Here is a 56,496-nt window from a genome sequence, read left to right as displayed (position 1 = left end):
CCGCCGACGTGCAACAGAAGCTGGCCGACGCCTGCGAGGCGGAAGGCGCTTTCGCGGGCTGCCTGCACGCGCGCGCCGATCGCCAGGCAATCGCGCAGCTCGTGGCAGAGGCCGACCATACCCAGTTCGCCGACCCGCGCTTTCGCCGCGAACTTGCCGTCTGGATTCATCCGCGCCGGGTCGACGACGGGATGCCCGCGTACGGAACAGCCGTGAGCGGGCTGCTCGATTTCGCGGTGCCGCTCGTCTCCGCCGTGGTCCGCGTGTTCGACGCCGGCGCGGGGACGCCTGCGACGCACCGGCATCTGGTCGACGGCTCGCCGCTGATCGTCGGCATCGCCACCTCGCGCAACGACCGCGAGGCATGGGTTGCCGCCGGACAGGCGCTGGAACGCATGCTGCTGGTCGCCACCGCCGAAGGATTGACGGCCTCCTACCTCAACCAGCCAATCGAAGTGAGCACGCTACGCTTGCAGATCAGCGGCCTGCTGCATCTCGACGCGACGCCGCAACTGCTGTTGCGCGTCGGACGCGGCCCGCAGGCTGCGCACTCGCCGCGCCGCCCGCTCGCCGACGTCGTCATCTGACTTCGCGGCAGCAGCGCTTTGCCGCAGGCGCATGTCGGCGGCCCTTGACGTGCCTCAACTTCCAGCGACGCACACGCGGTAGATTGAAAGCGTCCGCCACGCCGAAAAGGAGCCGTCGATGCGAATCACCCTTCACCTCGATACGTTCGAATGCACCGAGCCGTCTGTCTATGCCATTCTCTGGCTCGACCGCGACGCCCGTAAATGGTCGCGCGAAGGACATGCCGTCATCGATCTGCCGGAATGGGGCGCGCTGGCACTGTCGAACGACAGCACGCGCATTCTCGACCCGGCAGGCGATCGCGTCTGCTGCGAGTTGGCGGGCCTCGATCTGCTCGATCTCGACGGACCGTTCGAAGGCGAATCCGGGCAGGCGCGCTGGTACCGCGATGCAGGTCGTGCGCCCATCGCCGGGCAATGGCACGTGCAGTGGATCGACGGGACTGAATCCGAGCCCGAGCACGGCGTTTTTGCCGACGAAGTGTGACCCGGCGCGGTACACGGCACGCACTCAACGGCGTGTCGTGGATGCAGCGGCCGCTGCCTGGAGCGCGCACTCCGCGGCGTCGAACGCGCGGCGCACGGCCTCTTCCGCGCTCTCCGCCGCATGGCGGCCGATCGGCTGTCGCTCGTGTGTCGCGGTGACGAGGTCGAGGCGCACATCGTAAAGCGGCTTGCCCGAACGCAGCCGCAGCGCTTCGATGGCCAGATGGCAGTCCGACAGCGATGCGCCGAACGGTTGCAGTCGCATCAGTTGCATCGCCGCCTCCGCTTCGAGCGCCGCCGTCGCATGACAGCCCAGATAGACAATCTGCATGCCGATGCCCACCATCGCCTCCCATTGACGCACTTTCATCGGATCCGCAGAGCGAGTCTCGCGCAGATCCATGCCGTCAGCGTATCGGCGACGCGTGAAAGCGCGATTGACCCATATCAACGCGGCAAAGCGTCTGCCGCCGGACGCGCCCGGCCAACTGGCACAAGCGTTCGCGAACTGATATAAATCAACCGTCTTTCACCAACCGCCGGGAATCACGATGACCGCGCCGGGCAACGATCCGTCCCGCAACGATGACGCGGCGTCCGCATCGGATGTGCGGCTCGACGACCGGTTTTTCCTGTTGATCGAAGCGGTTCAGGACTACGCCATCTTCATGCTCGATCCTGCTGGCAATGTCGCCAGCTGGAATCGCGGCGCACAGCGCATCAAAGGCTATTCACACGACGAGATCATCGGCCGTCATTTTTCGACGTTCTACACGGAAGAGGACATCGCCGCCGGCAAGCCGGCCCGCGAACTGGCAACGGCCGCCGCCGAAGGGCGCGTCGAGGACGAAGGCTGGCGCGTGCGGCGCGACGGCTCGCGGTTCTGGGCCAACGTCACCATTTCAGCCGTGCGCGACGCCAACGGCACGCTGCTCGGCTTCGCCAAGGTCACGCGCGACATGACCGACCGCATGCGCCTTGCGGAACTCGAACGGGCGAGCGAGGTGTCGGCGCAGGTGCAGATCACGCGCGAGAACGAGCAGAAGCGCATCGCGCGCGAACTGCACGATGACCTCGGGCAGCAGTTGACCGCGCTGAAAATGAGTGTCGCGCTGATGGAAGCGACGCTGGCCGCGAAGACCGAGACCGCGCCGCTGGTGCCAAAAACGCGCGCGCTGCAACAGGAGATCGACGCGATGGCGACGTCGCTGCGCCGCATCGCCTCCGATCTCCGCCCGCCGCTGCTCGACGATCTCGGCCTCGCGGCCGCGCTCGAATGGCTCGCTGAAGACTTCACGAAGCGCTACGGCGTCGTCGCGACGGTTCATATCGAAGCTGGCGATCCGCATTTCCCCGCCCGGTTCAATGAGTTCGCTTCGACCAACCTGTTTCGCATCGTGCAGGAAGCGCTGACCAACGTCGCGCGTCACGCGAACGCGAGCCGCGTGCGCATCGAGCTGGCGCGCACCGGCAATCTCGTCTCGCTCGACATCGAGGACAACGGCGTGGGCGCAACGCTCGCGCTGCCGCCCATCAGCGCGTCGTTCGGGCTGCTTGGCATTCGCGAGCGCGTCAGGCAGCTACAGGGCACGGTGTCGTTCGTCAGTGCGCCGGGCGAGGGCTTTCACATTTCGATTCGCGTGCCCGTTGCCGCTGTGGCGGCGGTGCAGTGAGCGCTGCTGTCGCCCGTCACGGCTTGCGTTTTTGCTGCGCGTCGGCGTCGTCTTCCCAGTCGTGCCATTCCACGTTGTGCTGTTCCAGGTACGCATCCACGGCCACGCCCGTCGTCGGAAAGAAATGCTGTTCGCCCATCGTGTCGAACAGACCGTAGCGCCGCAGCATGTCCTTCACCGGTCCCTTCATCTCGGCAAAACACAGTTCGATGTGCCGCTCGTGCAGACTTGCATGGAACGCGCGCAGTATTTCGCTGGCCGTGACGTCGACATCCGTGATCGGCTCGGCGGCGACGACGACCCACCTGGCGGGCGCGGCCGCCGTTTCGATCGCGCGCTGTACATGGTCGCGAAAAATCTCGGCATTCGCGAAGAAAAGCGGCGCATCCCAGCGGTACAGCACCAGCCCCGGAATGGTCCGCGCAGCGGGATGCCGCGAAATGTCGTGGTAGCCCTTGCGTCCGTCGACGCGGCCAAGCACGGCGTCATAGGGCCGCCACGCGCGCCAGACGAATGCCATCAGCGCCAGCCCGACGGCGATGAAAATGCCCTGGATCGGACCGATCAGCGCGACACCCGCAAAGCACGCCATCGACTGCGTGAACTCGCTGCGACGCAGGCGCAACAGGCGGATCACGTCTCGCACTTCGAACAGCCCGAGGCCCGCCGCCACCACCACGGCGCCAAGCGCGGCGGCGGGCAGCGAGCGCAGCAGCGTCGGCGCGAAGATCAGCAAGGCGGCGACGCACAGCGCGGCGACGATCCCCGTGAGCTGCGTTTTCGCGCCCGCTGATTCGGCGACGGGCGTGCGCGACGAACTGCTCGTGACGGGGAAGCCGTGGAACAGCCCCGCGGCGATGTTGGCCGCGCCGAGCGCGACCAGTTCCTGATTGCGGTCGACGCGCTCGCCGCTGCGTTCCGCGAACACGCGCGACAGCACGCTGATATCCGCGAGAGAAATCAGCCCGACGGCAATCGCGCCGGGCACCAGCGCGACGATCTGATCGAATAAAACGGAAGGGAACCACGGCACGGGCAAGCCCTGCGGCACGTCGCCGACCACGGCGACGCCCGCTCGCGCGTCCAGCCCGAGCAGCGCGACGGCCAGCGTCGCGCCGACCATGGCGACGAGTATCCCCGGCACCACGGGCATCCAGCGCTTGCAGGCGAAAATGACCAGCAGGCACGCGGCGCCGATCGCGCACGTCACCTCGTTCAGCTTGCCGTCCACTACGCCGCGCGCGAGGCCCGCCACGACCTGCACCAGGTTGCTGCCCTTCACGTCGAAGCCGAGCAGCTTCGGCGCCTGGCTGATGATGACCGTCAGCGCGACGCCGTTCAGAAAGCCCTGGCGGATCGGCTTCGACAACAGGTCGGTGAGAAACCCCAGACGGCATACGCCGACCGCGATGCAGAACACGCCCGACAGGATCGCCAGCATGCCCGCCAGCGCCGCCACGTGCTCCGGGCGCGCGCCTGCAATCGGCAGCACGATCGACGCGATCAACGCGGCCAGCGCCGAGTCGGGACCGAGCACGAGAATGCGGCTCGGCCCGAACGCCGCATACGCGACGACGGCCGCGATGGTGGCGTAGAGCCCCGTGATGGCGGGCAGGTGCGCCGCTTCGGCGTAGCCCAGCCCGGCGGGCACGAGCACCGTGGTGAGCACCATGCCCGCGATCAGATCGTGCGAGAACCATGCGCGCCGATACGCGCGCAGCGTCGCGATGCCCGGCACGCGGCGCAGCAAGGAATGGAGGCGGCGGGTGCCGGCATGATCCCGATGACTGGTCGCTCGGCTCATCGCCCGCCCTGTCGAGTAAACAAGCGCTTCACGTCGGATGCGCGGCCGCGAGGCGCCTGCCGCCCCGCCGCCGCCGCATGTCACATGAACCAGCTTATGCCCGCAGATGGGGTGACAGCAATCCGCCCGTCATTCGACGCGTCGCAACTCGCGACGAAGTATCTTGCCGACCGTCGACTTCGGCAACGCATCGACGAAGTGAACGACCTTGGGCACCTTGTACGCCGCCATGCTCGCGCGGCAATGCGCGATCAGCGCCTGCTGCGTCACGTCGGCACCCGGCGCGGTGACGACGAACAGCCTGAGCGCCTCGCCCGTCTTTTCATCGGGCACGCCGACACACGCGCATTCGGCGACGCCGGGGAACGCGGTCGCCACCGCTTCGACTTCGTTCGGGTAAACGTTGAAGCCGGAGACGATCACCATGTCCTTCTTGCGATCGACGATTTTCAGAAAGCCCTTGTCGTCGAATACGCCGATGTCGCCGGTGCGGAAATAGCCATCCGCCGTGAAAGCGCGCGCATTGGCCTCGGGCTGCTGCCAGTAGCCGCGCATCACTTGCGGGCCCTTGACGCAGATTTCACCCGCCTCGCCGACGCCCGCTTCGCGGCCGTCGTCGTCGAGCAGCTTGACGTCGGTGGAAGGGACGGGCAGACCCGTGTTGCCCGTGAACCCGTCGATGAACTGCGGGTTGAACGACACCACGGGCGACGTCTCCGACAATCCGTAGCCCTCGCGGATAAAGCTGCCCGTCACGGCCTTCCAGCGCGCCGACACGACATCGATCATGGCCGCCCCGCCGCCCGCGGACAGCCTGAGCCGCGACCAGTCCACTTCCGCGAGGCGCGGATGCGCGGCCAGCCCCGCGTACAGCGTGTTGACGCCGACGAAGACGGTCGGACGCGCGGCCTTCAGCACGTCGATGAACGGCTCGACGTCGCGCGGATTCGCCACGAGCCAGTTCTCCGCGCCGATGGAGAAGTACGTGAGGAAATTCACCGTCAGCGCGAAGATGTGATAAAGCGGAATCGCCGTGACGACGACCTCGACGCCGGGCCGCAGCGAATCGGGCATGAAGGCTTTGAACTGCTCGATGTTCGCGACCAGATTGCGATGCGACAGCGCGGCGCCCTTCGAAAGCCCCGTCGTGCCGCCCGTGTATTGCAGAAAGAGCAGATCGCTGCCCGTGACGTCGACGGGATCGGCGGCGAGCCGCTCGCCCTGCGCGAGCGCTTGCGGCAGCGTGAGCGCGTTGTGCAGCGCGCCGTCCGGCTTCACATCGGCGGCGGGTCCGGCAAGCGTGGCGCCGCTGCCGTCGCCTGCGCCTGCCGTGATCACCGTGCGAATCTTCGTGCCGTCGATGACTTCGGCCAGCGTGCGCGTCGAGCCGTCGAACACGACGATCGTTTCGACGCCCGCGTCGTTTAGCTGATGCTCCAGTTCACGCGCCGTGTAGAGCGGATTGACGTTGACCTGCACCGCGCCGATCCTCGCGATGGCGATGAACGCGATGGGAAACGCCAGCACGTTCGGCAGCATCACGGCCACGCGGTCGCCCTTGCCGACGCCCGCCACCTTCTGCAGATACGCAGCGAATGCCGACGACAGGCGGTCGATGTCCGCATAGGTCAATGTGTGGCCGAACGCGCGGAACGCGGGCCTGGCCGCGAACTCGCGCATCGCGCCTTGCAGCAGCGCGTTGATCGACGGATAGCGGCCGGCGTCGATCTCCGCAGGGATCGAGCCATACGAGGCAATCCAGTGCCGTTGACTGGCGTGGCTTTCCACGGGCGGCTTCATGCAATGACGGGGGCTGATGTGGCTGTCGTCCACGCTGTCTCCTGATCGATCTTTTATGCAGGTGGAACTATCGCGCGCGCCCGCGCGGATGCAAATGATCGGCGAGGCCGAAATGGTGATCGCAACGGACAAGCTGCTTCGCCCTCGATCGCTGCGCCAGCCGCCATTCACGTGTGTTTGCGCGAGGTATTGGCAGGGTAAATAAGGGTGAACCCTATGGCGAGCGAATGCGTTCGGGCGCAGAATTCCGGGCACGCAAGCGGTATCTTTTCGGACACAGGACTCATTCACGTATGCAGCAACGCGCGCCCGCGCACGCGGCGGCAACTCATCGGCACGCGCCGTCCGTGATCGGATGGCGTGAAAAGCGCTTTGCGCCGTCCAAGCTCGTCGCGCTGCTCGACGTGACCTCGGAAGCCGGCATCGACGCGAATGCCGTGCTGGCGGGCACGGAACTCGACGCCGCGGCCGTCGCCAACCCGTTCACGCTGACTTCCTCGCTGCAATTCCTGATTGCGGCGCGCAATGCCGTTCGTCTATGCGAGCGGCCCGATCTCGGCGTGCGTGTCGGCTGCCGTTTGCATGCCTCGAGCTACGGCATGTATGGCTACGCGTTGCTGTGCTCGGAAGCGCTCGCGCAGACCTTCGATACCGCCGTCAAATACCATCAACTCGCCAACGGCATGCTCGACATCCGCTGGTTCGAGCATGACGACGCGGCATCGTGGGTCTTTCCGAATCGCGACGAAGTGCGCATGCCCGACATCGGCGAGCCGTTGTATCGCTTTCTGATCGACCTGCAGTTCGCCGTGCACGTGACGGTCATCAAGGACGTGATGGGCGCATGGTGCGTGCCCGCGCGCGCGATGTTCACGCAGGCGCAACCGCCGCATGCGGCGTTGCTGTCGGACGTGCTGGAGTGTCCGCTCGCCTTCGAGCAGCCGCAGAATCTGCTGAGCTACCCCGCCGCGTGGCTCTCGCGTGCGCCGCAACTCGCCAATCCGATCACGGCCGCACAAGTCTCGACGCAATGCGCGCGTCTGGTCGAACAGTTCCGCTGGCAAGCGGGCGTGACACGGCGTGTCTACCAGGAACTCACGCGTACGCCCGGCAGATTCCCGGACATCGAAGAGATCGCGCAGAGCCTGTGCATGACCTCGCGCACGCTTCGCCGCAAGCTCGAAGCGGAAGGCGCGTCGTATAGCGAGCTATTGACGGGTGTGCGCAAGGCGCTCGCTGTCGACTATCTCGGCACGACGGCGCTGAGCATCGAAGACATTGCCTTGACGCTGGGTTTCAGCGACGCCGTGAGTTTTCGTCATGCGTTCAAGCGCTGGACAGGCAAGACGCCGAACGATGTGCGGCGCGATCGCGGTGCGGCGCTTCCATAAACGAACGTCTATGGCGTGCCAAAGTTTGTTTTATTGTTCGGCGCGAAAGCCGCGACCTTACACTTGCCGAATACTCTGGAGCCGCTAGCGCTGCACAGCGCGTTCTCCTCATTCGAAAACATCCAGACCAAGGAGACGATGCCCGGCCTTCCGCGCATCAGCACCCCATGCCGCCCACTCTCGTCTACACGCACGCCGCCTGCCTGAACCATCAGCCCGGCCCGCATCATCCCGAATCGCCGGAACGGCTGAAGACCGTGTTGCAAACCTTGCGCGCGCCGGAATTCGCGGCGCTCGAATGGCGCGACGCGCCGATGGGCACGCTCGAACAGGTGCAACTCATTCACAACCAGGACTTCATCGACGAAGTGGCGGAGATCGCGCCGCAGCACGGCTATATGCCGCTCGACGGCGGCGATACCGTCATGTCGCCGGGTTCGTGGGAGGCCGTCATGCGCTGCGTCGGCGCGGCATGCGCGGGCGTCGATGCCGTGCTCAACGACGACGCGCGCAACGTATTCTGCGCGACGCGTCCATGCGGGCACCACGCGGAGCCCGGCAAGGCGATGGGCTTTTGCATCTTCAATCAGGCGGCCATCGCGGCGGCGTATGCGCACGACGTGCACAAACTGGAGCGCGTGGCCGTCGTCGATTTCGACGTTCATCACGGCAACGGCACCCAGGCTGCGTTTTACGACCGGCCCGAACTCTTCTATGCATCGAGTCATCAATCGCCGCTGTATCCCGGCACGGGCAAGTCGGCTGACACAGGCGTGAGCCACAATATCCTCAACGTGCCGCTGCCGCCGGGTTGCGATTCGGATCTGTTCCGGTCGCGCATCGAGGCGGACATGCTGCCCGCCGTGCGCGAGTTTCGCCCCGATCTGATCATTATTTCAGCGGGCTTCGACGCGCATCGGCTCGATCCGCTCGCCGCGCTGCGTCTCGACGATGACGACTTCCACTGGATCACGCGCGAACTGGTGCGCATCGCCGACGAGACCTGCGAGGGGCGCGTGGTGTCGATACTCGAAGGCGGATACAGCATGGAAGGGTTGTCGGGCGGCACGCGCGCGCATGTGCGCGCGTTGATGGGGAGCTGATCCGCAACGCTGCGTCTGGCATTGCAAGAACAGCCCGCGCATCGACGTCGACCGATGCGCGGGCTTTTCTTATTGTCCCTGTTGCTGCTGCAAATACTGCCTGACGTCATTCAACGACACCCGCCCCGAATGCGCGGTGTCGATCTGATCGAAGTGCTTCGCGATAAAACCAAGACCGCTGCTTTGCGCCTGCGCTTTCGTGATCGACGCGCCATTGCTCAGCACCGAATTCGCGCCCATGCGCGCGTCGATGCGCTGTTGCGCCTGCTGCTGCAATTGCGTCCCCGTGGATGGCGTAATGGCCGCTGCGCGGGTGCTCGGGAAAAACGGACCGTCGACGCCATGAGCGCCCTTTGGCAGCGTCACTGGCGCAACGGCCTGCGTCGCCGCGTGCGCGCTGCCCATCACGGCGCCGAGCACGACGATGATGGGAACAACGCGCGACAACCTATCGATTGATGACATGATCACTCGCCCTGAATAGATGAGCCGGGAATCCCCGCATCCGTGTCGGGCGGGGACCTGTTCCATTGAGCCTACTGCGCCGTCGCAGCCTGTGCGGTGGAAGTCGGCGTGCCCGCCGGGCTTTCGTCGTGCCACGGCGCGGGCAAGGTCCACAGCGATAGCGCGAGCGGAATCGGCTGCCCGCCGTAGTAGTTCACCAGATCGCTCTTCATCTTCGGACGCGCCACATCGTCCAGATAGATCATGTGCCCGCCCTGGAAGAAATTCACCTGGAGGTTCGGATTCAGGCCACGCACCGTTTGCAGACGCGCCAGCTCCTTCTCGGTCGTGAAGAACGGCGTGGCGAGATCGTGGAAGCCGTTCTCCGCGAGCACCTTCAGCTTCGGATTGAGCGTGATCGCGCCGAGCAGATCGGGCAGCGTATCGGGCAGCGGCTGGCCGTCATGCGAAAAGTCCCATGCCTCGATGACGTCGTCGTTCAGCGGCATGTAGGTCGCGTTCGGCGCCGTGTAGCCGAGATAGTCCGGCATCTGCGTCGCGAGCGCCGTCGTGAACGGCTGCGAGATCAGAATGTCCGACGGGTCGCCATCCGTTTGCAGGCGCGGGTCCGAATTGGGCAGCGACACGCGTCCGTCGTAACGGCCGATCGTATAGCCCGGCACCAGCGCGAAGCCAAACGAGTCGGTGCTGAAGTAGCCCTGCAGCGCCTGCAGCGTGAGACTCGACGGCCACTCCCACGATTGCAGCGTGCGCGTCGGCGGGACCACGGGGTTGCCGAGCGCATCGGGTATGCCGAGCTGGCTCAGCACCCACGTCTGCGCATACTGCTTGAAGTGGTTGTACTGACCCGTCGCGAAGATTTCCGATTGCAGCGCGAACAGGCCCTGATCGATCAACGGCGGCGACACCTGCCGATAATACGCCGCGACCTCAGCATAACCGGGGTAATAGCCGGCGAGCGTGTCGGTGTCGAGTTGCAGCCCCTCCGTGGTCAACAGAATTGCCACGGCTTCGATTGCGTCGGCGAAGTAGTTGAGAATCGACGACTGCAGCACGATGCCCGTCAGCGGCACGCCTGCCGTTTCGAGCGCCAGTGCGAGCATGTCGGTGCGCGGCGTGCCGTACGACTCGCCGTAGAGATAGATCGGCGACCCGGCGCGATGGTTGGCCGCCAGATAGCGGATGATGAAATCGCGCATGATGTTGACGTCGGAATCGACGCCCCAGAACTGCTTGTTCGTATGCGGCAGGACCGCTTCCGAAAGACCCGTGCCGGGCGGATCGATGAATACCATATCGGTCGTGTCGATCAGGCTTTCAGCATTGTCGACGAGGGGATAGTTCGGCCAGTTGGTGAGCAGCGGATCGGGCGTCGCGACGCGCGTGGGCGCGAACGAACCGAGCCGCAGCCAGATCGACGACGACCCCGGGCCGCCGTTATAGAGAAACGTCAGCGGGCGCGGCTTGCCGTTCGTGGCTGGCGCCGTGTAAGCCACGTACGACATCGTGGCTTCCGGATTGCCGTTTGCGTCCGCTGCCGTCAGGTGGCCTGTCGTCGTCGTATAGTTGACCGTCGTCTTGCCAGACTTCCACTGGTAGTGCATCACAGCCGCTTTCTCCGTGACCTGCGATGCAGCAAGGCCGTCGTTCGCATGCGGCGAATAGGGAATCGGATCGGTGTATGGCTTGTTGGCCGCCTGCGGCTGTGCCTGCTGTTGCGCGAGCGCTTGCGGATTCGCCGCCTGGCTCAACGCGCTCGTTGCCGACGAAGCGGGACTGCCGTCGCCTCCCCCGCATGCCGCCAGAACCAGCAACCCGAGAATCATCGCGCCTGAAGCGGCTAGCTGCCCCAGACGCGGGCGGCTCCAGCTAATGCTACGGTCTGGTTTCATTTCTGTCCCTATGACAGGTAAGTTACCGCTACACGAAGGCCGCCTTCGCCGATGAGGCGCATAGGCAACAGACAGCAGTGCAGAATTCGTCGGCACTCACAGCGGCTGACATTAAACTTTCTTGTTTCTAACAGCCTCGATACAGCCCGCACCAATTTTCTAATAATTTGGATCACTAATTACAAACGTTAATCCACACCGGTAAGTTGTACTCGGTCCTTTATTTCTTTCCGCTCGGGAAAGATTTGGTAATGAAGGTTGGCAGAGGAAAAATAGGAGGTCGGGCGGGGCTTTGTCAAGGCACGTTTTTACGCGCGATGCGTGGCGAATAGGAGCGAAACTTGCGTTCGCATCTATTGTTTCGGCTTCGAAAAATCACATCGAAATCATTGTCGTAATGTTTTATCGCGCGACCGACAAACCGAATTGAAGAATTACGCTTTTCTTTTCAACCAGGTATTGATCCGTGCCGAACCGGATTAATAACCGCTTTCGCCGCAACTAATGCGCGGACAACAGATTCGCCACCTGATTCGATTGTGTCTGCGCGGCAATGTCCTTCGCCGTCATGCCGCGATTGTCCTTCAGCGACTCATCAGCGCCGCGTGCGAGCAGCAGCTTGACGGTATCGGCGCGATCGTATCCCGCGGCCCACATCAACGCGGTGAGATCGTTCTTGTAGCGGCGGTTCACGTCGATGCCCGTATCGAGCAACTGCTTCACCACTTGCGTTTGCCCCTGCCCCGCCGCGTATTCCATCGCGGTCTTGCCGACGCGATCCGTCGCCAGCGGATCGGCGCCACGCGCGAGCAGCAACGCGACGATGCCGTCGTAGCCGCCATACGCGGCCGCCATCAGCGGCGTGACGCCGGACGCGTTGGCATGCTTCACGTTCGCGCCATGATCGACCATCACGCGCGCCAGTTCGGCGTCGCCCTTCTTGCACGCAGTGAGCAACGCTGTATCGCCGATGCGGGTTGCCGTATCGACGGCCGCGCCGCGATCGAGCGCGGCGATCGCGCTCGCGCGGTCGCCGTCTTTCGCGGCGGCAAGCAGCGTGCGATTCACCTCGCCCGCTTCTTCGGCGGCTGCGGGAAGCGCGGCGCCCGATGCGGCCCACAGTGCGCCCGCCATCAACAACGCAGTCGCCCCATATCGCACGGCGTGATACATGTTCGTCTCCCGAGGCTACTGCAGGTTCGCGACGTAACTGGCGAGGTTGCGGATATCGTCGTCAGTCAGATTGCGCGCGACGCTGCCCATGTTGCCGGCATCGTTGGTGCGCGTGCGGGAACGGAAGTCCTGCAACTGCTTGACGATGTACTGATAGTGCTGCCCGGCCACACGCGGTATCTCGTTCTGCCCCGCGAAGTTGCCGAGGTGGCACATCGTGCAAAGCTCCGCAGCGGACTTCTTGCGCCCCGCTTCGACCGCCACGCCGTCCGCCTTGAAATCGACGGGAACGGGTTTCTGCGCGGCGAAATAGTCGGCGAGATCCTGCATGTCGTCTTTCGAGAGGTTGGCCGCCATCGGCGACATGCGCGGGTCCTTGCGACGGCCTTCCTTGAAGTCCTTCAACTGAAGGTACACGTAACGTTGGGTCTGTCCGGCGAGCACGGGATACTGCGGATCGGTCGAATTGCCCATCGGGCCGTGACAGGCGACGCAGGTCTGCGCCTTCGTCTGGCCCGCTTGCGCGTCGGCGCGTGCGTCGGCTAGCGGCCACATAGCACCGCCCACACAAAGAAACACCGCGCAGACGCGCGCCACGATACGCGCGGCGCGCTGCGCGGTTGGAGATGACGTCCGGGCTCTCGTCATCACGGCAACGCGAAGACCAGCACCGTGTTGCCGCGTTTGAAGTCCAGTTGCGTGTTGCCGCCCGCCGCGACGGCGACGTACTGCTTGCCGCGCACGCTATACGAGACGGCCGGCGCATTGACGCCCGCGCCGCACTGAAATTCCCAGAGCTTCTTGCCCGTCGATGCGTCGAACGCGCGGAACAGGCCATTGCCTTCGCCGTTGAACACGAGCCCGCCCCCCGTCACGAGCACGCCGCCGATCAACGGCTGTGCCGTCTTGAAGTCCCACGCCACCTTGCCCGTGTCGACGTTGACGGCTGACAGCTTGCCCCATTGCTCTTCGGACGGAATCACCTTGAACGCGCCGCCCAGCCACAGCTTGCTGCCGCCGGGATAGGGCGCGTCCGTGACCTGATAGGTCATCGGTTGATGCAGGTTGGCCGCGTAGGCGAGGCGCGTCTTCGGATCGAACGCCATGGGCGACCATTCGACACCGCCGTTCGCACCCGGCAGCATCCGCGCGCCCTCGGCGGTGGGCAGCGTCCACATGTTCTCCTGCGGAATCATCGCCTGCGAGAAGCGGATCAGGCGGCCTGTTGCGCGATCGTGCACGTAAATATGGCCCGTCTTGCCGCCGTGGATCACGCCGGGAATCATCGTGCCGTTCGTGTCGCGCACGTCGATCAGGATCGGCGGGCTGACGGCGTCGAGGTCCCACACGTCGTGCGGCACGTACTGGTAATGCCATTTGTACTTGCCCGTGTCGAGATCGATGGCGACGAGAGAATCCGTATAGAGGTTATCGCCCGGCCGGATCGCGCCATACAGGTCCGGCGACGGGTTGCCGACCACGAAAAACACCGTATGCGTCTTGCGGTCGACGGCAGGTGTCATCCACACGCCGCCGCCGAGCGTCTTGTAGAAGTCGCCGCCTTTATCCGCGAGCTGCTTTTTCTCGGCGGCGATATCGCGCTTCTCGTCGCGGCCCGTTGCGTCCTTGGTCGCCCATACGCCTTCCTGGCCGGTGTCGGGGATCGTGTAGAAGGTCCACAGCAGTTGCCCGGAATTCGCGTCGAACGCCTTCACGAAGCCGCGTATGCCGTATTCGCCGCCGTTCGTGCCGATCAGCACCTTGCCGTCCACCACCGTCGGCGCCATCGTTTCCGAATAGCCTTCGTCAGGATCGGCGATCTTGGTTTCCCACAGCACGTTGCCCGTCTTCGCGTTGAGAGCGACCAGTTTCGCGTCGAGCGTGCCCATGAACAGCCGGTCGCCGGAGATCGCCACGCCGCGATTGTTGGGCCCGCAACAGAACGTCGTGACCGGCCCCATCTTGTGCTTGTAGTGCCAGAACTCCTTGCCCGTCACGGCATCGACGGCATAGACGTGATTGAACGACGTGGTGATGAACATCACGCCATTCGACACGATCGGCGCCGTTTCCATCGATTCGTTGACAGCCGTCTGGAAGATGAACACCGGCCTGAGCTTCGCCACGTTGGTCCGGTTGATCTGGGTGGCCGGATAGAAGCGCGTCTGCGCATACGATCCGTTCGGATGCAGCCAGTCGGACGTGTTGCCGGCGGCGCTGTCGAGCTGCGACTGACTGACGGGCGCAAACGTCGACGGCATCGGCGACGACGTGGTGGTGGACGTGTTCTGCACTTCGTCGGCGGCTCGCGCGGTGGGCGATGCGAGCGCGGCGAACAGCAAGGGAACGAAAACGGCGAGGTACCGCGGGGATGGAATCATGAGCGTCTCCTCGGCTTTTTATCGTTTGAGCTTGCGAGCGCTGGAGCGCGGCGGCTGTCCGCACGTAGACCACGGGTGGACGGGCACGCTCGCGCAACCCCTCTCAAACAACAAAAGCTTTGAAATTGGAACCGTTTGATTGCTTGGTCGGGACGGGTCGGCTGCGCAGATTCGGCGAGTACGGCATCACTCTCGCCCTCAAGGCCGGCTCAATTAAGCGTAGACGAAGCGATGCCGATTTACCAGGCGCGCGGCAGCGCATTGGCGCCCGGTTGCCGCGCAAATGAAGGTCGGTTCACGTATGAGGATTGACGGCCGCTCGCGCTGCGTTGACGACCAGACCGGCGTAGTGCGGGGTTTATAACGTGCTTGTGGACGCACGCATTGTGCGTTGCATCGAAGCGATGCGAAGCCGCGCAAAGCCGGCGGCCGGCTTCGCACCGGCTTCGCACCGGGATCGCTCAGGCTTGCGCGTCGTCGCTCTCGCCGAGCATGCGCATCGCGGCTTTCTCCGCGTTCGCCACGTGCAGGCGCGCGAGCGCCTGGGCTTCGTCGGCGTCGCGTGCCTTGAGCGCCTTGTAGAGTTTGTCGATTTCGCGCAGGCTGCTCGGCAGCCGGTCGGGATGCATCAGCGACGTGGCGCGCAGCAGATTCACCCGCGAATACAGGCTGTTCAGAACCTCCTTAACCAGCGCATTGCCGCAGTTGTCGAGCAGCACCTCATAGAGCGCGGTCTTGGCCTTGAGCACGCCCGCCTGGTCTTGCGCCATCGCCTGGGTGCGCAGTTCCTTCGCGGCCTCGCCGAATTGCGCAATGGCGGCGTCGCTGGCGAGTCTGGCGAACTCGTGCGCCGCGAAGCCTTCCAGCAACCCGCGCAACGCATACAGTTCGCTCGCTTCCTGCTGCGAGATGACGGCGACGATAGGGCCTTTGTGCGGCACGCTGCGCACGAGCTTCTCCGCTTCGAGCTTGCGCAGCGCTTCGCGTACCGAGGTACGGCTCACGCCGAGCGACTCGCACAGTTCGCGCTCGATCAGACGCGCGCCCGGCGCGAAGCGCCCGCTCATGATGGCCTGCCGCAGCACGTTTTCGACCTGATGACGTAGCGTCTCAGGTCGGACCAACCCGATATCAGTCGACATTATTGTCTTCCCGTCCGACAAAGTTACAGTCGCTATGATACTTCACCGCCAGCCGTTTTCCGTCCTCCGTTACGCATAAAACGCGTTCATTGTTGCCTCGCCGCAGCGCTTCAGTTGTAGCCGAGTATCGCAACGGCCCGCACATGCGCGTGGTCGGTGCCGTTCGCGGCGAGCCGCGCGAGCGGCAGCGCCTGCAATGCGCGGAACGTCGAATGGGAATCGCGCCCGCGTGAATCGGGGTTTCGAGGCGGGCGCGCAGCACGCGTGTCGGTCCCGCTCGATGCGTTCAGGCGAAGCTTTCCGAGGTCAAGCATCGACGGCCACGCGCTGCTTCGCCAGTGCCGCTTCGAGCAGCGGCGCGCCGAGTTCGGCGCCGTGAATGCCCGTCGTGCTGACGATCTCCAGCAGTTCCATCAGTTCGTCGGCCGTCGCGCCGTAGCGCAGCGCGTTGCGTATGTGCAGCTTGAGGCCGGGCACATACAGATGGGTCGACGACGCGTCGAACGCGCAATACATGAACTCCTTGATCTTCGGACTCAGCACGCCCGTGCGCCACGGCACCGAAGAAAACTCGACATACGCTTCGAACAGATCGGGATCGAGTTCGAGCAGCCCTTCCCACGTTGGATGCCAGTAGCCGCGATTCTTCTCGAATGCATCCTTGAGTGCGCGGCGGCGTTCGTCGAGCGGCGCGGGTCCCGCGCGCAAGCCTTCTTCCTCGAGCACTTCGAGCAATACGGGCACGCCGACATTGCTGGTGTGAATGCCGATCGTACTGATCAGCTCCAGCACTTCCATCAGCTCTTCACGCGTCGCGCCGAACCCGAGCGCGCGTTCGATATGATGCGCGACGCCCGGCCCGTACAGCTGCGTCGCGCATGCGTCGGCGGCGAGCGCGATGAACGCGCGCGTCTTGTCATCGAGATGGTTTCTGCGCTGGGGCACGGCGGAGAACTGCACGTACGCATCGACAAAGCCCGCATCGAGGCGCAGCATGCTGTCCCACGCGGCATTCCAGACGCCGTGCACGCGCACGAAGTCATCCCTGATCTGCTGCGGCTCGCGAGGCGCGCGCGCCGGCTGCTCTCCCTGCTTCATTCGCTTGCTCCTTCCGATAACGACAATGCTTTCCCCGCGCCGCGCGCCGTGTCAGCCCGCCGCGACGAGCCCCTGCGGATAATCCGCTTCGGCCACTTCTTCCTGCCACGTCGCCTTGCCGATCGAGGTCGCGATGTGCACCATGTAGCTGCCGTCGCTCGCGCCGTGCCAGTGACGCTCGTTCGGCCCGATGAACACGATGTCGCCCTGGCGGATTTCCTGCGGCGCCTCGCCCTCCTTGCAAATCCAGCCCTTGCCCGCCGTCACCTGCAGCACCTGGCCCTGCTCGTGCGTATGCCAGTAGGTGCGGCCGCGCGGCGCGAAGAACACCGTGTTGATGGTGACGCCATCCGTCGGCGGCATCACGGGGTCGGCCCACACCGTGCCCGAAAACGTCTCGCCGCGCAGTTCCGACAACTTCCCTTCCGCCCTGCCGTGAAATACCTTCATGCCTGCTTCTCCTCTTTGCGAATCTTCCCGTCGTACAGTCGCACGCCGCCCGACACATCGCCGATCGCATCGACCACGCGGTTGCTGATCACGTCGCCATAACCCAGCGCCGTGCCAAGACCGAAGCTCGCGAGCGGCCCCGCTGCGTTCAGCGACACCACGCCCAGCTCGCGCGCGCGATCGACATACAGCACGACATCCTTGGTCATCAGCTTGCCCGTCAGCCCGCCTTCCAGATAATCGCCGTCGACGATCTTCGGAAAGCGGTTCAGCGTCGCGAAGTTCACGCCGCTGCTGCTGTTGAGCACGTCGAGCAGCAGATGCAGATCGAGCCCCGCCTTCTTGCCCGCCACCATCACCTCCGCGCTCGCCGCGAGGCTCACGGCATTCAGGAAGTTGTTCAGCAGCTTGGTGGTGTGGCCCGCGCCGCTCTCGCCCATGTGGGCGACCTTCGAACTGATCGGCGCGAATGCCCATTTGAGCGCTTCGACGGCGCTCGCGTCGCCACCGACCATCAACGTCAACGTGCCTTTCTCCGCTGCTGCCGCGCCGCCTGAAATGCCCGCATCGACATACTGCACGCCACTCTGCGTGAAGCGCCGCGCGAGCCGTATCGTCGAACTGGCGGCGGCCGTGCTCAGATCGACGACGATCTGTCCGGCGCGGCAATGCGCGAGCACGCCGCCCTCGCCTTCGACCACGGCCTCGACGACCTTGCTGTCCGGCAACGACATCATCACGACGTCGGCGAACTTCATCACGTCCGCGATCGATGCCGCGGCCTGTGCGCCCGCTGCCTTGACGCGCTCGGGCGCGGTGTCGTAACCGAGCACCGCAATGCCCGCATCGACGAGACGCCGCGCCATGCGGCCGCCCATGTTGCCGAGACCGATGAATCCGATCCGTTCCTTGTTCATTTCCGCTATTCCCTTGAAGTCAGGTGATTCGTCAGAAGTCGACGTCCTTCGTTTCCGGTCCCATCATCGCGCCCACCGCGCCGATTAGTCCGCCGATGCACAGCAGCACCACGGAGGTCATCCGCAACGGCATGAACGCGCCGAGCCAGTTCATATAGAACGCGTAGAACGACGGGATGATCACCGAGAGGCTGAAGCCGACGCCGAAGCCCGTTGCGCGCACATCGGTGACGAAGCGCTCGTTGATGTACGTGACGATCACGCCCCACGGCGACGTGACGAGCACGGCGAGCACGCAGACCAGCGCGATGATGGTGGGCAGCGACAATCCGTCGTTGTTCGCGAGCACGTACAGCAGCCCTGCGCCGACCGTCGCGATCAGCGGGCCGACGATCACGAAGAAGCGCCGCCGCCCGATCGCCTGCGCGATCAGCCCCGAGCCGATGTAGCTGAAGAACAGCACGAAGTACGTGATCATCAGCGTGGACGTCATCTGGAAGCCCGTCAGATGCAGCGTCTTCACGAGCAGGCCCGTCGGCAGGTAGATCGTGATGATGTTTTGCGTGAGCCAGAAGCCCGTCATCATCACCAGCACCTGCAGAAGGTTGCGGCCGCTCTTGCCGCGCAGCAGGTCCGTGAGCGGCAGTTTCTCCGGCTGGTCGGCCTTGTCGGCGGCTTCGCTTTTCCAGATCTCCGATTCGGCGACCTTGTGCACGTAGTACAGCGCGAGAATGCCCGCCAGCACGGCGCCCAGCACGAACGGAATGCGCCAGCCCCATTGCGCGTACGGCGAGTTCATGCCGTTCAGCGGAAAGAGCGCGAACATCAGCATCGCGACGAGATTGATCGACACATACGCAGCCGGAAAGCCCGCGATGATGAAACCGCCGACAAAGCCGCGCTGCTCTTTCTTCGAATACTCGATGGCCAGCGGCATCGCGCCCGTGTAGCCGCCCCCCAGAAAAATCCCGTCGACGAAGCGCAGCAGCACCAGCGCCCAGTACGACACGATGCCGATGCTCTCGTAGCCCGGCAGCAGCGCGATCAGCAGCGTGACCACGCCGAAGCCCGACACCGACCAGATCGACGCCTTGCGACGCCCGATGCGGTCCGCGATCATGCCGAACAGCAGCGCGCCGATAGGACGCCCGAGCAGCGTCGTGATGAACACCAGCGACGCGAGGATCGTCTCCATGCCGCTCGACAGATGCGGCGGCTGGAAAAACGCCAGCACCGGCGACAGCACGACGACGGGTAGATAGATATCGAACATGTCGATGTACTCGGAAAAGAACGCGCCTTTGATGGCATTGCGTCTTTTCGTTTCGATCGATTGCTCGCCTTCGGACTGTGCGATGTCGGTCGCAGTGAGGGTTTTCATCGTTGTCTCCAAGTCTCTGTCGGCATTGCTTATTGGGTTCGCGCTGCCTGGTGTGGTGTCGTCACAGCATCAGGCCGCCGAAGTCTCCGCTTCATATGCCTTGATCGCTTCCGTCGCGACGCGAAACGCAGCCAGCGCCAGCGGCGCGCCGCAATACACGGCCGCCTGCATCAGTACCGCGCGGATCTCGTCCTTCGTCACGCCGTTGCGCAGCGCGCCCTTCACGTGCACGGCCAGTTCGTGATGCTGGCTCATCGCCGTGAGCATGCCGAGGTTCAGCATGCTGCGCGTCTTGAACGACAGCGTCCTGTCGCCCCAGATGTCGCCCCAGCAACTCTCGGTGACGAACTTCTGCATCGGCCGGTTGAAGTCGTCGGCATTGGCCCATGACTTCTCCACATGGCCCGCGCCAAGCACTTCCTTGCGGTTTTCAAAACCTTTTTCGAAACGTTCGTTGCTGTCCATCTTGAGGTCCTCTCTGTTGCTTCAACCCGTTCAGTTGCTTTGCGCGTTACGACTGCCTGACGCGATGATTGTCCGACAATCTAAACGTGCAAAATTTTTTGGCCGTACTGGCCATACTTACCGGCTAAGCGCCGTAACCGACCAACGCCTTCATTTCCAGATACTCGCGCAGACCCGCTTCGCCCCACTCGCGCCCGTTGCCCGAGCGCTTGTAGCCGCCAAACGGCGCATGAAAATCGGCAGGCGGATAGTTCAGATGCACGCCGCCCGCGCGCAACGCGCGGCCCACCTTGCGGGCGCGTGCAATATCCGCCGATTGCACGTAGGCGGCGAGCCCATAATCCGTGCCGTTGGCGATCGCGATGGCGTCCGCTTCGGTGTCGTACGCAATCATCGACAGCACCGGCCCGAAGATTTCCTCGCGCGCGATCGTCATGTCGGGCGTGACGTCGGCGAACACGGTCGGCTTTGCGTAATAGCCTTTATCGATGCCTTCAGGCAAGCCTGTGCCGCCCGTCACGAGTCGCGCGCCTTCGTCGATGCCCGTCTGGATCAGCGCCTGCACGCGCTCGAACTGGTTGCGGTTGACGAGCGGGCCGAGTTGCGTCGAAGCGTCGTCGGTTGGACCGACGCGATACAGTTCCGCCGCGCGCTTCGCGATCTGCGCTGCATCGTTCATCAGATGACGCGGCACCAGCATGCGCGTCGGAATCGAGCACGACTGGCCCGAGTTCACGAAGCAGGCCGCGACGCCGCGCTTGACGGCCTCTTCGAGATCGACGTCGTCGAGCAGAATGTTCGCGGACTTGCCGCCCAGTTCCTGCGCGACGCGCTTGACGCTCGGCGCGGCCGACTGCGCGACCAGCACGCCCGCGCGCGTCGAGCCCGTGAACGACACCATGTCGATATCGGGATGGCTCGCAATCGCCTCGCCGACACCCGGGCCGTCGCCATTGACGAGATTGAACACGCCGGCGGGCACTTGCGCTTCGTCGAGCACTTCCGTGAAGAGCAGCGCGCTCAGCGGCGAATACTCGCTCGGCTTGAGCACCATCGTGCAACCCGCCGCGAGCGCGGGCGCGATCTTCACGACGATCTGGTTGACGGGCCAGTTCCACGGCGTAATCAGACCGCACACGCCGATCGCTTCGAGCACGACGCGCGTGCTGCCGCGCTGTTCTTCGAATTCGAAGCGTTCCAGCACGTCGATCAGCGCATTCAGATGCGCGGGGCCACGCGCCGCCTGGCCATTACGCGCGAACGTGACGGGCGCGCCCATCTCGCGGCGCATCGCTTCGGCGAACTCGTCGTAGCGGCGTTCGTAGATCTGCAGCACGCGCCGCAACAACGCGACGCGTTCCGCGACGCTCGTCGTGGACCACGCGGGAAACGCCCGGCGCGCGGCCGCGACCGCGCGGTCGACATCTTCCGCGTTGCCGAGCGCGAGCCGCTCGAACGGTGCCTCCGTGGCGGGATCGACGATATCGAACCAGCGGGCTGACGCGGGTTCGACCCAGCGTCCGTCGATATAAAACTGCGCTGCATGTGACATGGCAGGTTCCTGTCCAGAATCAGGGCGCATCGCGATCGAGCAGGCGATACATTTCGGTGTGGTCGGTGGCGGGCGTCGAACGTTGCGCGGCCTCGCTCCAGACTGCCGTGACCGTGTCGCCGAGCGTCATCGGATAACCGACCGACTGCGCGAGCGCATGAGCGATCTTCAGATCCTTGTTCATCAGTTGCAATGCGAAGCCGGACGCGAACGTGCCGCTCAGCATGAACTGCTTGACCTTGTTTTCCGACGTATTGCTGCGGCCCGACGAAGCATTGAGCACGTCCGTCATCGCCTCCGGCTCGATGCCGAAGCGCTGCGCGACGAGCAGCGCCTCGACGGTCGCCGCGAGTCCCGCCGCCGACACGTAGTTGTTCAGCGCCTTCGCCGCATGCCCCGAGCCCGCGCCGCCGATATGCAGAATGTTCTTGCCCATCGCTTCCAGCACGGGTTGGTACTGCGCGAGCACGTCCGCGCGGCCGCCGACGAGAATCGCCAGCGTGCCTTCCTTCGCTTTCTTCACGCCGCCGGAGACGGGCGCGTCCAGGTATGCGAGACCGCGTTCCTCGAGCGCCGCGCCGAGCTTGCGCGAGCGCTCCGGCTCCGAAGAACTCATGTCGATCACGACGGCGCCCTTCGCGAGCCGGCTTGCCCAACCGTCATGGCCGCCGCCAAGCAGCACGCTTTCGACGATGGCCGAGTTCGGCAGCATCGTGATCAACGCGTCGAGTGCGGCGGCGTTGTCGTGCGTCAAACGCTGCGCGCCCGTTTGCGCGGCGAGCGTGTCGGCGCGCGCTGCATCCGCGTCGTCGATGTACAGGTCGAAGCCCGCGTTGACGAGGCATTGCACCATCGGTGCGCCCATCATGCCGAGCCCGATAAAACCGATGCGCTTCTTCTGGGTCATGGCATCCGTCTCCTAGCGCAGCGCGGAGAACGAGGTCGGCGTCAAAAAGTGATTCTCGATGCGCTCGACGATCGGCCGCTCAGCTTCTGTCGCGGCGCGCGCCGCGATCCAGTCGGCGTCGGCCTGAAACGCGTTCCACTTCTGCTCGCGCTCGGCCAGGCTTTCCCATTGGATCATGTAGGTCAGCGCGTGATTGCTCGGGCCGATCAGCGTGGTCCAGAAACCGATCTGCTGGATGCCGTACTTCTCGAAGAAACCGAGCGTGTGCGTCGTGAAGCGGTCGAGCAAGGCAGGCAGGCGCGTCGGCGCGCAATGATAGATACGCATTTCAACGATCATGAAGTTCTCCGTGTTGCGTGTTGCGTGTTGTGGGTTCGATCCGGTGCTGCTTCAATCTTCGAGGCCGTCGACTGACGACCAGCGCTCGACGTATTTGACGAGTTCCGTCATATCGCGCGCGGCGCCGTCCTGCATCGCGGCGTAATTCCACATCTGGCGCGCGACGCTGCCCACCCACATCGGTACGCCGAGCGCCTGGCACTCGTCGACGGCGAGACCGATGTCCTTGCAGACGCTGCCGACGGGAAAGCCGAAATCGAAGGTGCCGGGCAACACGTGGTTCGGAAACTTGTCGAGCGTCGCACCGTTCTTGCCGCTGCCCGCGTTGATCACCGACATCATCACTTCCGGGTCCAGCCCGCCGCGCATGCCCGCGACGAACGCCTCGGACGTGATCGCGAACGCCGTCGACGACAACATGTTGTTCAGCAGCTTCAGCAATTGCCCCTGCCCCGCCTTGTCGCCGACCACGAACACCTTGCCGAGCACGTCGAACAGGCCGCGCACTTCCTCCAGCGCGACGGGATTGCCCGCCGCCATGATCGCGAGCGTGCCCTTCTTCGCGCCTGCCGCTCCGCCGCTCACGGGCGCATCGACCGTTTCGATTCCTTTTACGAGCAGCCCTTCTGCCACTTCCTTTTCGATGCGCGAACCGACCGTCGACAGATCGACCAGTACCTTGATCGCACTGCCGTCGATCAGGCCGCCCTCGCCGAGCGCGACCTGTTTGAAGATCGCGGGCGTGGGCAGGCTCGTGAAGACGATGCGCGCACTGTCGGCCACTTCACGCACCGACGCGGCAACCTGCGCGCCCGCCGCCTCGAGTTCCGCGAGGGCGGCTTCATCGCGGTCGTAGACGATGACCTTGTGACCCGCTTCGATCAGCCGCCGCGCCATGGGCCGACCCATCGTGCCGACGCCGACGAAACCGGGCGACGGACCGCGTTGCTGACTTGATGCCTGACTACTCGACATGACAATCCTCGTGAATGAAAAAATTCCGGCTCAATTCGAGCCGCGAGCACGCGCGAGACGCATCACCGCGGCCGCGTCGTGTTCGGTCTCGAACTTCCATAATCTGTCGATCAACGCTTGCGCATCGACGCCCGAGCGTGAATGCGCGGCCAGTCGATGCAGCTTGTCCGCGAGTTCGACGTTCGCGAGCGGCGCGGCCAGACTGCCGCGCGCCGCATGCACGCGATGCGCGATGCGCTCGCCCGAACGCAGAATGATCGTCACCTGTGCGGATTCGACGGGCCACGACGGGTCATCGATGAAACGCAGACGCTTTCCAGCCTCGTGTAGCGACGCGTCGGCGACGGCCGCATCGCTGAATTCATCGAGGCCAGCCTTGCCGCGCGACAACACCACGGCCACCGCATGCTGCGCGCTGACCTGCGATTCGCGGCCCGTGCGCACGCCTGGCCGGTCGGTGCGCTCGCGCAGCAGCGGATGCCCCATCAGTTCGATCTGTTCGATATCGCCGAGCGACCAGCGTGCGTCGCGCCGCAAATCGAGGCACGCTTCGATCACCGGGTTCAGCACGACGCCGCACGGATACGGCTTATACGTGTTCTTCAGCAGTTCCCACTCGTGCCCGAGTTCACGCGTCAGCGCGCTCCATGACGGTTGCGACGCCGTCACGCGCAGAAAGCCGCGCTCGCCTTCGAGCGGCGCGTCTGGGCCTGAAAAGCCATCTTCTGCCAGCAGTGCCGACAGCAATCCGTTGCGCGCCGCATTGCCGACGCTGATGCTCTTCGACATCGTGCCGAGCGTTTCGACCAGTCCGCCCGTTTGCACCGATGCGTTACCGAGCGCCCATGCAATGTGTTGCTCATCGAGTTCGAGCGCCTTCGCCACGGCGGCAGCCGCGCCGAACACGCCGCATGTCGACGTGATGTGCCAGCCGCGCTGATAGTGCTCCGGCGACACCGCATTGCCGATGCGGCATTCCACTTCGACGCCGAGCACGAACGCGAGCAGCAGCGCTTCGCCGCTCATCGCATGCGATTCGGCAAGCGCGAACAGCGCCGCCGCGACGGGCGCAGTCGGATGAATGATGGTGGGGATATGCGTGTCGTCGAAGTCGTAGACATTCGCGCTCATCGCGTTCAGCGCGGCTGCGTTCAGCATGTCCGTGCGCTCGCTGCGTCCTGCGATGCTCGCGTTTTCATCGGCGCGAAAACGCTGATAGACGTTGACGGCCTTATCGACTGTCGGATCGTGCGAGCCTGCCAGCGCGACCGCGAAGTAATTGACGAGCGAGCGTTTCGCTTCGTTGCGCACGTTAGCGGGCAAGTCGCGCCACTGCGTGTCCGCGACGAAGCGCGCCAGCGTGCGGGTCAACGTGCCGCTGCGCAATGCGTCGGCGTCGATGGAATCAGCCTGCAAGCCAGCCTCCTTCTATCGGCATCATCGCACCCGTGATCTGGCTCGCTGCCGGTCCGCACAGAAACACGACCATCTCGCCGACATGCGCGGCTTCGACCAGTTCGCCCGTCGGCTGCTTGCCCTTGAGGAACTCGCGCACGGCATCGCTGCGATTCAGCCCGCTCTCGTCCATCAACGCGTTGATGCGTCCGTCGATGTTCGGCGTCAGCACCGAGCCCGGACAGATCGCATTGCACGTGATGCCCTGGTTCAGCGTCTCGATGGCCACCGAGCGTGTCAGCCCAAGCAGCGCCGTCTTGGTCGTGACGTAATCGACGCGATTCGCCACAGCGCGCGCGCCATACACCGACGTCATGTTGAAGATGCGTCCCCAGCCGCGTTCGCGCATGCCGGGCAAGGTCAGTTGAATCGCGCGGAACGCGGCCGTCAGATTCACGGCAAGCGCGTTGTTCCACTGCTCGACCGGAAATGATTCGATATCCGCAAAATGCCGTACCACGGCGTTGTTGATCAGCACGTCGAGCGTTTTCACGCGTTCGCGCGCAGCGCCGATCAACGCATCGACGCCTGCTGGCGTCGCGAGATCCGCTTGCACGTAAGCGACGTTCACGTCGAACGCGGATGCCAGCTCGCCGGTGGTGCGCGTCATCTGCTGCGGCGCTTCGAGTCCGTGCAGCACGATGTCGCAGCCAGCGCCCGCGAGCGCTCGCGCCATTGCCAGCCCGAGGCCGTTCGACGAGCCTGTCACTAACGCGCCTTTGCCTTTCAGCATCATGAGTGCCGCCCCGCTCAGCGCGCTGGCGCGTCGAGACGCACGATCCAGCCCTCCGTCTCGCGATCGTGCGACGGATAGCGTGTCAGCACAGCGGGATCGTGGCCCGGAATCACATGTTCGGGAGAACTCGCCAGCCGGTGCGCGGCCTCATAGCCTTCGAGCATGTCGCCGACGTTGTAGACAACCGGGAACGGCCGGTGCTCCTGCATGTTCGCGTAGAAATGCGACGCATCCGAAGCGAGCACGACCCAGCCGCGCGCCGTGTGCACGCGCACGACCTGCAGGCCGTTCGTATGTCCGCCGACCCAATGCACGCTCAACCCGGACGTGATCTCCGACGCGCCGTCATGAAACTGCACGCGTCCGTCGAACAGGCGGCCGACCATCGACTTCACGTCTTCAGGCTCGAACGGATGACTCAAGGCGTGATGGCACATGCAGCGCCCGGTGCAATACGCCATCTCGCGGTCCTGAAGGTGATAACGCGCGCGCGGAAACAGCGTGCTGTTGCCCGCGTGGTCATAGTGCATGTGCGTGATGATCACGTCTTCGACGTCGTCGGCGCGAATGCCGATCTGCTTCAGCCCGCGCTCCACGGTGTTCGTGATCGTGCGGCCGCGCTTGTCGGCCATGGCCTGGTCGAAGCCCGTGTCGACGATGAACGTGCGCGATTCGCCCACCACGGCCCACACGAAGTAATCGAGCGGCATCGGCACGTCGTGCGAATCGCCGCCGATGAAGTTGTCGCGCGAACGGCGCTCGAAATGCGCGTACTTGACGGCATAGATGCGGTAGTTCTCAATGGGCGATGACATGTCTCGAGTGTCCTTTGTTTGTGCAGTGGTCCGTCGCGGCGTACGTTGCGCGGCGCTTATTTCATGGCCGCCGTCGCGCCGCCTTCGATGATTTCCGCGCTCGTGTCGCCGGTGCCGGCGGCAATCGATTCGAGCGAACGCTGCTTCGTTTCCGCGCCCAGCACGCCGACGATCAGCGCCTGAAGCAACAGCGTGCCGACGATCAGCGCCAGCACGCCCGCAATGCCGAAGCGCATGAATGCGCTCGCCACCGCATACGGCACGACGATGCTGACCGCGCGGCCTACCGTGTTCGCGAGGCCCGAGCCGCGCAGACGCAGTTCCGTCGGGAACAGTTCGGGTACATACGTCGCGACGCTGAACGACGACAGCACGTAGATGCAGCAGGTGATCGCAAACCCAAGCGCCGTGATCGCCACCGCCGACTGCGCAAACGGATACGCCACGCCGAAGGCCACGCACACCAGCGAAAACAATACGATGCCCCACTTCCGCCCAAGGTGCTCGGCGAGTGCAAAAGCGATCAGCGAGCCGATCGGGCCGCCCGCGAACATCACGGCTGTCAGACCAAGCGAACTGGAAACGCTATGTCCCTGCTTGACGAGGAAAGTCGGTATCCAACTGACGAATGCATAGTTGACCGTGAAGAGCGCGACAAGAACCGTGATGGCCGTAATCGTGCGCGTGAGCAGCCGGCGCGAGAACAGATCGCCGAGACGGCCGGTTTCGCTCGAATAGAACTCGCGCGTGGACGGTTCAGGCGCGTTGACCGCTGCATTGGCCGGATAACCGACGGCGTTACCGCACGCCGTCTCGATGTGCTCGACGATCTGCCGCGCTTCGTCGCCGCGTCCGCGCGACGCGAGCCAGCGCGGCGACTCCGGCATCGACTTGCGCAGGAACCACACGAACAGCGCGCCGCATCCCGCAATCGCGAACATCCAGCGCCAGCCGTATTGCGGCACGATCAGCCAGCCAAGGAAGGTCGACAGAAACAGCGACGTGTTGATGATCAGATTGAGAATGGTGCCGAAGCGGCCGCGCCAGACTGCGGGAATGAACTCGCTCAGCGTGCCGTAGCCGACGACGATCTCCGCGCCCATGCCGACGCCCATCACGAGACGAAAGAAGATCAGCCAGTAGATCGACGGCGCGAGCGCCGCGGCAATCGATGCGAAGCCGTAGATGCCGAGATTGAACTGATAGCAGAAGCGGCGCCCGAAGCGGTCGCCTAGCAGCCCGGAAAGCCACGCGCCCGTCATCATGCCGATGAAGGTGACGGAGACGAACGTCGCGTTGAGGCTGAGCGTGGATTCGCCGCTATGGATCATCGCAGCGAGCACGGTGCCGGCGATGTAGATGTCGAACGAATCGAAATACATGCCGGCCGCGATCAGGCCCAGCAGACGCCAATGGAAGCCGGACAAAGGCAGCCTGTCCAGGCGCGCTCCGATGCTGGCATCCATCTGCATGATGCTGTCTCCATGACGTTAGCGTTTTTTTGCGGTCCCTTTTGCGTTCCATGCTGCTGGTTGCTGCGGAACGCCCGGCGGCCGATCGATGGGTTGGATTATATTCCTGTCATACAATCCGTCAAGAAGACGATTCAAATTGTTCGTCGATTCGTCCATGACCTTCGCCACCGCGGCGCATCACGTCTGCAATCGCGGTACCCTTACGGGTTTTGACCGACCCAAAAAAGGACCGCGATGTCTGCTTTCCCCTTCGACGCCGTGTTATTCGATTGCGACGGCGTGCTCGTCGATTCGGAAACGATCACCAATACCGTGCTGGCAGCGATGCTCGGCGAACTGGGCTGGCATCTGAGCGTCGACGAAGCGATGTCGATCTTCGTGGGCAAGACCGTGATGGACGAGGCGCCGCTGATCGAAGCGAAAACGGGCGTGCGTATCACGCCCGCCTGGCTCGAAACGTTTCGCGCGCGCCGCAACGCCGCGCTCGAACGTGAAGTGACGGCGATCGAAGGCATTGTCGAAACGGTCGCTGTGTTGCATGCGCGGCTCGATGGACGGATTGCCGTGGCATCCGGCGCGGACCGCGTCAAGCTACGCCTGCAGCTGGCGAAAGCCGGGGTGCTCGACGACTTCGAGGGACGCATCTTCAGCGGCCAGGAGACGCCGCGCAACAAACCCCACCCGGACGTTTATCTCGCCGCAGCCGCAGGACTCGGCGTCGATCCGGCGCGTTGCGCGGTGATCGAAGACACCGTGACGGGCGCCACGGCAGGCCGCGCGGCGGGCGCGACCGTGTTCGGCTACAGTCCCGGTGAAAAAGGCCATAGCTCGAAAGAAGCGTTGAGAGCCGTCGGCGTCGCCGACGTGTTCGAAGAGATGGCGCACTTGCCGGCGCTGCTCGCGGGCTGGCAACGCTGACCGCCGCCTGTACGTCGACGCGTGGCCGCGTGGCCGCGTGGCCGCGTGGCCGCGTGGCCGCGCCGAGCACGGCAAGCTCAAAGCATTTCGGCCTGTTCGAGATTCGCGCCGAAAAAGAAACGGCTCAGCTCACGCGTCAGCTCGTTGAGGATCGCCATTTCCGGTTGCGTGATCTTGTGCACGGCCTGCACGTCGGTCCAGTCGCCGTACGCGAGCGCGACCGTGGTGTCGTTGGACTTCACGGGCAGGAGCACGAAGGCCTGCGCATCGGCGAGATGCGCCTTGAACCAGTCCGGCAGACGCGCTTCCATGCGCGGCTCGTGCGCGTTCTCGATGAAGATGCCAACCGGGTTCGCAATCGCGAGATGGAACACGTCGGGCTGGAAGCCCGCGCCGAAGCTGAGTGTGGGCAGCATGCGTTCCATGTCCGGGCCGAAGCCGATGCGCGCGTGATAGCGCGCGTCGGCCTGGCGCACGAACACGAGCGTGCGCGACATCGACAGGCCCGCCAGAATGGTTTCGGAAGCCAGTGTCAGCACGGGCAAAAGTGCCTTGCTCGACGGCAGCGCGCGCAAGTCTTCGAGACCGGCCGAAAGACGCGCCTGCGCGGACTTCCCGGTGCGCACGATCGCATCGGCATGCGCGCGCAACTCGGAGATCTCCTGCATCAGCCCTTCGTTGCTTTCTTCGTCGACCAACGCGGCGCTCAGCGCGTCGAGCCGGGCCGCATCGATCCTGAGCGCGTCGCTATAGAGGCTCGCGAGTTCGGCGAGGCCGCGCTCCAGCTCGTCGCCCGCCGCCTGGGTGACGAGCACGTTGGCGACTTCCGTCGAATAGCTGTTGACGGCCCGCAGCCAGCGCACATGCTCCGAGAGCGGCTCGTCCGATGCCGAGCCGATGGCCTGCATGCCCGCCGAAATCGTTTCCGGCAGACGCCAGCGGCGCGCCGCCTCGCTGCCGATGTCCTCGAAGCTCACGCCGAGCAGCTGCGCGCAGGCGTCGCTGTCGTCGATCTGGTCGGTCACCGCCGTGCGGCGCAGCCGGTCCCATTCGCTTTCCAGATAGAACGCCACCAGCAGCCGGCCGACCTGACGCATCAGCGCGCACACCACGGCTTCTTCCGCGACGCGCAGATCGACGCCTTCCGTGATGCGCCGCGCAACCGTTCCGCATAGCAGCGCACGGTTCAGTTCGAGCTTCGCGTCGATACGGTGCGGCGCGCTGTGATGAAAGTGATCGACGATCTTCATCCCGACCACGAGATGGCCGACGGTGTCCATGCCGAGGACCATGAGCGCGCGGGTCACCGTCGTGATGTTGCCGCCGAACGCGACATACATGGCGGAATTGGCGAGCCGCAGCACCTTTTGCGTGAGGCCGACATCCGAAAGCACGACCTGCACGAGCGACGTGAAGTCCAGATCGTCGTTATTCATCGCCGACACGGTGGTGCGCAACGCCTGCGAGAGCATCGGGAAATCCCCGCGCTCGCTCATGCGGGCCCACAGTTTTTCCAGCAGTTCGGACTTGACGACGGGGGACATCTGATGGTGATGGAGGACAGATACGTTGAAAGGCAACCACAGTACCCGTGATTAAAACACAACCCGTCGTCCGTCACTGTGCCGGCAAGCCTCGAAGAGCCTGCAAACCGTCGGCCTGTTGCGTGATTGCGCATCGATTGCGCATTATTTCGAAGCCTTACCGTGTCTCCATTGCGCGACATTCCGCGCGCTCCGGGCGCCACAGGCGGCGTTCGGCGCCATGTGGGCCTCAGATATCGACACCCGAGGCGACGATCATCGCGCCCGCGTTCCCCGGCGGTGTGCCGTTCGCGCGCGGACAGTAGACGGTTTCGCCCGCCCTGATGGAGCGGCCCGTCAGCACGCATTGTCCGGCCCGGCGCGCGATGTTCACGCGCCATGTCTGATAGCCGTAATGGCCCGTGCGCGCGTCGCACCATGAAACCGTCAGCGTCTGCGCGGTCGGCTTGTCGAGCACGCGCACGGTCGGCTCGCTGCGCCCGTCCCAGCATGCGGCTGGGCGCGCGCTGCGCCGCGCCGGACGCGGTGGGCGCGGGGTTTTGGCAGGTTCCGGCGTGACCTCGAAATTGCCGATCGCCACGACAGTCCGGCGCCAGACATCGGCAAGCTCTTCGTTCCGTATGCGCTCTGACATGATTAATTCAACACGTGATGAATATCGAGATCGTAGCGTCGCGGGGCGCGCGTGTCAAACGCATGCGCCGCCAGGACCACTGCGGCTCGCGTCCGGACGCTCGGTTAAACTCACGCCTGACGGGACGATCGGCAGACTCATTCGAATGAAAGATGTGATGGCAGCGGCAGAACCCCAAAAGGACAAGAAGCGTGCGCGCGGACGCCCGGCATCGGGTGTGTCGGTCGGGCCGGACGCGATCCTGCGCAATGCGCGCAAGAGTTTCGGCAAACGGGGATTCGAGGCAACGAGCGTGCGCGAGATCGCACGCGATTCAGGCGTCGATGCGGCGCTCGTCGCGCATCATTTCGGCTCGAAAGAGACACTTTGGCTGGCCGTCGTCGAACAGATCGCCGGGCAGATGGCGCCGATGATCGACGCGACGTCGGCGTTGCGGACCGCGTCGCTGGGCGCGAGAGCGCGGGTGGAAACGGCGGTGGCCAGATTCATCGACGAGGTGTTCGACGACCCCGACGTGGGCATTTTCTTTTCGACGGCGGCGACGGAAGAAGGCGAGCGGCTCAATGTGCTGATCGAGCGGCTGGTGCGCCCTTATCACGACGCGATGGTGCCGCTCTTCGCCGACGCGGCGCGGCAAGACGAACTGAAGGTCAAGGACCCGGAGCTGATGTTTTTCATGCTGCTGAACGCGATCAGCAAGACGGTCGCCTACAGCCATCTGATGCTGGCGTTTTCGCCGCTGCCGCAGCATGAGAAGAAGTTCAAGCGAATGGTGCTGGAGACGGCGCTGGGCATGCTTGCCTGATCGATCCGCACGGCTTCGCGACGACCTTGACGCACGGCAAATCGAAGCAGGTGGCGTTCAGACGGCGGCCGCGCGGCGCGCCTGATACAGCATTTCCCGTTCGAGCAGATCGAGCAGCGCGATGACCCGCTGCCGTTGGGTCGCCACCAGATCGTAAGTCTGCGCCAGCTTGCGCAGCCGCTTCGCCCAGTATTCGTAGTCGAGCTTCGACACGTCGTCCGTGTCCGTCCGGCGAACCACGTACTGAACCATCCTCTCCAGATGCTCCAGCTCCACGTCCGCCAGGCTCGCTGAGCGCAGCGTCCCGACACCCGCCGGCGTTTCCACTCCTGTTACCGCCATGTTGGCCCCCGATCGTCACCCGTCGCTGCCCGGCACGCGGCGCCCGGCTGTCCCCGGCGACAGCGGAGCGGCGTCATCGCGTCCACGGTGCCGTCGATCTCCATGACGCACCGCCACGCGACCTGTCCGGCTCTTTTCGGATAACGATAGCGCCGCTTTCCCGCACGGCTTTACCGTGCGTCTCAGTTGCGCGCGGAAGCGGTGGAAATCCGGCGCCGCGTTGCTTTCGGTCCAGGCAGGACAACGCGCATCGCAAACGATTGCGCCAGCTACGAAGTCCGCTCGACTGCGAACTTTCGATACGACGCGAAGCGCGTATCGCCATGCAGCGCGGAAAAGACCTCGATCTGATGCAACGGGCCCAACGGACCTGTGACGATGTCGTGCGCGGCGAGGTCGTCCAGCGTGGCCGGGATACCGCGCTCCGAAGTGCTTTGAAACGGCAGCGCCGTCACTTCGCTGCAATGCAAAAAGCCAGCAGCCCCGCTGTCACCTCGTCGATGATCTGCTTCATCTCGGCATATGGCGGATGGAACGGCGTGGGATTGTCGGGGCTGCCCCATTCGATCGTGTAGGAAAACACCTTCGCCTTCTTCGCGTCGACGATATGACGGCTGAATGCGTAGTCGTCGGACGTGCCCGCCGTCGGATACAGGCTCATCGACTGCTCCGTCTTGTACACGCGGCCGCGCGACGCCTTGATCGCGTCGCGCATTTCGTTGGCGAGATCGACGGCGATCTTCTTGTCCGCCGTCGCGATGTACTCGCGATACGCCTTGTCGTTGGCAATGCCGCGCTTGCCGTCGTAGGCGGCATTCTGGAAGTTCATGTCGGGATGGCCGCTCTGGTTCTCGTCGTCGCCCCAGTTGTACAGAATGTCTTCCGAATAGCTGTGCAGATCGACGAAATAACGGATGTTCGGGTAGGTGTCGAACATCCACACGGCGTTCTTCGTTTCCGGCTCCGATTCGGCGGCAGGACCGATATACACCTCGTAGTCGCAGGGATCGGTGGAATTGGCGATCGGACTTTCCGGATCGAAATACTGCGGGAAATTCCACAGAAAGTTGTAGTTGCGGTTGATATCGACGCCGCAGCATTGCGGCTTGACATGCCCCGGCGGCGCGCGCCGGCGGTTCTTGCGCCACATCGACTCGGTCGACATGCTGTAGTGGCGGCCATCGGGATTCGCTTGCGGAAACACGAACAGGTCTTTGCTTTCGACCACGTGCTTGATGTCCGCCGCCTTGAACGTGCGGCTGCCGATCTTGACCGGTTTGTGCGTGGTGTACGCGTTGGCGAGCAGTTGCACGAAATGGATCAGGATATCCGGGCTGCCCCATTCGCGCGCGTGCACGCCGCCGAGGAAATAGATGCCGGGGCGCCCCGCCGCGTCGCCTTTGCCGATCTTCAGCGCGTGGCAACTGCGCTTTTCCCAGGTTGGGTGAGGCAGCTTGATCAGCTTCGTGAATGCATCGTTGGGCGCGGCGCTTGCGGCGGCGAGCGCCGCCTCGATTTGGCCGACATCGAGATAGCCGGTGCCCGCCGCGACTGACAGCGCTTCCAGCGCATGCGGCGCGGCCAGTTGCGCGCGCGTTTCCGCCTGGCGCACCTTGCCTTGCGCCTCGGCATCCTCCAGCCGCTCGACCTGGTAGCCGTCCGCTTCGAGCGCCTTGATCTGCGCATTGGTCGCGTGCGCGTCGACGCGATAGCCGCCGTGCACTTTCCCGACCGTATGGCGCGCGACCGTGACCTTGTACTTCGTCACGAGATCGGCCAGTGCCGCCTGATCCTTTCCTGTGATGCGCGCGTGGTAGCGGGACATGTTCGCTCTCCGGTCAGACGGCCTGGTCCACACGGCCCAGCCCCAGATGGCCTAGCCGTTCTAACCGAAGAACGGCGGACGCGGCGCACATTTCAATCGCCGCGCCGCAGCGCTTGCGCTTCACTTCAGATCGACAGTCACGAAACTGCGCGCGTGATTACGCTGGATCAGCAGTGCCGCCTTCTTGCCCGCCTTCGCCGCCAGCGCCGCCAGTTCATCCTGCGATGCAACCAGCGTGCCGTTCAGCGACAACACCACATCGCCCGGCTTGATACCGGCAGGACCCGCCGCGCCCGACACATCCTCGACCATCAGGCCTTCGGCCAGCCCGGTGGTGCGCCGTTCGTCGTCCGTCAGCGGATGCATGCTCAGACCGAGATGATCCAGCGGACCGACATCGCTCACACCCGTGCTCGCGTATTGCGCCGACGCCGCCAGGTTGACCATGATCGTCACCTGCTTGCGATTACGAATCAGCTTCACGGGGACTTTCGAGCCCGTCTGCGGCAGCGCATCCGGGTCGGCGAGATCCGCGGCGTGCTCGACGGGCTTGTCGGCGATCTGCACGATCACGTCGCCGGGCTTCAGCTTGCTCGTGGCGGCGGGACTGCCGGGCTCGACGGCGATCACCAGCGCGCCCGCCGCGCGCGGCAGACCGAACGCGCCGGCGAGTCCCGGATCGACGTCCTGCACCTGCATGCCGAACGCGCCGTGGGCACCGTCTGCATCTTGAGACTTCGACTGCGCCTGCAACTGTGCGCGCACCTTGTTCGCCATCGCAATCGGGATGGCAAAAGTCAGACTCTGGAAACGATCGCCGTCGGCATAGACCTGGACGTGTATGCCGACCACTTCCCCCGCGCGATTGAAAACCGGGCCGCCCGAGTTGTCGGGATTCAACGCGCCGTTGGTCTGGAAGAACGGAAACGTCGTGCCATCGGACAGCGTGCGCGACGTCGCGCTGACAATGCCCGCCGTCACCGTGTTCTGATAGCTGTCCGGTGAGCCGATCGTCAGCACCTGTTCGCCGACGCGCACACGCGTCGAATCGCCGAGCTTGACGACGGGCAGCTTCGTCGCTTCGATCTGGATCACAGCGACATCGCTTGGCCCATCGACGGCGACGACTTTTGCCTTGAACTCGCGCCGGTCGGTCAGGCGCACCGTCACGTCATCGGAGCCGTCGACGACATGCGCCGTCGTCAGTATCAGTCCGTTGGGACTGACGATGAAACCCGAGCCCACGCCCGACATCGCACGCGGCGAACTACTCTGCCCGTCCTGCAACTGCGGCATGGCCTGCCGGAAGAACGCGAACAGCGGGTCGTCACCGTCGATCGCTTCGGAGCTCGCGCCCGAAGCGGCCGCAGGCGCCGCGGCCGGCGCTGGCGGCGTTGGCGCTGCCAGCGGCTTTTCCGGCAGGATCGCGCGGATGTTCACGACGGCGGGCCCGTAACGCTCGACGATCGCCGGGAAGTCGAGCGGGGCGTTCGCATTCGCGGGCGCCGTTCGTTTCTCTTTCACTGGCGCGGACGCAGGCGACGGCGCGGAAGCAGCCGCAGCATGCGGTGCGATCGCTTCGGCGTTGGCGTGGGGGTATCCGGCGAGGCAGGCCGTTGTCACGGCGGTGCATAACCAGGTGCGGGATAGAGTCGAGTGAAACACAGCGCACCTCCGTGGCGTTCGTTATGCCTGGCACTGTGAAGACATTATTTCGTGCGTCGCAGCCGGCGACTGTGACATAGCACACCGAAGAGTCCGAAAAGAAACAGAGCCCATCCGGCCGACGCAAACCATGTCGCATGACGATCCACCCGCAAGCGCAGACGGATGCGATCGACCCTTGATGTCTGTCCGGGTGGATCGAGATCGACGTGAGATTCAGTTGCATGTTTGCCCGCAATGGACAATCCAGGACGCGAACGGTTGACCCGTTCGTCCTGATTCATTTATAGAGAGCGGGCAGCAAAATTGCAGCGAGTACAAATCCTGGCGTGCGTCGCTGGCACTGCTGCCGGTACGCTGATAGTCCGAACTGATAGTCCGCGCTGATGGTCCGCGCTGATAGCTCGATACGCGTCAGCGGCTACGCCGCCGTGACGCGATTACTGTCGCGCAAAACGCGTCATTCATTCGTGACGGTTCCGCGTCGATGAAGCGGGCAGCCAGACGCTCGCGGCTACGCATGCTCGCAAACGCTCACGCACGTTGCTTCGCGTTTCGACTTCGAAAGTCCTGGCCGCCCGCCTGCGCGGATCGTCCGCTACGCGCCGGTTATACCGACGACGCCGACAATGCCTGCGCGACACCCTCCGCCGTCGCCGCCGACAGCGTCCATCCGAGATGACCGTGACCTGTGTTGTAGAACACGCCACGGCGCTTGCCGCGTCCAACCTTCGGCAGCATGCCCGGCAACATCGGACGCAGCCCCGCCCACGGCACGACACGCGCTGTCGATACGCCGGGAAAATGCTCACGCGTCCAGCGCACGAGCGGCTCGATGCGGTCCGAACGGATATCGCGATTCAGGCCGTTCAGTTCCGCCGTGCCCGCGACGCGAAAGCGGTCCGCGCCAAGCCGGCTGGTGACGATCTTCGCGCTGTCGTCGAGCAGGCTGACCCACGGCGCGTGCTGCTGGCTCTTCGCATCGTCGAGACACACGGTGATCGAATAGCCCTTTACGGGGTACACGTTCACATGATCGCCGACCATCGCCGCGAACGCGCGGCTGCCGACTCCCGCGCAGATCACGAGGCTGTCGAACGCCGCCGCATCGCGCTGCCCTTGCGTTTGGCTCGCGACGACGAGCCGCCCGGTGCTTTCCTCGTGAATCGACTGCACCGCCGTGTCGTAGCGAAACTCGACGCCGTGCCGCGCACATGCGTCGGCGAGACCGCGCGTGAACTTGTGGATGTCGCCCGTCGAATCCGACGGCGTGAAAAAGCCGCCGTAGAACTCGCCGTGCAGCGCGGGCTCGATTGAACGGATTTCTTCCGGCGTGACGGCGCGCCGCTCCAGGCCGCCTTCGCGCAGCAGCGCATTGACCTTCAGCGCGGACTCGTACTCCTTGCGCGTCGCGTAGAAATGCAGGATGCCGCGCCGTTCGAGATCGAAGTCGATGCCTTCCCGCGCTGCAATACCGAACAGATGCTCGCGCGCGGCAATCGCGAGGCGCACGGTCTCGATCGTGTTCGCGCGGTAGTGCGGAATCTGCCGCATGAACTCGCCGATCCAGCTGTACTTGTGCCAGTCGGGACGCGGATTCATCAGCAGCGGCGCGTCGCGCCTGAACATCCAGCGCAGACCCTTGATGAGGGTCGCGCGGCTGTTCCAGACCTCGGCGTTGCTCGCCGACAGTTGCCCGCCGTTGGCAAACGAGGTTTCCATCGCCGCGTAGCGGTGACGCTCGAAAACAGTGACGCGATAGCCGCGTTGCGCAAGGGCGTAAGCGGTCGTGACGCCGGTAATCCCGGCGCCGATGATGGCGATTCGTGACATGACATGGTCCAGTGTTCGTTGAGCATCGCCGGCCGCGCTTCGTGCTGTCGCTTCTTGCTGCTGCACGCAGCAGCCGGCGCCGATGCCCCATCTGTCCATGTACCTGAGAGTTTCGCCCGCGCGCCGCGAACGGCGGGGGCTCCCCTTCGGTGGGCGCGCACGGCGCCGCTCTCCAGATGTTCCAGCTGCACGGTCCTTTTGCCTGAGAGTTTCCGGGGCGGTTGCTCCGTCGGCGTCGTCCGCTGGGGACGATCTCTCCCGTGCTGCGTTGTGGAACAGTGCGACCTTACCGAAGCCAAAAGAAGCTGGCAAGCCCCTCTTCCGGACGACCTTGCGCCGGACGGCTCAGCTCGATGTCAAGTCGGCTCGCGGCGCACCCGGCGCGAAACCTCTCCGGAAGTATTCGATCGTGAAGTCCACGAAGGTGCGCACTTTCGCCGACACATGCCGGCGGCCGGGATAGACGAGCGACATTTCCTTGAGACCGTTGGTCACCCGATACTGTTCGAGCACGCGCAGCAACGCGCCGTTCGCAATGTCGCCGATGACGTAGTCTTCGGGCAGGATGGCGAGGCCCATGTCGGCGAGCACCAGTTGCCGAAGCATGATCATGCTGTTCACCCTGCACACCGAGTCGAGATTCAAGGTCCGCTCGTGACCGTCGGCGCTCGCGAATGACCACTCGGTTCCGTGCATGTCTCGCGAAGGCGCGAGGAAGCTGTGCGAGGCAAGGTCTTCGAGCGAGGCCGGCGCGCCGTGCCGGTCGATATAGCCGGCGGACGCGACGACGGCGGGCCGCACCGACAGCAACGGACGCTTCACCAGGGTGCTGCCATTCACCTGCCACGACGCGACGATGCCGACGTCGAACCCATCTTCGACGAGATCGACGGAATGATGCAGCAGCGTGAGGTCCAGCTTCACCTTCGGATGACGCATCCGGTAGCGGTGCAGCAAAGGCGCCAGCGTCGCCAGTGAAAACGAGGCCGCCGCCGCGACCTTGAGCGTGCCCGTGGGCTCGCCCGCCTCTTCTGTCACGGCCGACTCCATCGAATCCAGCAACTCCAGCAGTTGCTGGCACCCTCTCGCATAAGCGCGGCCCGCTTCCGTCAACGACACGCTGCGCGTCGTGCGATTGACGAGACGCGCATTGAGATGCGCCTCCAGCAGCGCCACATAGCGCGTCACGACCGCATTGGAAAGATTGAGACTCGAAGCGGCTCGACTGAACGAGTTGTTCTCGGCGACTCTTAAGAAAATTCGTATTGCCTGCAACTTATTCAGCATGAGCAACAGAAATAAAACAGATTAGACATATATATCAACATTAAATCACCAAATCCATTCAGCGATACAGCCTAAATCACCGCAAATACGATTATCACCCATGTAAACGAGCAACGTAGCAATGTCACAACACAAAATCAAATCCGCGCCATTTTCAAACTAAATATCGAGATGGTTTTCATCAGAAAAAACATCTTCTTATCATTAAAAATCGGATTTATTTTGAGTTCCTAAAAAATAGTTTTTAATTATTAAACATAACGAAACATCAACTCAGACTCTATAGTGCGCTTTGCGTGATCGACGCATGCCGCGAGTTTTCAACGCTACTTGCCGCGGCTATCTCGAACACGGAGCACAGCACATTCATTCAAGTCGCCAGGCTTAGTACGGAACACGAATATGAAAAAAACCACATTGATTTTCGCGGCTGCTTCGGCGGCCTTCGCGGGTGCGGCGCACGCGCAGAGCAGCGTCACGCTGTATGGCCTCGTCGACGCGGGCCTGACTTACGTGAGCAACGAGGCCACGCGCAATTCGCCCATGACGCCGGGCGGGCTGACCGACGGGAAGGCAACCGTCGGCATGACGAGCGGCAACGTGCAGCAAAGCCGCTGGGGCATGCGCGGCGTGGAAGACCTGGGCGGCGGGCTGAAGGCCGTCTTCAACCTCGAAAGCGGCTTCAACGTGAACAACGGCAGCCTGGCCAATAACAATCAGTCCAATAACAGCCTGTTCAACCGCCAGGCATTCGTCGGCGTGTCTGCTGCCGATTACGGCACGCTGACCCTCGGCCGCCAGTACGACTCGGTTGTCGATTATCTGGGCCCGGTCTCCGCAGCCGGCACCTGGGGCGGCACGTACTTCGCGCACCGCGGCGATAACGACAACCTGAACAGCACGTTCAGCATCAGCAATTCGGTCAAGTATCAAAGCGCAAACTATGCTGGGGCTTCGTTCAACGCGTTGTATGGCTTCTCAAACAATGCGAGCGGCTTTGCGAACAACCGCGCATATAGCGTCGGTGCTGGCTATAAGTACGCCAGCCTGCAATTCGCAGCTGCCTATCTGCAGATTCAGGGCTTGAATTCCAACAACAGTTCGGGCGCGATCCAGAACCTTCCGCCCTCGGCGATGACGAACCTTCCGGGCCTTCAGAATCAGCGCACCTGGGGTCTTGGCGTGAGCCATGTGATGGGACCGCTGACGATCGGCACGGTCTTCACGCAGACCCGCTATCAGGACAGCATCGGCGACTCCTCGCTGCGTTACAACAACCACGAAATCCACGCGCGCTATAGCGTGACGCCTGAGTTGAGTCTCGGCGCTGCGTACACGTACACGCAAGGCTTGCGCAGCACGCCGCGTACGTCCAGCACGAGCAACAGTTCTTCGCACTGGAACCAGTTCGGCGTCCAGGCCGACTACGCGCTGTCCAAACGCACCGACGTCTATGCTGAAAGCGTCATGCAGATCGGCGCAGACAATCAGGTCGGCGCGAACCTGACACAGGTCAACGGCACCGCTGCACCCTCGACGAGCAAGAGCCAATACGTCGTTTCGACAGGCATTCGACACCGGTTCTGACGATTCACAGATATTTAGGAATCTTCTCTGGTCTCCGCCAGCTTTAACCGCCTCTTTTAGAGGCGGCTTTTTCTTTTGGGCAACCAACAATCAACGGAAGACATATCTCGAAGATGAACGCAAACTTTAAAGAGCGCGGCGCGAGGGTGAGATTGACTCAGATCGTCGCGTCGGTGTTGACGCTCACCGCATTGACCTGGCAAATCGCGCCGTCGTTTGCGGCGAACGCCCCCGTGCCGGCCACGCAGGCGGACTGGCCACGCAACTTCGAGACGAACGGCGAGCATGTCGAGATGTATCAGCCGCAAATCGAGAAGTGGGACGGCAATCGCATTTCGGGGCGCGCCGCAGTTGCCGTCGGCAAGGCCAACGGTACGCCGACCTTCGGCGTCGCGCATTTTTCCGCCCGTGCCCATATCGACAAGCCATCCGGGCTGGTGCAACTCACCGGGATACAGATCGACAGCGTCGACGTTCCAACCGACGCGAATCTCGCCGACAGCATTCGTCGTTCGTTGCTCGCGCGCTTGCCCGCAGCGGGCATGAGCATGCCGCTCGACGAGTTGCAGACGAGCTACGCGGCATCGCAAGAGCTGTCGAATACGATGCGCGAGCCGGTGAAGAACGACCCGCCGCAAATCCTGTTCGCCACGCAGCCCACCGTGCTCGTGCTGGTCGACGGCGCGCCCGCATGGCAAAACGTCGGACACACAGGCTTCCAGCGCGCGCTCAACAGCCGCGCGCTGCTGATGCGTGACGCCGGCGGCACGTTGTACCTGCATGCGGCCGGCTACTGGTTCAATGCGCGCGATACGAACGGCCCCTGGCAAGTCCTCGCGACGCCGTCGCAAACGCTGTCCGATGCCGCGCAGCAAGCGGCCGCAAAAAATCCCGCCGACCCGATGCTGCCCGCCAGCGGCAAACCCGCTGCACAGGCCCCCGCCCTGCTCGTCGCGACCCGTCCGGCGGAACTGATCGTGACGGACGGTGCCGCGCAACTGAAGCCCGTCGACGGCACGGGACTGCTGACCGTTACCAATACCGATCACGCCGTGTTCGTGAATCCCACGACGAACCAGTATTACGTGCTCGTGTCGGGGCGCTGGTTCACGGCTGCGACGACTGACGGCCCCTGGACTTACGTTCCGGGCAATCAGCTTCCTGCAGACTTCGCGAAGATTTCTCCGCACGATCCGAAGGCGAATGTGCTGGTGTCCGTGCCGGGCACGCCTCAAGCGAGAGAGGCGGCGATTGCCGCATCCATTCCGCAGACAGCGTCGGTGTCCCGTCAGAAAGCCGCCTTGTCGGTTTCGTATGATGGCGCGCCGCGCTTCGAGCCGATCTCCGGCACGCCGTTGCGATACGCGATCAACACGGCGACGCCCGTCATCGAAGTCGACTCGACGCATTTCTACGCGGTAGCCAACGGCGTCTGGTTCGTCTCCATATCGCCAATGGGCGGCTGGACCGTCGCGACCGAGGTTCCGGCCGTGATCTACACGATTCCCACCAGCGCGCCGCTGCACTACGTGACGTATGTCCACATCTATTCGGTGACGCCGGATACCGTCGTCGTCGGCTATACGCCGGGGTATCTCGGGGTCGTCGTCGATGCGCAAGGCACGGTCGTCTACGGCACGGGTTATGTGTATGCGCCGTATGTCGGTGCGTATTACTACGGCTATCCGCAGACCTACGGGTACGGCGCGAGTTTCGCGCTGGGCGCGGCAGAGGGCTTTGCGTTCGGCTTTGCCGCGGGAGCGGTCTGGGGATGCGCGTCGCCTTACTGGGGACCGTACTGGGGCGGCGGTTACTGGGGCGGCGGCTGGAACAACGTGAACGTCAACCAGGCGAATTTCTACGGCCGCTGGGGCCAGGGCACGGTCACCCACACGACAGGCTGGAATGCATGGACGGGCACGCAATGGCGCGGCACGGCGGGAGCCGGTTATAACCCCGCCACAGGCGCGCGCTTTCAGGGCGCACGCGGAGCCGCATTCAATCCGTATTCGGGCAACTATGCGGCCGGCCGGCAAGGCTCGTTCGCCAATCCCGTTACTGGGCGGGAAGGCGCGGGTCGCGGCGGTATCGTCGGCAATCAGTACAACGGCAACTATGCGGCGGGCCGTCAGGTCGCCGGTTACAACGCCCGCACGGGCCGCGCGGGCGCCGCCGAATTCGGTGTGTCCGGCAATACGCAGACGGGGCAATATCAGACCGCCAGCAAAGGGATCGTGACAAACCAGTCGCGCGGCAATGCCGTTGCCTGGAACAACGGCGACGTCTACGCGGGACACGACGGTAATGTCTATCGTCGTTCGGACGGCGGATCGTGGGAACAGCACACGTCGAGCGGCTGGCAAACGGCCCAACCGGACGGCCGGGTCGGCAGCGATCTCGACCAGCAGCATGACGCGCGCATGACTGGCGAGCAGCGCTTCAGCCAGCACGCCGGCGGGTTCGGTGGAGGCGGCGGAGGCGGCGGATTTGGCGGAGGCGGCGGATTCGGTGGCCAGCACTTCGGCGGCTTTGGCGGCGGCAACGGCTTTGGCGGCGCGCATTTCGGCGGTGGTGGATTCCACGGCGGACGGCGCTGACGGGCACGCAGCGGCACTTCCGTGCTGCGGTGCTTTTGTGCTTCGGGCACGGCGCGTACACAAAGCGCCTCGCCCGTTGCGTCAGCAGTCGGGACAGGGATCATGCAGTGCTGCATGATAGAGTTTGCTGAACGCGTCACCGTCGGGCGTGCCTTCCCAGACATGCCCGCTCCCAGCACCTGACCTGTCATCGCGAGGCCGAGCATGGAGACGAAACTTACCGCCCACCTGCCCACCGTCGATATAGAAATTACGCGGCGCAAACTGCCCGACCGCAATGCGGAAAGCGTCGCGATTCACATTACCGCCGTGCCGTCGGTCGAAGCCGCCGCGCGGTGGTTTCTGCAACCCGATTTTTTCTCGCTCGCGTCGCCGCTGTCGATGTTCTCGATGTGGTCGATGTGGGTGCGCGCATGGCAGCCGTGGCTCCCATCTATTGCCGCGCCCGTTCAACCCTCTCAGGAGCCTGAGAAGCGGCTCACGGACGACGCGGCATCCGCATCGCGCGGTTGAACTGTCGCGCGTCGCGGCGCATTTGACGCGGCATTGGCGGATTCCACGCGAGGAGGATCGAGCATGCGCGCAATGGTTTTCGACGGATCGACTCCCACGCTCGCCGAACGCGAGTTGCCCCAGCGAGCGCCATCGGCGGGAGAACTGCTGATCGACGTGCTGGCATGCGGCGTGTGCCGCACCGATCTGCACGTCGTCGATGGCGAATTGAGCGAGCCGAGGCGGCCGGTGATTCCGGGTCATGAGATCGTCGGCCGGGTCGCGGCGCGCGGCGCGGACGTGACGGCCTTCGATATCGGCGACCGCGTCGGCGTGCCGTGGCTTGGCCGCACGTGCGGCGTCTGTCCGTATTGCGCGAGCGGCCGCGAGAACCTCTGCGACACGCCTGGCTTCACGGGCTACACAATCGACGGCGGTTACGCCGAACAGGTGATTGCCGATCACCGTTATTGCCTGCCGTTACCCGGGCGCTACGACGACGCGCAAGCTGCGCCGCTGCTGTGCGCCGGTCTCATCGGCTACCGGACGCTCAGCATGGCAGGCGACGCGAGGCGCGTCGGCATCTACGGCTTCGGCGCAGCGGCGCACATCGTCGCGCAGGTCGCGCGTCATCAGGGCCGCACGCTATACGCGTTCACGCGGCCGGGCGACGACACCGCGCAGCAACTCGCGCGCAGGCTCGGCGCGACGTGGGCAGGCGGCAGCGACGAAGCGCCGCCCGAACCGCTCGATGCCGCGCTGATCTTCGCGCCCGTCGGCGCGCTCGTGCCGACCGCGCTGAAGGCGGTCGTCAAGGGCGGCATCGTGGTGTGCGGCGGCATACACATGAGTGATATTCCCGCGTTTCCCTATGCCTTTTTGTGGGGTGAGCGCCGCGTCGTATCGGTTGCAAACCTGACGCGCGCCGACGGCGCAGCGTTCATGAAGATCGCGGGCGACATGCAGCTCGATATCGAAGTGACGCGCTATCCGCTCGCCGACGCAAATCGCGCCTTAGACGACCTGCGCAGTGGGCGCCTGTCGGGCGCGGCGGTGTTGATGATGCGTTGAGTGAGGGCGTCAGGCAGCCGTTCGACCCTGAAGCCACCTGATAGTCAGGCCGCGAGAGCATCGGCACGTAACGCTCGCCATCTCGGCAACGGTCGCTCCGATGCGCTTCGAGGCCCATCGTTGCGGGTCGGGATGCACCGTGTGATCTTGCCCGCCCGTCCGCCACTTCAACGCGAGAGAAGATATCCGACGGATATGTGTCCAGCTGGTTCTGCCCGGTTTCGCCGGCATCCTGGATCGGGTGTCGGGCACCAGCCGACCCTGAACTACTGGCTGGGTACATTACAGTGGACTTTCGAACCCCAATGCATCAAACAGAATTGACCAGAGTACGCTATTGTTTCATCACCTCAGACTGAGCCGAACATGAACGTATCCGAACGCCTTGCACAAGCCGGCATCGAATTGCCGCCGCCCATTGACCCGCTCGGCTCCTATCGGACGGTCTCCATTTCGGGGAGTCAACTCTATGTCTCCGGTCTCGGGCCGTTCGAGGATGGCAAGCCGATTGTCGGAATAGTCGGCGCCGATGTGTCTCTGGAAAGGGCTCAGCACGCAGCGCGTCTGACGATGCTCATGATCCTGGCCTGCGTCGATCAGGCATGCGGGCTCGACAACGTCGAGAGATGCAGCCGGCTGACAGTCTACGTGCGTGCTGAACAGTCGTTCACCCAGCATCCGCAAGTAGCCAATGGCGCCAGTGACGTCTTGCTGACATTGTTTGGGCAAGACAAGCTTCCAGCTCGAAGCGCGCTTGGCGCGCATACGTTGCCGATGGGCATCCCGGTTGAGATCGACAGCATCTTCGAATTGAAACGATAAGTCCCAGCGGAACCAGAACTTCAAACGATGTTGAAATCGAAGTGAAGGACTCCACGTCCGTACTGCTGTTCGCGTCGCGCTTCCTGTTTGAGGCTTGAGGCCAGGTGCGACCCGCGCTTCCTTCCCGGGGCCCAGCGCTCAGAACGATTCCCAGCCTGCACTGCCGCCGACTGCCGCGTCAGCGCCGAAGCGCGCGCGGACCGTGCCGCTCTCTCTCTATGTCGGCACTACAAACGATTCCATGAGAATCAGAGCCTCCGTCTTTTTGCGTTCGGTCAATGTTGCGCCGGACTTGAGTGATGACTGCTGCCTTGAAACAGGACGGTGACGCAGTGCCGGCGCATCCGGACGTGAGTGAACGTCAGCGCGTCCGTTACCCGGTTCCCTTTGCGGACTCGATTGCGTTCTTCAACCATTCAACCGCGCGGCCGGCGTGCTCATCTTTTACCGTCTCGTCGCGGGTGGCCGATGCGCGACCGCTCGGGGCCTGAAGCGACCACAACCCGGCCGGATCGCCGCGTTCGGTGTTCTGACGCAGCCAACTCCCGCAGGTATGACAGCGATACTGCACATATCGTCGTATTGGCTCGCGCGGAGTCCCGAAAACACCCGTCCCCTCCAGACGAAGATCGCCATGCGGACGCGTCTCGGAATGCTGGCCGTTCAACCTCATGCAGGCCTTGCAGGGATTCATGTTATTTCTCCTCCGAGGGTTCACCGCCGTGCGCTTCCTCACCGTCAGATGCATTCCTCGCTTGCGCAGCGGCGAATCAATCGCACCTCACCTGATCGGAAACACGTCGTCAGGCTCGGGCATCAACCGTGACCCAGAGCCGGGACAAATGACGCTGCCCCTGAGTGCCACCCGCTGATTCAAATACGGCAGCACCAGCGTGGGAGCCGGCGCGCCCCTTTTGCCTCGGAGGATGTCAGCCACATCCGCGTCGTCACAGGGCGTCGAGGCGCGATCGTGAATCGTCGTCGTAAAGTTGCTGGGCGCGGACGTACCGTTGCCGTGCTGGACCGGCGGCGTGTGCCCGATCTGATGGTCGAAGGGAAATGTATTTAGCGGCGGGATGCCCGCCAGCGCACCGCCCGCTACGCCCATCCCCGCGCACATCGTCGCTGCCGCGAGTATGGCCAACCGAGTCTTCATGGAAAAACCTCTTACCAATCCCGTGGCTCACCAGGCAGCAGCCACGCGAACGCGATGCGTGGCTGCCGCAGGACGGATCACGTCATGCACGCGTCTTCACTTCCCGGAACAGGAACAAAAACACGTTATCGTGCCCCGTCGGTCTGGTGGATGCCCACAATTATTTGGAACAGCGAAGACGCTGTATGCATTGCCCGACTAAAGGCCGGCTAGCGCTTTCGCAAGCGCGAAGACATACGCCGGACCGCGCGCAGCACTGCTACAACCTCTGCATGGAGCACGCGACGGGCGCGTCTGGAGGAAGAGCGCAGAATGTCGACAATAGCGCGCTGCGGACGAGAATGAAGAGTGCTCATCGTCATCTCCTTATAGGCAGCAAGGAAGAGAACGGGCTTGCGCGCTCCAGTTCGCTCGCCATGCTGCGGGGCAAACAAATCGAAACACGCAGTGCGCGCCGGTGGGTTATCGCGCGCACTGCCTGAGCAGGATATAACTTAGTTTCACTGACCAGAAATTTCAAGATGTCTGAGAACCGCGCATTCATTGATGGCGTGCCATCGCGCCGTAGCCAGCCGCCTGGCGGCGCATCGAAGAAGCCGGTGCCGCTACGGAGCGCGGCGTGACCTTGTTTTCGCCCTTGAAAAATCCGCCATAAGGCCTATCTTAAGTTTCGCTCAGGCAGACGTGCGGTGCTCGACCGGCCGCACGCTGCGTGTTTCGATTTGTTTGCCAGACGCTGGCGGGCGAACTGGAGCGCGTAGGCCCGTTCGCCTCAATGCGTCACTTGAGGAGGACTACATCATGAGCGATCTTTATTCCGGCACCGACCTGTTCAGCGACTTCGACCGCTTACAGCGTCAGATGGCAAGCCTGTTCAATACTTTCCCGTCCAGCATTCGCGCGAGCCGCTTGGGCACGTTCCCGGCCGTCAATCTTGGCGCTACTGACGATTCCATCGAGATCGTCGCATTCGCGCCGGGCATCGACGCGGCCGCACTCGACGTATCGATCGACAAGGGCGTGCTGAGCATCAGCGGGGAGCGCAAACCGTCCCTCCAGGGCGCCAACGACGAAACGCGCATCTATGCGCAGGAGCGTTTTAGCGGTGCCTTCCGGCGCGTCATCGAGCTGCCACAAACGGCGGACCCCGACAAGGTTCAGGCCCGTTATGAAAATGGCTGCCTGACGATCACCATCGGCAAGCGCGAATCATCGAAGCCGCGCGCAATTTCCGTCCAGTAACCCGGGAGCCAATCATGAACGACACGACCCAACTCGCACAACGCGACCAATCGGCACTCGCGCGGCACCAGGGCGAACAGTCCAGGCGCCGCATGACGATCACTCCCGCCGTCGACATTTATGAGGACGGCCAGGCCGTCACGCTGTGGGCCGACCTGCCGGGCGTCACCCGGGACAAGCTGGATGTACGGGTGCACGACGGAAACCTTTCGATCGAGGCTGAGGCAGTCGTCCCGACGCCCGCCAACCTGCGTCTGCAGCATGCCGAGGTCCGGGAGCCACATTTTGCGCGGACCTTCACGCTGTCGCCGGACTTTGACGTCTCGAAGATCGAGGCGAATCTGTTGGACGGCGTGCTCAGGCTGACGATCCCTCGCCGCGAGGAAGCGCGTCCGCGGCGTATCGAGGTCAAGACCGGCTGACGCACTGACGACAAGGCGTGGGCGGTGGTGGCCGCGCCGCCACCGCCCACGTGATGGCAAGGAGGTTCTTTGCCCGCGTAAACGCATCTTTTCTGGAGGGGTCGCGACGTTCGTATCTGCACGATACCCGTGCGATATGTCGTGGCCCGCACCCAGGCAACAGACGGCTACGTCGCCGTCGCGCGGAACGAATCCCGGGTCGCCCACCGGAGGGCGGCGTCCTTCGAGCCTGGCTCGATGTCACACCAGAATTCCTGATGTCGCGCACCGAGACGCCGGGCTGCCTCGTAGCGATGAAAGTGCCCGGCGAGCCAGAACCTGCACCCATCATAGAAGACCTTCATTGCGGGCCGCGCCGCCCGCATCGACCCGCACGCTATGGCGGACAAAGCTTCCTCCAGTTGGGCGTCGTCGAGAGATTCGCCAATGGCAAGTTCATCGGCAACCGAGAGCTGTGAGAACTTCAGGTAGTCTGTTTTTAGCACGCCAGCGGGAAGCGGCCTGACAGGTGCGCCAGCAGGCGAACGAGGAGCGCTTGACATCGCGAGATTTTTCTTTGGGACCAGCAAGACGGCGGTGTCAACACGCGACCTGTATCGCCATTACCCGTCGTTGCCGGCTGGAGCAGTTCATTCTTCCGCCATGAGATGGCGGATAACCAGCGCCGGGTCGGCAATGTCCAGGATGAGCCGGCGAAGAATGCGTCTGCGCATGTGCTCCTCATCAAGCATCCAGGGCGCGCCCTTTTCGCTCAGGTAGCGGGCCAGCGCTTGCTGGTGGTTCGTATCGCCGGGCAGGCCAAGCCGTACGGCAAGCAGCCCCGCGACGACGTCGTCGATCTCGATGTCGAGCGGTTTCGAGTCAATGCAAAGGTCGAGTTTCATCTTTGTCTGCGGCAAAAAGCGGCGCCGCGAGATGGAAGCAATGGCGGCGCCGAAGGCAGTGCGCTGGCCGTGAGGGAGCGGCCAGCGCTTGCAGGAAGCGACTCAGTACTCCAGTTCAGGTGCGACGGCCTGCGCCGGCTTCTCGTCCTTCGGGGCTTCGGCGATCGTCGCGTCCGTGGTCAGGATGAGACCGGCAATCGATGCCGCGTTTTGCAGCGCCGTGCGCGTAACCTTCGTCGGGTCGACCACGCCCGCCTCGACGAGATCGCCGTACTCGCCCGTGGCCGCGTTGTAGCCATAATTGCCCTTGCCTTCGAGCACCTTCGCAATTACCACCGAAGGCTCATCGCCCGCATTCGACGCGATGACACGCAAGGGCGCTTCAAGCGCGCGCAGTACGATCTGGATGCCCGCGTCCTGATCGCCGTTGGCGCCCTGCAGGCCGCTCACGGCGGCTCTTGCGCGCAGCAGCGCCACACCGCCACCCGGCACGATACCTTCCTCGACCGCCGCGCGCGTCGCGTGCAGCGCATCGTCGACGCGATCCTTTTTCTCCTTCATCTCGACTTCGGTTGCTGCGCCGACCTTGATGACGGCCACGCCGCCCGCGAGCTTGGCCACGCGCTCCTGCAGCTTGTCGCGGTCATAGTCGCTCGTCGTCTCGTCGATCTGCACGCGGATGGACTTCACGCGTGCGTCGATGCGCTGCGCGTCGCCCGCGCCATCGATAATGATCGTGTCGTCCTTGCGCACTTCGACGCGTTTCGCGCGGCCGAGATCTTCGAGCGTAGCCTTCTCGAGTTGCTTGCCCGTCTCTTCCGAAATGACGGTGGCGCCAGTCAGGATGGCGATATCTTCCAGCATGGCCTTGCGCCGGTCGCCGAAGCCGGGCGCCTTGACAGCCGCGACCTTGAGGATGCCGCGCATCGCGTTCACCACGAGCGTGGCCAGCGCCTCGCCGTCGATATCTTCTGCAACGATCAGCAAGGGCTTGCCCGCCTTGGATGCCGCTTCGAGCACGGGAAGCAGATCACGGATGTTCGAGATCTTCTTGTCGTGCAGCAGGATCAGGGCGTCGTCGAGATACGCGGCCTGCCTGTCGGGATCGTTGATGAAATACCGGCTGATGTACCCGCGATCGAACTGCATGCCCTCCACCACATCGAGTTCGTTCTCGAGCGACTTGCCGTCCTCGACCGTGATGACGCCTTCCTTGCCGACCTTTTCCATCGCGTCGGCGATGATCTTGCCGATTGCCTCATCCGAGTTCGCCGAGATCGAGCCGACCTGCGCGATTTCGCGGTTGGTCGAAATTGGCTTCGACAGCTTGCGCAGCTCGTCCAGTACGGCGCTTACGGCCTTGTCGATACCACGCTTCAGATCCATCGGATTGAGCCCCGCGGCGACATGCTTCATCCCTTCCTGCACGATCGCCTGTGCGAGCACGGTCGCAGTGGTCGTACCGTCGCCCGCCACGTCCGCAGTCTTCGATGCGACCTGCTTGACGATCTGTGCGCCCATGTTTTCGAAGCGGTCCTTCAGCTCGATTTCCTTTGCAACCGAGACACCATCCTTGGTAATGGTCGGCGCGCCGAAGCTGCGTTCAAGCAGAACATTGCGGCCCTTCGGCCCGAGCGTGACTTTCACGGCGTCTGCGAGGACATTGACGCCCTTGACGATACGGGTGCGGGCGCTGTCGTGGAACCTGACGTCTTTTGCACTCATTTTGTTGCTCCAGATAAAAGTCGTTGACGGATCGCGGACACGGGCGTCCGCTACCGGGCAAGGTTTCAGGCCGCCTTGCGAGCGACCGTATCGGCTTCGATGACGCCCATGACGTCTTCCTCGCGCATGACGAGCAGCTCTTCGCCATCGACCTTTACGGTCTGGCCTGCGTATTTGCCGAATAAAACCTGGTCTCCGACTTTCAGCTGCAGTGCGCGCAGCGTTCCATCCTGCAGCAGGCGGCCGCTGCCGACTGCAATGACTTCACCCTGTTCGGGCTTCTCGGCGACTGAGTCCGGAATCACGATGCCCGAGGCCGTCGTCCGCTGCGTCTCGATTCGCTTGACGATAACCCGGTCGTAGAGGGGACGAATCTGCATTTCCATCTCCTGAGCGATAAAGGATCACCAATAAGGGAATCCGGCTGCCACGTTAGCGGCGCGCGAAGCGCCGCCGTGCAGCCGTGCCAGTGACTGGCGGAAAGCGAAATAGAGGCAGCCCCGCTGCTCTTCAAGAGGGCAAACACGCCGCGCTTTGTAACAAAATGTTTCAACGCAGCAGCATGATGCGATTGACGGCACCCAGGCGATAGACGGTGCGACCGTGTCCGTCCGCACGGCGCGGCTGTGGCGCCACGGGACACGGCGGCCGGCGTCCTCCGTCGGCCGCAAGCGTATCGTCGGGTTCATCGAGGGCGCTCCACAGCCCGCCCTTGATGGGCCTGAACAGCCAGCGAAGGTAGCCTTTGCGGGCCGCAAGCTGCATCAGTTCGACGCGGCTGGTGTCGTCGGCAAGCAGCTGCGGGCCACGCGCCGCTTCTTCTCCATAGTCGCCGAACGCCTGACGGCACGCGAGTGCTTCGCTTGCGCTGGCACCGATCACGTCACAGCCACGCCGCTCGACGCGTTCAAGGTTCCAGGCGCCGAATTGCCATGCGGCATCGAGCAGCATGGCGTCCACGGTCTCGAAGCTGCGCCAGGGCGTATCAAGCTGGAGCGCCGAGCCGGGAACCGGTCTTGGCGGAATGTCGACGCCGGGTAGCACGAGCGGTGTCGCGCGCCGGAAACCGTGCCAGTGAAGTATCGCAATGAGTGGCGTATTCACCTGAGCCGCCGCCGTGACTGTGACGGCAAAGAGCGGCAGGCGCACGCTCTCCATCTGCTCATGCAGCGTATCGAAAAGGTTCATGAAGCCTCCCGGGAGACATGTTGCAGAGCCTCTTGAAATTTCCGTTCGTTGAGCTATTTTATGCATCGCTCAGGCAGTTGCGATTAGCGCTGCGTGTTTCGATTTGTTTGCCGGTGGCGCTTCTCCATCGACGGACGGACTGGAGCGCGTGGTCCCGTTCGTTGTTCGTGAGAGGCCCCGGCTTGAATGGCTTAAGGGACCGGTCATGAGTCACTTTTCTTCAGCATCGCCCGGCGCAGCGGCTTCGCGTCTGCGCCGGGGCGGGCGATCGCCCCCGCAGTGATCGCCTGTCGCGGGACGTGCCGGTGCGCTTCTTCGCATGACAGCACCACATTGCATCGCCCCGCGCGCCTTGTATGCCGCGCACTGTGCATTGATTTCCTGCACCGTGCCGTGTTATTCGGGCCATGTTTTACGGGAGACGGAAATGCTCAGCCCACACGAATTTGCAACGCTGATGCTGGTCCGCCAGGCGCCGGACCAGCTCGACATGGATCGCGCCGAACTCGACGCGCTGCTCGAACGCCAGCTGGTCATGCTGGAACACGGCGCCTCGGGAGCCCGCCGCGCTTACCTGACCGGCAAGGGTAGAACGTTCCTCGAGGCGCTTCACCGGAGCGACGTACCGCGAAGCGCGAAGACCGCCGATGGCGGCAGTGGAGAACGCCCTGAAACGCCGTTACGGTTCGATGGCCAAACGAAGGATGTCATGGGGCCGCGACTGGCAAGCTGAATGGCAGTGATCGCAACGCCTGGCTTGACGTCCCTGCGCGACGCGGATTGCTTGCCAACACACGCTCGCCGGGACGCGACGACGACTTCTTGTAGTCACGTGTTCGCGCATTGCCGGTTTATGCGGGCCTGCGGCGCCGTCTGGAATACCGTGTGCTGCAGGGCCGACGGCCGCTCTCGCGTCGCGCGCCCGTTTCCGGCGCGGCGCGATCTCTTACCGGAGGTGTCGTATGCAAGCGGAAAACGTAGTGGAGTATCACGGTTGCGAAGTCCGTCCGGTGGTAACCCCAACCGCGACGGGACGTTATGCAGCAGCGGCCATCGTCACCGACCGCGTCGGCGACACTCGCACGCTCGGGGTAGATGGCGACTTCTCTAATGCGCAGGACGCACGCGATGAAGCCCTCGAACTCGCCGTTGCATGGATCCAGCAACGTTCAGTCATATCGGAACGGTATATCCGGCGTATGTAGGGATGCCCGTCAGCATACGGCGAGCGAGAAACCCGATTGATCAGCCAGTTCTCGCGCGGCGCGATTCGACGCCTGCCGGGCGGCTATGAGTTCTGGCGCAGGTGAACAGGAAGGAAAGAAAATGTCGGACACTCCAATCATCGACCCGTTGGAAGCGGTGCTTTTTGAGCGCATCAAACTCCTGCTGTTCAGCGTCAATCTGCCGGTGCAGCGTCTTGAAGCCGATATCGACGATATTGGACGCTTCACCGAGGCGGAAGGACGTTCAGCGCAACTACGCCTCATTGAAGCGATGCCGCCCCTTACGCCCGCCGCCGAAGCAATCGTGCGGGCCATGATCCGTGCGTACGGCGTTGAGCTATTTTCCAGCGGCAGTGCAAACGCGGTTTTGCGCGCGATGATCAAGACCGGTCCCATCCGGTTCGCACAGACTGCCTTGACATTGGACCCCGACCGGCCGGGCCCACAGCGAGCCCTTCAACTCGTCTCAGAGTTCAACCGCATATTTGAGCGCTGTCCCGAACGGGGCTTCTCCCAGGCACGACAGGTTCTTTCCGCGCTCGGTCTACTCGTCGACCGGAACGCTCCACGGTCTCGTCACGCTAAACGCGATGGCAACCACCAGTCCGGACCGGTCAATTCGGGTCTCTGATCACGCGCCCGAATGACTGACAGTGGCCGCGAAATGGACCTCATACGGAAGAAACAAGATTGACCGTGCCGTCGCACAGGCGGAGATCGACTATCAGTTCGAACTTGCCCGAGGCGCGTCCGTGATCGCGAGTATGCTGAGCGCGGAGAATCTGCGCCGCGGCCATTGACGAGACCTGCACTCCTTTCCTGCCAATTTCCATTCGCAGGACATCTCTACCAACGGCACCACGCTTCATGTGCGCAGCGGCGGTACGAGGCCCGGGGTGGCTGCCGATCTCTTGCACGACCATGGAATAATCGTCCCCTGAACTGCGCGGTCTGGGTCTTCCGTTGAAACCTGCGGGCTTCCAGAATATTCCAGTTGTCCGCTGCAATATCAATTGCTCGAGCGTCTGAATGTGCGACTCCACCGCCGCGCTATGCCCGTCGATTGCCGACCAAAGGAATTCACCAGGCTGCCGGGATCAACGCCGTCCAGGCGGCTACCGCTCAGATGGGTCCATTGCATGGCAGTCCAGATCATCCTCGAGTGGACGTCGATTCGAACATCGCGACGATAGCGAGATCATTCGCTATCGCCCCGCTACTCGCAAGCCATCCCAGGGTTTGCCTTATTCCCGCGTCAAGGTTGAGCAGACTCACACATGCTCTTCCATCTTTCCCTGTTCGATCTGCACATCGCCTGGTGCGGAACTGCTTGATGGTCTATGCCCATGCTATGCCTACGATCTCACCGCTCAATCGCGATCCGGCCGAACAGGCACAGCGAATGCTCTACGTGCATCGCGTCGTCGCCCACTGCGGGGCCATTGCGGAAAGCCCGCGGAGGGCGACTCCCGCCACCTGTCCGGATCGGCCACGAAGATGGCGAGCGCGTTCATAGCGCAACGACCTACTATAGAAAAACTGGTTGACCGCTCCCATTGCCGTGGCGAAGCCAGGGGTCGAACCAGCAGACGGTCCCGCGGCGCATTTCGATGAGCACTCCGCAAGGGGACGCCACATGAACGTAGCGAACGGAAGGATCAGACGAAACGATCAGCAGCGCGTGGTGATGTCCCGCCACGCCGAGCTTGCGCACGCCGGTGCAGCTGACCCGGATGCAGGCATCAAGGTCGCACCGCCCCTGCGGGGCAAACGTCTTGCGCTTTGGGTTGCCTGGGCAAGCGCATCATTGGCTGCCGGGGTCATGGGTATCGTCGCGTCTGGCGACCGGTTCGACTATGACAAGCTGCTCGCGATCATCGGATCCACGACGCCAACGCAACACACGTCCTGGTCCGGTGATGTCGCACCACTATCGTCGCCTCCCGCGCGTTCTCCTGCGATTGCGAGTGCTGAACTCGCCCCACCGGTGTCGTCAGCTCCCGCCGATCACGGCGCGGGATCTCATCCGGATTCTGCTGCAGCGCAGCCGGTTGCACGTGTGCCTGGTCGAGCGAGCCATGCCGCCACACAGAATCACCGCCATCCGGCGTCCCACGTGGGAGCAATTGCACGGCATGCGCCCAGGATCACGCGACCCACGTCGCCAACGCAACAAGCGTCTTCGTCCGATCATGTGGTGAGATCGCCGTCACCCTCTGTCCAGGGAACTGCAATTGGCAGTGCGACGGGCTCCCCGCCCGTAGCTTCCGCTTCGCTCGATCACCGCGATGCACCTTCTGCGAAGTCTGCTTCGCTGCAACTGGCTCAAGGACAGACTTCAGGCGGCCACAGTGGAGGTGGTTCAGGCGCAGGTGGTCCGGGTGCTGGCGCAGGTGGTACGGGCGCAGGCGGTGCGGGCGCAGGCGGTGCGGGTGCAGGCGGTGCCGGTGCAGGCGGTGCCGGTGCAGGCGGTGCGGGTGCAGGCGGTGCCGGTGCAGGCGGTGCCGGTGCAGCCGGTGCGGGTGCAGCCGGTGCTGGCGCAGCCGGTGCTGGCGCAGCCGGTGCTGGCGCAGGCGGTGCTGGCGCAGGCGGCGCGGGTGCGGGCGGTGCCGGTGCGGGTGCAGGCGGTCACGGCGCAGGCGGAAACGGCGCAGGCGGTGCCGGTGCAGGCGGCGCGGGCGCAGGCGGCGCGGGTGCAGGCGGTGCCGGTGCAGGCGGTGCCGGTGCAGGCGGTGCCGGTGCAGGCGGTGCCGGTGCAGGCGGTGCCGG

General features: G+C 63.8%; 54 protein-coding genes, 1 pseudogene and 1 riboswitch (1 of these 56 only partly in view). Of the genes and pseudogenes, 19 read left to right on the top strand and 36 right to left on the bottom strand.

The features are described from left to right. A protein-coding gene (locus tag KFO72_RS04255; protein WP_060608400.1) for an Acg family FMN-binding oxidoreductase crosses the window boundary here: on the top strand, window positions 1–587 show its 3' portion. 445 nt of this gene lie to the left of the window's left edge; only the last 587 of its 1,032 coding nucleotides appear in the window; the start codon falls outside the window, past its left edge; its stop codon occupies window positions 585–587. A gap of 118 nt (window positions 588–705) precedes the next feature. After that, on the top strand, window positions 706–1,074 hold the full coding sequence (locus KFO72_RS04250; protein WP_176053668.1) for a DUF3564 domain-containing protein: 369 nt from the start codon (window positions 706–708) through the stop codon (window positions 1,072–1,074). A gap of 24 nt (window positions 1,075–1,098) precedes the next feature. On the opposite strand, the gene KFO72_RS04245 is transcribed toward KFO72_RS04250, so the two are convergent. Beyond that, window positions 1,099–1,443, bottom strand: coding sequence for a hypothetical protein (locus tag KFO72_RS04245; protein WP_224099383.1), 345 nt, complete (start codon window positions 1,441–1,443; stop codon window positions 1,099–1,101). 181 nt (window positions 1,444–1,624) lie between these two features. Between KFO72_RS04245 and KFO72_RS04240 the strand changes: the two genes are divergently transcribed. Then, window positions 1,625–2,746, top strand: a complete 1,122-nt coding sequence (locus tag KFO72_RS04240) for a PAS domain-containing sensor histidine kinase (protein WP_224099384.1) — start codon at window positions 1,625–1,627, stop codon at window positions 2,744–2,746. Window positions 2,747–2,762: 16 nt separating this feature from the next. Here KFO72_RS04240 and KFO72_RS04235 read toward each other — a convergent pair whose 3' ends face one another. Together KFO72_RS04235 and KFO72_RS04230 are read right to left on the bottom strand one after the other, a co-directional pair. After that, entirely contained in the window at window positions 2,763–4,550 is a 1,788-nt protein-coding gene (locus KFO72_RS04235; protein ID WP_225031473.1) for a SulP family inorganic anion transporter, read from the bottom strand. 129 nt (window positions 4,551–4,679) lie between these two features. Then, window positions 4,680–6,350 carry an AMP-binding protein gene (locus tag KFO72_RS04230; protein WP_225031529.1) on the bottom strand — a complete coding sequence of 557 codons (1,671 nt, stop codon included), beginning with the start codon at window positions 6,348–6,350 and terminating at the stop codon, window positions 4,680–4,682. A 293-nt stretch (window positions 6,351–6,643) separates the two neighbouring features. On the opposite strand from KFO72_RS04230, the gene KFO72_RS04225 reads away from it, so the two are divergent. Both KFO72_RS04225 and KFO72_RS04220 read left to right on the top strand, forming a co-directional pair. Next, entirely contained in the window at window positions 6,644–7,741 is a 1,098-nt protein-coding gene (locus KFO72_RS04225; protein WP_060608417.1) for an AraC family transcriptional regulator, read from the top strand. A 167-nt stretch (window positions 7,742–7,908) separates the two neighbouring features. Continuing rightward, complete coding sequence (locus KFO72_RS04220) at window positions 7,909–8,844, top strand: histone deacetylase family protein (protein WP_225031472.1); 936 nt, start codon at window positions 7,909–7,911, stop codon at window positions 8,842–8,844. Window positions 8,845–8,913: 69 nt separating this feature from the next. On the opposite strand, the gene KFO72_RS04215 is transcribed toward KFO72_RS04220, so the two are convergent. From KFO72_RS04215 to KFO72_RS04120, 20 genes and pseudogenes are all read right to left on the bottom strand, one after another. Further along, window positions 8,914–9,309 carry a hypothetical protein gene (locus KFO72_RS04215; RefSeq protein WP_054932343.1) on the bottom strand — a complete coding sequence of 132 codons (396 nt, stop codon included), beginning with the start codon at window positions 9,307–9,309 and terminating at the stop codon, window positions 8,914–8,916. 71 nt (window positions 9,310–9,380) lie between these two features. After that, entirely contained in the window at window positions 9,381–11,201 is a 1,821-nt protein-coding gene (locus tag KFO72_RS04210) for a S10 family serine carboxypeptidase-like protein (protein WP_225031471.1), read from the bottom strand. 501 nt (window positions 11,202–11,702) lie between these two features. Then, window positions 11,703–12,335, bottom strand: a complete 633-nt coding sequence (locus KFO72_RS04205) for an ankyrin repeat domain-containing protein (RefSeq protein WP_224099412.1) — start codon at window positions 12,333–12,335, stop codon at window positions 11,703–11,705. A 54-nt stretch (window positions 12,336–12,389) separates the two neighbouring features. Next, entirely contained in the window at window positions 12,390–12,929 is a 540-nt protein-coding gene (locus KFO72_RS04200) for a c-type cytochrome (RefSeq protein WP_225031470.1), read from the bottom strand. A 92-nt stretch (window positions 12,930–13,021) separates the two neighbouring features. Further along, window positions 13,022–14,755: a pyrroloquinoline quinone-dependent dehydrogenase gene (locus tag KFO72_RS04195; RefSeq protein WP_054932347.1), complete on the bottom strand. Its 1,734-nt coding sequence runs from the start codon at window positions 14,753–14,755 to the stop codon at window positions 13,022–13,024. A 461-nt stretch (window positions 14,756–15,216) separates the two neighbouring features. Beyond that, complete coding sequence (locus KFO72_RS04190; RefSeq protein WP_035994078.1) at window positions 15,217–15,897, bottom strand: GntR family transcriptional regulator; 681 nt, start codon at window positions 15,895–15,897, stop codon at window positions 15,217–15,219. Window positions 15,898–16,007: 110 nt separating this feature from the next. Then, window positions 16,008–16,211, bottom strand: a complete 204-nt coding sequence (locus KFO72_RS04185) for a hypothetical protein (RefSeq protein WP_225031469.1) — start codon at window positions 16,209–16,211, stop codon at window positions 16,008–16,010. After that, a complete protein-coding gene (locus KFO72_RS04180) occupies window positions 16,204–16,995 on the bottom strand; it encodes a carboxymuconolactone decarboxylase family protein (RefSeq protein WP_062918152.1) in 792 nt (263 codons plus the stop codon). The genes KFO72_RS04185 and KFO72_RS04180 overlap by 8 nt, the downstream gene beginning before the upstream one ends. Window positions 16,996–17,046: 51 nt before the next feature. After that, window positions 17,047–17,445 (bottom strand): cupin domain-containing protein, encoded by a 399-nt coding sequence (locus tag KFO72_RS04175; RefSeq protein ID WP_054932350.1) that lies wholly within the window; start codon window positions 17,443–17,445, stop codon window positions 17,047–17,049. Next, window positions 17,442–18,377, bottom strand: a pseudogene (locus KFO72_RS04170) (NAD(P)-dependent oxidoreductase); the annotation flags it as partial. The gene KFO72_RS04175 and the pseudogene KFO72_RS04170, both read right to left, overlap by 4 nt. Before the next feature lie 16 nt (window positions 18,378–18,393). Beyond that, entirely contained in the window at window positions 18,394–19,743 is a 1,350-nt protein-coding gene (locus tag KFO72_RS04165; protein WP_054932352.1) for an MFS transporter, read from the bottom strand. A 69-nt stretch (window positions 19,744–19,812) separates the two neighbouring features. After that, on the bottom strand, window positions 19,813–20,208 hold the full coding sequence (locus KFO72_RS04160) for a carboxymuconolactone decarboxylase family protein (RefSeq protein ID WP_035994063.1): 396 nt from the start codon (window positions 20,206–20,208) through the stop codon (window positions 19,813–19,815). A gap of 124 nt (window positions 20,209–20,332) precedes the next feature. After that, window positions 20,333–21,760 (bottom strand): aldehyde dehydrogenase family protein, encoded by a 1,428-nt coding sequence (locus KFO72_RS04155; RefSeq protein WP_225031468.1) that lies wholly within the window; start codon window positions 21,758–21,760, stop codon window positions 20,333–20,335. Window positions 21,761–21,779: 19 nt separating this feature from the next. Further along, window positions 21,780–22,667, bottom strand: a complete 888-nt coding sequence (locus KFO72_RS04150) for an NAD(P)-dependent oxidoreductase (protein ID WP_054932354.1) — start codon at window positions 22,665–22,667, stop codon at window positions 21,780–21,782. A gap of 12 nt (window positions 22,668–22,679) precedes the next feature. Then, window positions 22,680–23,006, bottom strand: coding sequence for an NIPSNAP family protein (locus tag KFO72_RS04145; protein WP_054932355.1), 327 nt, complete (start codon window positions 23,004–23,006; stop codon window positions 22,680–22,682). 51 nt (window positions 23,007–23,057) lie between these two features. Next, on the bottom strand, window positions 23,058–23,981 hold the full coding sequence (locus KFO72_RS04140; protein WP_225031467.1) for an NAD(P)-dependent oxidoreductase: 924 nt from the start codon (window positions 23,979–23,981) through the stop codon (window positions 23,058–23,060). 30 nt (window positions 23,982–24,011) lie between these two features. After that, complete coding sequence (locus KFO72_RS04135; RefSeq protein ID WP_225031466.1) at window positions 24,012–25,397, bottom strand: MmgE/PrpD family protein; 1,386 nt, start codon at window positions 25,395–25,397, stop codon at window positions 24,012–24,014. Beyond that, entirely contained in the window at window positions 25,387–26,172 is a 786-nt protein-coding gene (locus tag KFO72_RS04130) for an SDR family oxidoreductase (RefSeq protein WP_225031465.1), read from the bottom strand. The genes KFO72_RS04135 and KFO72_RS04130 overlap by 11 nt, the downstream gene beginning before the upstream one ends. A gap of 14 nt (window positions 26,173–26,186) precedes the next feature. Further along, on the bottom strand, window positions 26,187–26,987 hold the full coding sequence (locus KFO72_RS04125; protein ID WP_225031464.1) for an N-acyl homoserine lactonase family protein: 801 nt from the start codon (window positions 26,985–26,987) through the stop codon (window positions 26,187–26,189). A 56-nt stretch (window positions 26,988–27,043) separates the two neighbouring features. Beyond that, on the bottom strand, window positions 27,044–28,459 hold the full coding sequence (locus KFO72_RS04120; RefSeq protein WP_225031463.1) for an MFS transporter: 1,416 nt from the start codon (window positions 28,457–28,459) through the stop codon (window positions 27,044–27,046). 237 nt (window positions 28,460–28,696) lie between these two features. Between KFO72_RS04120 and KFO72_RS04115 the strand changes: the two genes are divergently transcribed. Beyond that, window positions 28,697–29,380, top strand: coding sequence for an HAD family hydrolase (locus KFO72_RS04115; protein WP_054932361.1), 684 nt, complete (start codon window positions 28,697–28,699; stop codon window positions 29,378–29,380). Window positions 29,381–29,457: 77 nt separating this feature from the next. On the opposite strand, the gene KFO72_RS04110 is transcribed toward KFO72_RS04115, so the two are convergent. Both KFO72_RS04110 and KFO72_RS04105 read right to left on the bottom strand, forming a co-directional pair. Next, window positions 29,458–30,924, bottom strand: a complete 1,467-nt coding sequence (locus tag KFO72_RS04110; protein WP_225031462.1) for an HDOD domain-containing protein — start codon at window positions 30,922–30,924, stop codon at window positions 29,458–29,460. Between the two features lie 229 nt (window positions 30,925–31,153). Beyond that, entirely contained in the window at window positions 31,154–31,558 is a 405-nt protein-coding gene (locus KFO72_RS04105; RefSeq protein ID WP_225031461.1) for a DUF3331 domain-containing protein, read from the bottom strand. 145 nt (window positions 31,559–31,703) lie between these two features. On the opposite strand from KFO72_RS04105, the gene KFO72_RS04100 reads away from it, so the two are divergent. Then, window positions 31,704–32,363, top strand: coding sequence for a TetR/AcrR family transcriptional regulator (locus tag KFO72_RS04100; RefSeq protein ID WP_060608453.1), 660 nt, complete (start codon window positions 31,704–31,706; stop codon window positions 32,361–32,363). A gap of 57 nt (window positions 32,364–32,420) precedes the next feature. Here the strand turns inward: KFO72_RS04100 and KFO72_RS04095 are convergent, their stop codons facing one another. From KFO72_RS04095 to KFO72_RS04075, 5 genes are all read right to left on the bottom strand, one after another. Further along, window positions 32,421–32,705, bottom strand: coding sequence for a hypothetical protein (locus KFO72_RS04095; RefSeq protein WP_225031460.1), 285 nt, complete (start codon window positions 32,703–32,705; stop codon window positions 32,421–32,423). 451 nt (window positions 32,706–33,156) lie between these two features. Then, window positions 33,157–34,530, bottom strand: a complete 1,374-nt coding sequence (locus tag KFO72_RS04090) for a M14 family metallopeptidase (RefSeq protein ID WP_225031459.1) — start codon at window positions 34,528–34,530, stop codon at window positions 33,157–33,159. Window positions 34,531–34,650: 120 nt separating this feature from the next. Further along, window positions 34,651–36,195, bottom strand: a complete 1,545-nt coding sequence (locus KFO72_RS04085) for a trypsin-like peptidase domain-containing protein (RefSeq protein WP_054932371.1) — start codon at window positions 36,193–36,195, stop codon at window positions 34,651–34,653. A 609-nt stretch (window positions 36,196–36,804) separates the two neighbouring features. After that, window positions 36,805–38,028, bottom strand: a complete 1,224-nt coding sequence (locus tag KFO72_RS04080) for a D-amino acid dehydrogenase (RefSeq protein WP_107201502.1) — start codon at window positions 38,026–38,028, stop codon at window positions 36,805–36,807. Window positions 38,029–38,208: 180 nt separating this feature from the next. Beyond that, window positions 38,209–38,299: riboswitch (glycine riboswitch) on the bottom strand. 74 nt (window positions 38,300–38,373) lie between these two features. Continuing rightward, complete coding sequence (locus KFO72_RS04075; protein ID WP_225031458.1) at window positions 38,374–39,315, bottom strand: LysR family transcriptional regulator; 942 nt, start codon at window positions 39,313–39,315, stop codon at window positions 38,374–38,376. A gap of 402 nt (window positions 39,316–39,717) precedes the next feature. On the opposite strand from KFO72_RS04075, the gene KFO72_RS04070 reads away from it, so the two are divergent. The 5 genes from KFO72_RS04070 (at window position 39,718) to KFO72_RS04050 (ending at window position 45,884) form a co-directional block, all read left to right on the top strand. After that, window positions 39,718–40,902, top strand: a complete 1,185-nt coding sequence (locus KFO72_RS04070; protein ID WP_054932372.1) for a porin — start codon at window positions 39,718–39,720, stop codon at window positions 40,900–40,902. A 113-nt stretch (window positions 40,903–41,015) separates the two neighbouring features. Continuing rightward, window positions 41,016–43,499 carry a carbohydrate-binding family V/XII gene (locus KFO72_RS04065; RefSeq protein ID WP_225031457.1) on the top strand — a complete coding sequence of 828 codons (2,484 nt, stop codon included), beginning with the start codon at window positions 41,016–41,018 and terminating at the stop codon, window positions 43,497–43,499. A 204-nt stretch (window positions 43,500–43,703) separates the two neighbouring features. Further along, entirely contained in the window at window positions 43,704–44,012 is a 309-nt protein-coding gene (locus KFO72_RS04060) for a hypothetical protein (RefSeq protein ID WP_062918165.1), read from the top strand. 63 nt (window positions 44,013–44,075) lie between these two features. Continuing rightward, window positions 44,076–45,062, top strand: a complete 987-nt coding sequence (locus tag KFO72_RS04055) for a zinc-dependent alcohol dehydrogenase family protein (RefSeq protein ID WP_225031456.1) — start codon at window positions 44,076–44,078, stop codon at window positions 45,060–45,062. A 366-nt stretch (window positions 45,063–45,428) separates the two neighbouring features. Continuing rightward, window positions 45,429–45,884 carry a RidA family protein gene (locus KFO72_RS04050; RefSeq protein ID WP_225031455.1) on the top strand — a complete coding sequence of 152 codons (456 nt, stop codon included), beginning with the start codon at window positions 45,429–45,431 and terminating at the stop codon, window positions 45,882–45,884. Between the two features lie 373 nt (window positions 45,885–46,257). Here KFO72_RS04050 and KFO72_RS04045 read toward each other — a convergent pair whose 3' ends face one another. Beyond that, window positions 46,258–46,578, bottom strand: coding sequence for a hypothetical protein (locus KFO72_RS04045; protein ID WP_225031454.1), 321 nt, complete (start codon window positions 46,576–46,578; stop codon window positions 46,258–46,260). Between the two features lie 87 nt (window positions 46,579–46,665). After that, a complete protein-coding gene (locus KFO72_RS04040) occupies window positions 46,666–47,040 on the bottom strand; it encodes a hypothetical protein (RefSeq protein WP_225031453.1) in 375 nt (124 codons plus the stop codon). Between the two features lie 801 nt (window positions 47,041–47,841). Between KFO72_RS04040 and KFO72_RS04035 the strand changes: the two genes are divergently transcribed. From KFO72_RS04035 to KFO72_RS04025, 3 genes are all read left to right on the top strand, one after another. After that, window positions 47,842–48,282, top strand: coding sequence for an Hsp20/alpha crystallin family protein (locus KFO72_RS04035; protein ID WP_062918168.1), 441 nt, complete (start codon window positions 47,842–47,844; stop codon window positions 48,280–48,282). A 14-nt stretch (window positions 48,283–48,296) separates the two neighbouring features. Next, window positions 48,297–48,704 carry an Hsp20/alpha crystallin family protein gene (locus KFO72_RS04030; RefSeq protein WP_054932380.1) on the top strand — a complete coding sequence of 136 codons (408 nt, stop codon included), beginning with the start codon at window positions 48,297–48,299 and terminating at the stop codon, window positions 48,702–48,704. A gap of 257 nt (window positions 48,705–48,961) precedes the next feature. After that, window positions 48,962–49,162, top strand: a complete 201-nt coding sequence (locus tag KFO72_RS04025; protein ID WP_156516794.1) for a hypothetical protein — start codon at window positions 48,962–48,964, stop codon at window positions 49,160–49,162. A gap of 171 nt (window positions 49,163–49,333) precedes the next feature. Here the strand turns inward: KFO72_RS04025 and KFO72_RS04020 are convergent, their stop codons facing one another. The 4 genes from KFO72_RS04020 to KFO72_RS04005 all read right to left on the bottom strand — a co-directional run bounded on the left by KFO72_RS04020 (window position 49,334) and on the right by KFO72_RS04005 (window position 52,501). Beyond that, entirely contained in the window at window positions 49,334–49,588 is a 255-nt protein-coding gene (locus KFO72_RS04020; protein ID WP_054932382.1) for a hypothetical protein, read from the bottom strand. Between the two features lie 102 nt (window positions 49,589–49,690). Then, window positions 49,691–51,313 carry a chaperonin GroEL gene (gene groL / locus KFO72_RS04015; RefSeq protein ID WP_225031452.1) on the bottom strand — a complete coding sequence of 541 codons (1,623 nt, stop codon included), beginning with the start codon at window positions 51,311–51,313 and terminating at the stop codon, window positions 49,691–49,693. A gap of 65 nt (window positions 51,314–51,378) precedes the next feature. Next, window positions 51,379–51,693, bottom strand: a complete 315-nt coding sequence (gene groES / locus KFO72_RS04010) for a co-chaperone GroES (RefSeq protein ID WP_054932386.1) — start codon at window positions 51,691–51,693, stop codon at window positions 51,379–51,381. A 169-nt stretch (window positions 51,694–51,862) separates the two neighbouring features. Continuing rightward, a complete protein-coding gene (locus KFO72_RS04005; RefSeq protein ID WP_225031451.1) occupies window positions 51,863–52,501 on the bottom strand; it encodes a diguanylate cyclase in 639 nt (212 codons plus the stop codon). Window positions 52,502–52,928: 427 nt separating this feature from the next. Here KFO72_RS04005 and KFO72_RS04000 point away from each other — a divergent pair, with 427 nt between their 5' ends. From KFO72_RS04000 to KFO72_RS03985, 4 genes are all read left to right on the top strand, one after another. Further along, on the top strand, window positions 52,929–53,234 hold the full coding sequence (locus KFO72_RS04000) for a hypothetical protein (protein WP_225031450.1): 306 nt from the start codon (window positions 52,929–52,931) through the stop codon (window positions 53,232–53,234). A gap of 229 nt (window positions 53,235–53,463) precedes the next feature. Beyond that, window positions 53,464–53,706 carry a hypothetical protein gene (locus KFO72_RS03995; protein WP_062918172.1) on the top strand — a complete coding sequence of 81 codons (243 nt, stop codon included), beginning with the start codon at window positions 53,464–53,466 and terminating at the stop codon, window positions 53,704–53,706. Window positions 53,707–53,827: 121 nt separating this feature from the next. Continuing rightward, window positions 53,828–54,358 carry a hypothetical protein gene (locus KFO72_RS03990; RefSeq protein ID WP_225031449.1) on the top strand — a complete coding sequence of 177 codons (531 nt, stop codon included), beginning with the start codon at window positions 53,828–53,830 and terminating at the stop codon, window positions 54,356–54,358. A 1,657-nt stretch (window positions 54,359–56,015) separates the two neighbouring features. Then, window positions 56,016–56,496: hypothetical protein (locus tag KFO72_RS03985; protein ID WP_225031448.1), on the top strand; the 481-nt coding region annotated here is incomplete at its 3' end.

Source organism: Paraburkholderia sp. XV, from assembly GCF_020177535.1.
GTDB classification, from domain to species: Bacteria; Pseudomonadota; Gammaproteobacteria; order Burkholderiales; family Burkholderiaceae; genus Paraburkholderia; species Paraburkholderia caribensis.
Note: the sequence above shows the minus strand (reverse complement) of the source record. Positions and strands in the feature narration are given on the sequence as shown.

What these genes read in the sequence shown, in the direction of transcription:
- KFO72_RS04235 (WP_225031473.1), bottom strand. Translation starts at nt 4,550, where the DNA reads ATGAGCCGAGCGACCAGTCATCGGGATCATGCCGGCACCCGCCGCCTC.
- KFO72_RS04220 (WP_225031472.1), top strand. Translation starts at nt 7,909, where the DNA reads ATGCCGCCCACTCTCGTCTACACGCACGCCGCCTGCCTGAACCATCAG.
- KFO72_RS04110 (WP_225031462.1), bottom strand. Translation starts at nt 30,924, where the DNA reads ATGTCCCCCGTCGTCAAGTCCGAACTGCTGGAAAAACTGTGGGCCCGC.
- KFO72_RS04030 (WP_054932380.1), top strand. Translation starts at nt 48,297, where the DNA reads ATGAACGACACGACCCAACTCGCACAACGCGACCAATCGGCACTCGCG.
- KFO72_RS04025 (WP_156516794.1), top strand. Translation starts at nt 48,962, where the DNA reads ATGTCGCGCACCGAGACGCCGGGCTGCCTCGTAGCGATGAAAGTGCCC.
- KFO72_RS04065 (WP_225031457.1), top strand. Translation starts at nt 41,016, where the DNA reads ATGAACGCAAACTTTAAAGAGCGCGGCGCGAGGGTGAGATTGACTCAG.
- KFO72_RS04075 (WP_225031458.1), bottom strand. Translation starts at nt 39,315, where the DNA reads ATGCTGAATAAGTTGCAGGCAATACGAATTTTCTTAAGAGTCGCCGAG.
- KFO72_RS04120 (WP_225031463.1), bottom strand. Translation starts at nt 28,459, where the DNA reads ATGCAGATGGATGCCAGCATCGGAGCGCGCCTGGACAGGCTGCCTTTG.
- KFO72_RS04105 (WP_225031461.1), bottom strand. Translation starts at nt 31,558, where the DNA reads ATGTCAGAGCGCATACGGAACGAAGAGCTTGCCGATGTCTGGCGCCGG.
- KFO72_RS04020 (WP_054932382.1), bottom strand. Translation starts at nt 49,588, where the DNA reads ATGAAACTCGACCTTTGCATTGACTCGAAACCGCTCGACATCGAGATC.
- KFO72_RS04160 (WP_035994063.1), bottom strand. Translation starts at nt 20,208, where the DNA reads ATGGACAGCAACGAACGTTTCGAAAAAGGTTTTGAAAACCGCAAGGAA.
- KFO72_RS04125 (WP_225031464.1), bottom strand. Translation starts at nt 26,987, where the DNA reads ATGTCATCGCCCATTGAGAACTACCGCATCTATGCCGTCAAGTACGCG.
- KFO72_RS04215 (WP_054932343.1), bottom strand. Translation starts at nt 9,309, where the DNA reads ATGTCATCAATCGATAGGTTGTCGCGCGTTGTTCCCATCATCGTCGTG.
- KFO72_RS04145 (WP_054932355.1), bottom strand. Translation starts at nt 23,006, where the DNA reads ATGATCGTTGAAATGCGTATCTATCATTGCGCGCCGACGCGCCTGCCT.
- KFO72_RS04035 (WP_062918168.1), top strand. Translation starts at nt 47,842, where the DNA reads ATGAGCGATCTTTATTCCGGCACCGACCTGTTCAGCGACTTCGACCGC.
- KFO72_RS04240 (WP_224099384.1), top strand. Translation starts at nt 1,625, where the DNA reads ATGACCGCGCCGGGCAACGATCCGTCCCGCAACGATGACGCGGCGTCC.
- KFO72_RS04040 (WP_225031453.1), bottom strand. Translation starts at nt 47,040, where the DNA reads ATGAAGACTCGGTTGGCCATACTCGCGGCAGCGACGATGTGCGCGGGG.
- KFO72_RS04055 (WP_225031456.1), top strand. Translation starts at nt 44,076, where the DNA reads ATGCGCGCAATGGTTTTCGACGGATCGACTCCCACGCTCGCCGAACGC.
- KFO72_RS04115 (WP_054932361.1), top strand. Translation starts at nt 28,697, where the DNA reads ATGTCTGCTTTCCCCTTCGACGCCGTGTTATTCGATTGCGACGGCGTG.
- KFO72_RS04190 (WP_035994078.1), bottom strand. Translation starts at nt 15,897, where the DNA reads ATGTCGACTGATATCGGGTTGGTCCGACCTGAGACGCTACGTCATCAG.
- KFO72_RS04205 (WP_224099412.1), bottom strand. Translation starts at nt 12,335, where the DNA reads ATGGCGGGCGCACTGTGGGCCGCATCGGGCGCCGCGCTTCCCGCAGCC.
- KFO72_RS04090 (WP_225031459.1), bottom strand. Translation starts at nt 34,530, where the DNA reads ATGTCCCGCTACCACGCGCGCATCACAGGAAAGGATCAGGCGGCACTG.
- KFO72_RS04225 (WP_060608417.1), top strand. Translation starts at nt 6,644, where the DNA reads ATGCAGCAACGCGCGCCCGCGCACGCGGCGGCAACTCATCGGCACGCG.
- KFO72_RS04130 (WP_225031465.1), bottom strand. Translation starts at nt 26,172, where the DNA reads ATGATGCTGAAAGGCAAAGGCGCGTTAGTGACAGGCTCGTCGAACGGC.
- groES (WP_054932386.1), bottom strand. Translation starts at nt 51,693, where the DNA reads ATGCAGATTCGTCCCCTCTACGACCGGGTTATCGTCAAGCGAATCGAG.
- KFO72_RS04175 (WP_054932350.1), bottom strand. Translation starts at nt 17,445, where the DNA reads ATGAAGGTATTTCACGGCAGGGCGGAAGGGAAGTTGTCGGAACTGCGC.
- KFO72_RS03995 (WP_062918172.1), top strand. Translation starts at nt 53,464, where the DNA reads ATGCAAGCGGAAAACGTAGTGGAGTATCACGGTTGCGAAGTCCGTCCG.
- KFO72_RS04140 (WP_225031467.1), bottom strand. Translation starts at nt 23,981, where the DNA reads ATGTCGAGTAGTCAGGCATCAAGTCAGCAACGCGGTCCGTCGCCCGGT.
- KFO72_RS03990 (WP_225031449.1), top strand. Translation starts at nt 53,828, where the DNA reads ATGTCGGACACTCCAATCATCGACCCGTTGGAAGCGGTGCTTTTTGAG.
- KFO72_RS04150 (WP_054932354.1), bottom strand. Translation starts at nt 22,667, where the DNA reads ATGACCCAGAAGAAGCGCATCGGTTTTATCGGGCTCGGCATGATGGGC.
- KFO72_RS04230 (WP_225031529.1), bottom strand. Translation starts at nt 6,350, where the DNA reads ATGAAGCCGCCCGTGGAAAGCCACGCCAGTCAACGGCACTGGATTGCC.
- KFO72_RS04250 (WP_176053668.1), top strand. Translation starts at nt 706, where the DNA reads ATGCGAATCACCCTTCACCTCGATACGTTCGAATGCACCGAGCCGTCT.
- KFO72_RS04095 (WP_225031460.1), bottom strand. Translation starts at nt 32,705, where the DNA reads ATGGCGGTAACAGGAGTGGAAACGCCGGCGGGTGTCGGGACGCTGCGC.
- KFO72_RS04245 (WP_224099383.1), bottom strand. Translation starts at nt 1,443, where the DNA reads ATGAAAGTGCGTCAATGGGAGGCGATGGTGGGCATCGGCATGCAGATT.
- KFO72_RS04210 (WP_225031471.1), bottom strand. Translation starts at nt 11,201, where the DNA reads ATGAAACCAGACCGTAGCATTAGCTGGAGCCGCCCGCGTCTGGGGCAG.
- KFO72_RS04000 (WP_225031450.1), top strand. Translation starts at nt 52,929, where the DNA reads ATGCTCAGCCCACACGAATTTGCAACGCTGATGCTGGTCCGCCAGGCG.
- KFO72_RS04195 (WP_054932347.1), bottom strand. Translation starts at nt 14,755, where the DNA reads ATGATTCCATCCCCGCGGTACCTCGCCGTTTTCGTTCCCTTGCTGTTC.
- KFO72_RS04200 (WP_225031470.1), bottom strand. Translation starts at nt 12,929, where the DNA reads ATGTGGCCGCTAGCCGACGCACGCGCCGACGCGCAAGCGGGCCAGACG.
- KFO72_RS04155 (WP_225031468.1), bottom strand. Translation starts at nt 21,760, where the DNA reads ATGTCACATGCAGCGCAGTTTTATATCGACGGACGCTGGGTCGAACCC.
- KFO72_RS04080 (WP_107201502.1), bottom strand. Translation starts at nt 38,028, where the DNA reads ATGTCACGAATCGCCATCATCGGCGCCGGGATTACCGGCGTCACGACC.
- KFO72_RS04070 (WP_054932372.1), top strand. Translation starts at nt 39,718, where the DNA reads ATGAAAAAAACCACATTGATTTTCGCGGCTGCTTCGGCGGCCTTCGCG.
- KFO72_RS04045 (WP_225031454.1), bottom strand. Translation starts at nt 46,578, where the DNA reads ATGAATCCCTGCAAGGCCTGCATGAGGTTGAACGGCCAGCATTCCGAG.
- KFO72_RS04185 (WP_225031469.1), bottom strand. Translation starts at nt 16,211, where the DNA reads ATGCTTGACCTCGGAAAGCTTCGCCTGAACGCATCGAGCGGGACCGAC.
- KFO72_RS04165 (WP_054932352.1), bottom strand. Translation starts at nt 19,743, where the DNA reads ATGAAAACCCTCACTGCGACCGACATCGCACAGTCCGAAGGCGAGCAA.
- KFO72_RS04050 (WP_225031455.1), top strand. Translation starts at nt 45,429, where the DNA reads ATGAACGTATCCGAACGCCTTGCACAAGCCGGCATCGAATTGCCGCCG.
- KFO72_RS04180 (WP_062918152.1), bottom strand. Translation starts at nt 16,995, where the DNA reads ATGAAGCAGGGAGAGCAGCCGGCGCGCGCGCCTCGCGAGCCGCAGCAG.
- KFO72_RS04060 (WP_062918165.1), top strand. Translation starts at nt 43,704, where the DNA reads ATGGAGACGAAACTTACCGCCCACCTGCCCACCGTCGATATAGAAATT.
- KFO72_RS04005 (WP_225031451.1), bottom strand. Translation starts at nt 52,501, where the DNA reads ATGAACCTTTTCGATACGCTGCATGAGCAGATGGAGAGCGTGCGCCTG.
- KFO72_RS04100 (WP_060608453.1), top strand. Translation starts at nt 31,704, where the DNA reads ATGAAAGATGTGATGGCAGCGGCAGAACCCCAAAAGGACAAGAAGCGT.
- groL (WP_225031452.1), bottom strand. Translation starts at nt 51,313, where the DNA reads ATGAGTGCAAAAGACGTCAGGTTCCACGACAGCGCCCGCACCCGTATC.